This window comes from Cognatiyoonia sp. IB215182 (assembly GCF_033963905.1).
Lineage (GTDB): Bacteria > Pseudomonadota > Alphaproteobacteria > Rhodobacterales > Rhodobacteraceae > Yoonia.
The window spans coordinates 1-57,094 of record NZ_JAXBMB010000017.1; the positions used below are offsets into that span (position 1 = coordinate 1).

The window sequence follows — 57,094 nt, forward strand, 5'->3', positions numbered from 1 at the left end:
TGCCAACGGCAACATGCTGACCGGCCTGCATGGCAAGGTCATGACCTATGACAATGAGAACCGTCCGCTCTCTGTTACCCACAACGGGGTTGAGACGCGGTATGTCTACGGGGCGGACGGGTCGCGCCTGAAGCTGATCAGTGAGGCGGACACGGCGAATGAGAGCGAGACGCTCTATGTCGGGCCGATTGAGGTGCGCAATTATGGTCAGGCCAACGCGTCGCTTGTCGCCTATCCGCATCCGAATGTGCGGCTGGTGGATGGGGTGGAGAGCTATTTGCACCGGGATCAGTTGAACTCGGTCGTGGTGATCTCGGATGCAAGCGGGGCGAAGGCGTATGAGGAGAACTTCCTACCCTTCGGCCTCTCCGCTGTCAGCCAAACCTACAATCCCGCCGTGGCCGAGGACGCCAAAGGCTTCATCGGCGAACGCTTCGACAGCGACGCCGGCCTGCAATACCTCAACGCCCGGTACTATGATCCGGAACTGGGGCTGTTCCTGCAACCGGATTGGTTTGAGGTGACAGAGCCAGGGGTGGGGACGAATAGGTACAGTTATAGTTTCAATGATCCCGTGAATAGCTTTGATCCTGGCGGTAACGCATGCTTGCCTTGTGGTTGGGGTGTCATAGAGTTGGCCAAGTGGGCAGGCGCAGCGGCAATTGGCGCATTTGGACTTGAACATGCGATAAGTGAAATTCGCCGCAATGACATTCCCGCAAGCGACAGAAACGTGTCGCGCCAGGACAATGGTGGCCCTCGATTGGATCCCTTGCCACCGCCTGGTCCAGTAGATGTGGTCACCATGCTTGCTGCAACAGGATACTTGGCCTCACAGGATAAGGTTAGTGAACTTGGAGCCGATCCAAATAAGGGCTTTGACCCAATGGAAGCCGCTCATGGGGTAAGGTATGAAGAAGCCTTTGGAGTGCAGTTGACTCGAAGCTCAGATGTTGGCGCTGACTTCGTGATAACTGATACAGGTCAAACAGTAGATGCAATGGGGCCTTTTCCGAGTGAGCATTTCTCGATCAACTCGGTCACGCGATCACTGGACCATCACTTGCGGAAATCAGTAGACAGGGTATCAATTGATGGGACTGGACTCACCAGAGCACAGAAGGATGCACTCAGAGAGAATATTAACGCTAGAACTCGCGATGAGCGAGACCGGATTGATGTGATAGGATTAGACTAATATGGGATTACTGGTACTATCAGGAGAAAGGGATGTTGCCTTTCCTAGGCGCTTATTTGCAGCCTTGGTAAACCATGAAATCTATGAAGGTAGAAATACTGAGCACTGGCATAGCATTAAATGTCGCTTTGAGGGTGGCGGCGCATTTTTAGACGTATCAGAACTGACTGACGAGGAATTGATTGCCTTCAGGGATGGAGTAGAAAACCTTATTTTAGAGATCAATGGCCAATCCAGTTTTGCGGGTTTTGACGTCAAAAGCATTGAGGAAAGTCTAATGATAGTAAGGAATCACTTCCAGAATTAGATCTCGTAATTACGAAACAACTCGTCGGCCGAAGTCTACACTGATTAGCCGTTCCCCGTTCAAAGGCGGCTCAACGCAGTATAAAAACTCTAAACCAATCGGCTCTATCAGAAGATCTTAGATTGAATCTAAATTTTCGTACGTCGATCATAAGATGATTCTGAGAGTTCATTTGATCATTCAACAACGCCTCCCCAATCAACGGCAACGCCACCGCTCTCACCGATTGCAACGCAATCCGCTCTTCTTCCCGTTCCATCACGCGATCCAATAAAGTAGCCTGCGACAGCGCTCGGTTCTGCGCGGCGAGCGCAAACCCCGCCAGCAAGGTCAGAAGGAGCAGCGTCGTGATCAGAATGATCCCTCGATCCCCTCGACGCCGCATCTTGCTGGGGTGTTTGTCCGCTTTGCCCATCGCCCTCGCCATTCCAGTGCTCCCGACGATGCCACCACCGGTGATGTTGCTGAGCATGGTTTTGATCGGCCTTTGCATATGGGCATCCTACATTGATCTGACCCAATTCAGAATACCCGACAGCGCCAACATCGCGGTCTTTGCCGTGGGCGTCATCGCCATCGCCTGGATTGATCTATCCCTGCTCCCATCCCATTTGATCGCGAGCATTCTGACGCTTACCGTTTTCTGGCTGGCCGGGGAAATCCTGTTCCGCATCGCTAGGACAGACATGCTCGGCGCGGGCGATGCAAAACTGCTGGGCGCCGCTGTTATGTGGGGCGGGATTTGGGGCCTTCCGTCTCTGCTATTGGTTGCGGCAACAACCGGGATCGCATACGCTTTGCTTGCGCGACGACAGGCAAAACGCGTGCCATTTGCGCCATTTATTTGCTTGGGGTTGCTAACAATCTGGTTCTATGGCCCGATTAGGGTTTGAAGGATGCAACAGGTGCAAAAACGCCAAAAAGATGCCGGTGTCACACTGCTGGAGGTGCTGGTGGTCGTGGCCATCATAGCAATGATTGCGACCCTCGCCACGCCACGTCTGATGGAGAGTTTTGGCCGCGCAAAGTCTCAATCCGCCATCGTTGAAATCCAGAATGTTAAAACGGCGATCCAGCTTTATCGCCTGGATACAGGTGGCCTGCCTACCCAGGCAGATGGTCTGGGCGCGCTGCTCGCAGCGCCGGTTTCTGTTGAGAATTGGCAGGGGCCGTATCTGGACGAAGAGGACCTGAAGGACCCCTGGGGCCGCGAGTGGATTTACCGACAACCCGGTGAGGATGACCTATTCGATCTGCTCAGCTACGGCAATGACGGTCAGTCCGGCGGGACTAACGAAGATAGCGATATCTCCATCTGACGCGTGAGTTTGGCGGGTTGGATTGTAAGCGGCGGATTTACCTGGCCGCCTATTTGCCAACTTTCGATCTTGATCAGGACAGGAAGGATCGTGGCATCGTCCCAGTTGGTATGCCAATCCGGTTCGCTGCGGACAGTTTTGCGTCCATAGTAGGAGAAGGTCACACGCGACAAATCTGGTCTGAGGATTTGAGACGTAGGCGCACTATCGACCTGCCAGAGGAGTGCATTTTCGGAAAGGCGCACTCTTTGCCAAATGGATATGCCATCTTTTTCAATCGCAAAGGCGATGCCATCATCAGTTTCAATTAGCTCGGACAAAGGCAAATCGGGACCAACCACCTGCATGCTCTCCAGCGTGCTGCGCAGCTCAGTGCGGTTGATCGCGTGGTCCGCAACCTCAGAGTTTGCATCGATACGCTGCCAGACCTGGCTCCCGGTTTCAAAGAGCGATCCAATACCAACACCCAGCATCGCCATCACGGCCAGCGCCAGCAACACTTCAAGCAGAGTGATCCCTGCGTCTTGCCGCCTCATGGCGCAGCCTTCCGCGCAATGATTTGAGAAACCGCCACCGGTGGGCCCGCGTCATTGACAATGTCGACGGTGATCGTGAGCTCAAAATGCGCGATCAGGTCGTCATACCTTGTCCGCGTCTCGGTCTGATAGGGGTCAACACGGACCTCATAAGAGAACCGGTCTTCGTAGACGCCTGTTGCTGCGCTGAAATCCCGCTGAGCAACCCGTTCTTCAAGCACGGATATAGCAAATTCGTGCTTTTCAAATTGATCGACGCGCGGGCCGTCTTGCCCGGCAGCCGTTCGGAATGCCGACATGACGGGGATTGCCAGCAGAGCCAGAACGGCTGTTGCAAGGAGCGCCTCCAGCAAGGTGAACCCGGCATTCGCACCCCTAGACCCCAACTTGCGACACCTCAAGCACTGCGGAGATCAGCACCTGGACGAGAAGCGCAATCAAACCACCAACAATCAGAGTTAGGATCGGTGTCAAAAGACCCGTCATGCGTTTGAGTGACTTCTCGTACTGTGCCTCCAACCCATCAGCAGCGAGTTCAAGTAGAGCGGTGAGATTATTGGTGCGCTCCCCAAGATCAAAGAGGCGTCCAAACAAGACGGGCACTGTCCTTTCTTGCAGGAACACCGGACCTGCCTTTTCGCCCCGGCGGATAGCTGAGACCGCATCTTTGAGCGTATCGGATGATGCTGAGAACTGGTTCGTTTCAGCCGTCTCGATCAACGCCTGATCAAGCTGCTCGCCGGAGCGCATAAGCATATTCATAACACGTGCTATACCTGCATAGACTTTCACGTCACGATTTCGCCGCAGAGGCGGAAATATCCAGTACATGACGCTTGCGACCCATCGCCTGAAAGCGAGAACAACAAATGCAACGACCAAACCAGAAATCAAAACGAACCGCCAGTTCTGCCGCAGCCATAGGCTGAGATTGTTCAAGGTCTCGATTGACCCGTCGGGGTTTTCGCCTGCTGAAACAATCGTATCATGTAGGGCAGGGATCATCGTCAGAAGAATGACGAGAAATACCAGGATTGCAGCAGCGATAAGAAAGACTGGATAAGCGGATACCGCCAGCAGCTTGTCTTTCAGTGCCCGGCGCTGTGCAAAGTAGGAGGCCGCGGAGGCGAATGCGTCCGAGAGTGCGTTCGCCTTGGCCCCCGCACGGACGATGGCCAAGAACTCCGCTGGAAAGCTCTTGTGCAAATTGGCAAAGGCTCTATCGACGGACATGCCCGACATCAATGATGTCCGCACCCGCTCCAAAGCAGTTCTGACCGCTGGCCGCGTCGACGTCTCTGCGGTGATCTTAAGGGCGTCATCGACGGGCAAATGCTGCGCCAACATCGCGGACAGGCTTTGGCTCAACTCGACGATATCCGCGTCCCGGATTTGTACGGTCTCAAATAGCTGTCTTCGATACCACGGCTCCGATTGATCAGACTGGCCTTCGTTGATCTCGTAGACAGCAAATCGCTCTTGCGACAATTGCTGCACCGCTTGCGCTTGCGATGGTGCGTCGAGCGTTCCTTGCGTGTCAGTTCCGTCTGGTCCGAGTGCCTTATAGCTGAAGGTCGGCAATATCAGGATCTCACTCTACCGCAAAATCTCTTCGATTGAGTGCGTAGGCGCACCCAACCCAGTATCCGTAATCGCGTTGGCATTGGACAGATGGCTTCGCCACTCTGTTGTGTAGGCGCGTGCGTCGGCTGGATCGTGAATAATGCGTGGGCGGATGAGAATGAGCAGCTCGGTGCGGTCCTTTTCACTGCTGCGTGTCCGGAAGGCTGATCCCACGAAAGGCACGTCACCAAGCCCGGGAACCTTGGTGTCCGTACGGTTATCTGATTCTTGAACCAGACCACCAAGGACCAAGGTTGCCCCATCATTTAGAAGAACACTGGTTGTAATGCGCCGCTGTCGGATCGTCGGTGAGTCAATGCCAGATGAGTTGGTCAGGGCAACGCTGCTGACCTCTTGGCTGACGTCTAACGTTAGATTACCGGACGCTCCAATCTGCGGATTCACCGTGAGGATCACCCCGGTATCGCGATAGTCGATGGTGGTGGTAATCACGGTATCAGCGTCATCCGTGGGAGTGGCCGTTTGCACTGCAACAGGTACTTCATCGCCAATCTGCAAGACTGCCTCACGGTTATCCAAGACAACGAGAGTCGGTGACGAGATCACGCGCACATCCGTCACACCAGCAAGCGCATTGAGCACGGCTTCAGAATTGCTTGCTGAAAAGACTGACGAAAAGCCGGGGAAGTTAGACGAGATGCTACCATTTGTAGCGTCCGAGAATGTCGCGGAATTCGCATTGTTTTCAATGAACCACCGGACACCGAGTGAGACCTCATCATTGAGTGTCACTTCTGCGATGGTGGCCTCAAGTGCCACTTGGCGGGCGCGGCTGTCGAGCTCAATCAACAGTCTTGCCACTTCGTCATGGTCGGCCTGAACTGCGCGCACGATCAGCGCGTTACGATCCGGGTCGGCGGCGATCCGCGATCCACTGCTTGCACTGATTTCGCCCTCAGCGGTACTCGTCGCGCCATCCGACAATAACCCGTCGAGAATCGGTGCAATCTCGGACGCGCGCCGATTGTTCAGTCGGTAGACCTTTGTGAAACGTTGTGAACGCCCCGCCGTTCGATCCAATTCCCTGATCCAACGCTGGGCGTCGTCAATGTATCGGGAGCGCGCACTAATCACCAACACGGAACTCAGTCTGCTATTTGGCACGAAATCGATCACGCCTTCGAGTAACCCTCCTTCACGGGATTCGAAGATTGCCCGCAACTCTTCCACGACGTCATTGGGATCTGCCGCCTGCAGACTGACGAGTGCGATGGATTTGCCGCGCATCACATCGACATCAAAAAGATTGAGCGCGTCGATGGCAGCGTTCATCGCGCCGGCGCGCCCTGACAACAGCAGCAAACTACGATCTTGATCTACAACGACCTGTAGGCCCTCCTGCGTCAATGGCTCCAGCAGTTTTGCCATCTGCGTTGCCGAGATGAATTTGAGCGGTGCGACGACAATGGTCGACCCATCAATCCCCGTATCCGATGGTGTGCGAAAGGTGCGATTACCAATGGCGCCCGGCCGGATAACGGCAATGCCATTCTCTATTTCAATCCTTGCTCCGTTTGCGCTCAAACTGGCCTCAAAAAGTGCAAGTAGCGAGGACTTCGGGATCGGTCCGGTTGTTTGAATGGTAATGCGGCCGTCAACACCATCAGCAATTGTGAATGGCTGACCCAGAACCTCGTCCAGTACTGCATTCGCAGCCGCCTCAATTGAGGCATTCACCAAGGTCACTTCAACACTGCTGTCATCGACGATTTCAATATCGGCCCGTCCGGGACCTGCAGCGGCCAGCGCGTCGGTATTGATGAACTGATCATCGCCGCGTGAGATGGCGCTGCGATCTTGTCCAAACAGACGCGATGCAAAACCCGACCGTTGTTGATTGGAGTCATTGCTTGCACCTGGGCGATCAGGACCAAACGCACCGGAACTGGTTTGCGATGTCTCACCACAACTTGCCAAGACGATCACTGCACTGAGCACCCAGAACCAGTTCTTCATTGACGATTCACCTGTATGTTGGGTCTCGATGCCCGTTTCGAGCGAGTAAACCACTATCTGTTGTATGACACTACTGTTTCTTCGCCTCCGGCGCGAAGAACAATCGCGTTGTTGCGAATTTCCACAACTTCCCAATCGCCAACCAAGTCACCTACCGCGATCCAACGCTCGGATTGACTGCGCTGATCTAAGATCAGAATCTTGGTATTCTCTGCCGTGTTTACGATGCCCAGCAAAGATATCTCGGGCGGTAGTAGAGGTTGCTGCACGGGCTCTGGAAGCGCCGGCTCCAGTATGGGTTCAGGTGCCGCAACAACAGTTTGCTCTGGCACCACCTCTTGCCATGGTTCTCTTCCCTGCAAGAACAGCGATTGTCGTGCAATTACAGCCAACGTTTCGGGATCATGTTCAATATGCGCGAGTCCAATTGGCTCCGCCGTGCCATCGTGATCGGCTGAGAACGGCAACTGAATGCTTCCCGGCGCTTGATTTTCGTCCTGGTGAATAGAAGTCCAAACAACGACGAACATGATAAGCGACCCCGCTATGATAGCGGGTGGCGGCAAGAGCAGGTTGCGAAGTGTGTTACCCATTGCCCGCCCCTGAGAGGCCCCAGATGACCGCTTGTGTATTCACCATCGTTAACTCGTCACGCTGCAGTCTTGGCGGAAGAGGCCGGACTTGTAGACTCGAGACCGCCAAAGCGGGTCGATGCGCTTCCAATTCGGCCAAGAACGCGACGAGGCCTTCAAGCGGTCCGCTGAACTCCAGGCGTAAGCCAAGGGTTGGCGCATCAATGTAGTCGAGTTGTGGTACCTGTTGATATTGTCGAATACTTTGATCGTGACGCTGAAGTGCTCCCAGCGCCCAAACTTGCAATTGTTGTTCGGCTGATGATGCATCATCGGCGACCCATACAAGGCCTGCCTGAAGAACCGGCGGTTTGATGTTTGGGTCGCTTGCTATGCGTGATGACAACCTTACCACTTGGCTTTCAACGTTGCGGATCAATTCACTTGTTTGGTTATTGGCATTTCGATAGCTGATGAGCTGAAATCCCAGCTGAAGACCGAGTCCAGCGAAGGCCAAACTGCAAAACCAAACTGTGCTAAACAGATGGCGCGTCATGGTGCGCCTACCTGCAAATCAATCGACACGTCAAAACTACTGAGTTGCGTTTGGCGGTCGGTGCGCACCGGCCGCGCTAGTGTCACGGCGCGCGTCCAGTCTTGATCTTCGAGGGTCGCGATCACAGAGATTGGATCGAGCTGCGACTGGCCCGAGATACGAAGCTGATTGTTCAGCAGGACGAATTCGGCGACCCATGTCTCCGCGGAGACAGCTTGCGTCAGGTTTGCAAGCAAATCCGTTGTCTGCTGAGATCGCAATGCCGCCAAAAGCCCGTCGAGTCGTTCGACTTCCGCCGCATGTACGCTGTTGATGTTTGCGACATCGTCTAGTTCCTGCTGCACGGTGGAAAGTTGGCTACGCAGCAACGCAAGCTGTTGTTTCTTATCGTTGAGCAAGCGCATTTCATGCCACAACAGGCCACTCAGTGTGATCACAGTGAAAGTACCGAAAGCCGCCCACCAATACCTGATGGGTCGATCCGTTTGGCCGGTGTGATCCTGAATCTTGACGCGCTTGCTGCCGACCTCTGTCGATACGATGCGCAGTCGCCTTTCTGCCGCATGACAGAGCTGCTCAAGCTTATGCAGGTCGGCCTCCCGCACCAATATCTGAGTATAAGTATCGTCGTTGCGACCCTTCTCGGTCAGAATGGATGTAGAGTGCAGTTCATTTTGAGATGAGCCACGTAGTGCATCAGCTCTCAGCTCTAGGATCTTGGATGCTTGCTTGCGCGCTTTCTTTGGGAGTTTGTGTGTCTTATTGAGTACCACGGAGCCGGACAAAATAATATCCACGGGTCTATGCGAGGCTCGATTGCCAAGTGCATCCCGAAGTTGCTCGACACTATCTGGTATCGCGCCCAGATGCACGATGTCGGACCATTCACGGCGCCAGCCAGGCAGCGCAGCCCACTTAAGGAGCCTTGCAAATCGGCTCATGCCAAGCATCTGCGTAGCGAAATACATTGAATCATCAAAGTGCTCTGGTGGAACTCAAGCTGAAGTGTTCTTCTGAATATGCACTCGTCTTGAAAGCAAAAGGAAGCCAACTTGACGCAAATGATGGATATTTCTGCGGATCTTTTGGACGCGTTGTTGGCCGAAAAAATCATCCCTGGCACGGCGCGCGATGCGTTGCTGTCTCAGGCAGAGGAAACAGGCTTGGGTATCGATCAAGTCATCATGGCGCGTGGACTAATGGAAGAGGCCGAACTAATTAGCTTTGTGGGTAACACCATGGGGTTGCCTGTCATACAACAACTCGCTCCAACCGAAATTGATCAAGGTCTTTTTGCGCAATTTGATCAGGACTTCTGGGAACAACGCGGGGTCGCTCCGCTTCGTATTGACGATGGCGCGGCATGCCTTGCAACTGGCCTTCCCTATGCAGATGACGCCATCCGGGAAGTGAGCTTTCTGATACGTCAGGAATGTGAGGTCGCTCTTTGCCCCTCCCAGACACTGCGGCAGGCGATACAGCGGATGGCCTCAGATAACCGCAGTGATGACACTGCTACATCCAACGCTCCATTGAATGGCGCTACAACGGTCGAGGTCGAAGAAAGCAGTGTTGGCCGTGGTGTCGAATTGCTGGTCGCAGACGCCGTTTCAGCGGGCGCCTCAGACATTCATCTCGATGCGCTTGAGTCGCGTCTTCAAGTGCGGTTCCGTGTCAACGGAGTCTTAAGACGCCACGCCGAGTCCAGCCAACTCGATGCGCAAGCCGTCTTCGCACGGCTGAAGCTGATGGGCGGGATGAGTGTCACAGAGCGACGCCTGCCTCAGGACGGTAGCTGCTCCGTCAACATTGGGGGGCGATCCATCGAACTGCGGCTATCGTCACTGCCAACGCAATCAGGCGAAAGCATAGTTTGTCGCCTGCTGGATCCAAAGACAACCCGACGGGCTTGGAGTGAGTTGGGTTTTGACCCGGTCGTGTCCGACAAGCTCTTGTCCTTGATCGCGCAGCCCTATGGCATGTTGATCATCTCCGGGCCAACCGGCTCCGGGAAGACGACGACGCTTTACACCGCTCTGCAACATCTGAACGATGGTAGCCGCAAAATCATTACAGTCGAAGACCCCGTAGAGCAAAACCTAAGCGGTATCGAACAGGTTCAGGTCAATGCCGCCCTTGGCCTCACGTTTGGCCGTGTACTGCGCACCACTTTGCGCCACGATCCCGACGTACTGATGATCGGTGAGATCAGAGATGAAGAGACAGCCGAGATTGCATGCCGGGCTGCACTTATCGGTCGTTTGGTCTTGGCGACAGTCCATGCGAGCACGGCACGCCTGGTCCGGGAAAGGTTTATCAATCTGGGTGTTGCCGAATACCTGATTGATGAAGTGCTCTTGGGAGTGTTGTCACAGCGCCTCGAGGCGATCTCGTGTTCTGCATGCGGTGGCCAGGGTTGTGCCAGTTGCGATCACACGGGTCGCGTGGGTCGCACGCCCGACGTTGAGTTATGGCAACCAGGCGCTGTCCAGAAATGGGATACTAGTGCCTGAGTGCGCTTTCCGCGCCACGCTGGTAGTGGTATGAGCGCTCCGTCAGGACAACGGCCGCCGCAACCGCCCTATCCTGAGGCCCTTGCAACCGCGCCTCTGACGGCTCAAGGGTCGTTGCGACGGTTTCGACTATCTCATTTTCATCATCTCTTGTCTGAACGCCTCGGTTGGCATAGCGTGGCTTCCGCTTTTTGCGTCGGCTGGGAAGATAGCGCGCCGGTTCTTCCGACTGTCCTTCCTTGCTTTAGACATGGGTATAGATTGTTTCATGGCTGACGCGCACAGGCTGGTCATCGTATCCCGGACGACCCGCGATCTTGCTCACCGGTACCTTTGCATTCGGCATGTCTTCGACTGCGCGTCTCTCACGCAAATCCAGCTCTGTGTGAGCCATCTCCGTTCTCCTTGCTTTTCAGCAAGATAGAGGATTTGTCGCAACCCAGTTTAGAATGTGCCCCGGCGGCACGATTGAGGCGCGTAATACTAATCATGTTTTATAAGTCAGTATCACTGACCCAAAAAGCGTGGGCGAAGCAGGCCACAAAGCCACCTCAAAACAGAAAACGGCCATGCCCGGGAAGAAGTGGGCATGACCATCTTTATTCTCTGCACGTTGGGTCCAATTGGGCCAGGTTGTTACACATAGCAGTCGAAACCCTCAAACGCATTCAACGGCACGGCTAGGCTACATGATCGGCAAGGCCCTTGAGCACTTTTGTGGTCACTACGGTCTTGGCTTCGATAGCGATCGCTTCGCCAGTCCTCGGGTTGCGGCCAGAACGGGCGGCGCGCAGCTTGGTGCCCAGCTTGACGATGTCTGGGATGGTCACCTCATCGCCCTCGCCGAGGACCTTTGATGTGGTGTTCGCCAGTGAGTTGAGCACCGCATCAACGGTTGCAATTGTCTCGCCAGTGTCGGCGGCGATTGCTTTGATCAGGTCAACTTTGTTCATGGTATTCTCTCTTCTCAAGTTAGGCCGTAAGGGCCGGTGAGTTGGCTCGGCCAGAGGCGTCATCGGCTTAGCTTAAGCATTCGCCAGCATCTTTCTTGCAAGCCGGTTCGGCGAGACGTTCGTGTTTCATTTTTCGTCTAGATAAGTGGAACAAAAGGTACCCCACAGGCAGTAAAGGTTGTCAGCGGGATAAGCACAGCAATGACACGGATCATTTTGTTACTCTCTGTATGTTTGGCGCGTTAAACATCATTAGACGCGCGACCAGGCCCTTCGCCAGCTTTGGGGCCTGGTCGCGCCACCTGCCTGGTGGCAAGCACGGAAGCAAAAACCAAAAAATGCCCCAATTGTCTACAGATCGGAAACAATAAATTCACAGTTGGTTGGTGACGCTCACCAGACCTTCCGTCGCATATCTGGCCCCCGGATAAGCGCACATCTGACCCACGGGCGGATACAGATGGAAAAGCTGGTAAGGACCGGCCTAGACCAGATGTGCGGCGGTTGCACTGACCCCCTTTCGAGGTTTCGGTTTGTTGCCTATTTGTGTTGTAGAGTTTGTCCCGGAAAGGCTTCTGATACGGGTGAGTGGAAAATGCAGCTGATCTACCTTCATGGGCCTCCGGCGGTCGGAAAACTGACAGTTGCATCGCAACTAGTCGAGACTACTGGTGCACGTCTGTTCGACAATCACGTTGCGATAGACCTCGCACGATCTGTTTTGAGCTTTGAACAGGATGGGTTTTGGGAGCTCGTAAAACGCGCTCGGCTCTTGGTTCTTGAAACAGTGACGCAACAGAATGTGCCTCTGGTCATAATGACCTCCTGCTACTCGGATCCAGAAGATCGAGAGACGCTTGAAGCATACGAGGAGGTTCTGAGCCGCTTCAACGCGAAGATCCTGCCGGTATATCTCCAGTGCTCCGAAGAAGAGATGCGGCGTAGGGTTACAAACCCGGATAGGAAAGAACGTCGAAAAATCTCAAGTGAATTGGATCTGAAGCAATTTATCAATGACACGATTTGTACACCGATTCCAAGACAGAATTGCCTAAGGCTCAGCACCGAAGGTGTTTCGCCGCGTGACACAGCGGACAGAATTTGTAGACATTTCGATCTTCGATCTCGCTGAGGCTTAAACTGGAGCAACACTGCGTTTGCAGACCTTCGCGCGGAGTGCAACGTTCTCCCATTTGGGCTCACAGTAAGATTTCGCCGCGGGCGCCGCCAATGGCTGCCAAAGATACGATCCTGCCCCTACCGGAATCGACTCCTCAAAATGCTCTTGATTAATCTTGTCTGTTTTGTCTAATATATCTATATCAGACAAAAGGAGGCTTGAATGCGCACCTTCCCTTCGACCGACTTAAAGCAAACCCTTGGAGATGTTCTTGACGCAGCCAGTCATGAGCCAATTGCTATTACCAAGCATAAGAAGCCTCGTTTCGTCCTGATGAGCATCCGAGACTATGAGCAGCGCTTCAAAAAAGATCACCGCCAAGCATATGCTGTTGAAGACATGCCGGAAGAGCATTTGGCCATGCTTGAATCTGTTCTTTCTGTTGATGCCGAAGAAGATCCTAAGTGATGCAACCTAAACAAGGGGACGTTTGGTCCTACGAATATCTTTGGCGGTGGCAACATGAAGAGGGTTCCGAGCATAGACGCAAACCCCGCCCGACAGCATTGGTAGCAACTGTCGTCGGAAAGGATAACCGGACCAATCTCTTCATCTTGCCGATCACTAGCAAAGAACCCATCGCGAGCAGGTTGGCTATGGAAGTTCCTCAGATTGAACGCAAGCGTGCGGGGTTGAGTTCAGATATGCGGTTATGGGTCATCATGGATGAATACAACCACGATATTCTGGAAACGTCGTTTTCGTTAGACCCAAATGGCAAGATTGGGACGTTCAGTTCCTACAAAACCGAGCATTTTTAGCTGGTTAGGTTTTTTTGGTCCCAAGGACATAACAGAAACAAAGCGAAAACGTGGGACCAGAGTGTTTTCGCGCATGGCCGATCCGGCCCAGCAGCTTTTTCGCTGGAGTAAGGTTAAAAAACGGGGCCAGTTGGCCCCGCTTTGTATCTCATGCCGGTCATGTCCAATCAGGTCATGACGAACGCATCTCCTTGATCTCCTTGATTGCCGCCTGCGCAAGGAACGCAGACCTGTTCAACCCCAGCTTCTTCCCGGCAGCATCGATCGCTTCCAAAAGTCCGCGATCGAGACTGATGTTTGCCCTTACTGTGACGCTGGGGCGGGCAATGTATGGGACTGACAGGATGTAAGCCCCTTCTTTAAGATCGTCGCTGACTTCCGCCACGATCTCTTCCAAGGAGCGGCCCTCTGGGGCCGTTTCGGAGTCCATAAGAAAATCCTCGACCGCCGCAATCGCGTTGGCCATCAGATCCTCTTCGTCATCCGCTGCAGCAAAGCATCCGGGCAAGTCTGGGAAAGACGCACCATAGGCGCTGCCCGGATCGTGGTGGATGATTGCATAGTATCGTTTCATGTGTTGCTTGGTTCCTTTTTGATCGGTGATGAACAGCAGAGTGTTGGTTCGGTGAGTGCTTGCAGGCCGGATCAAATCCAGCCTGCCTGCTTTGCTATGTTTCTTGCCGTCCCTCTTGGCAGGTCTTTTTTTTGGATGAGGAACAATCACCGTTCTGTCGTCCTTCCTTAGCTTTACGTGCGATCCCTTTTGAGAAACCACGGTGAAACCTTCGGATTTCAGTCGAGCGATGATCTGTCTGCTGTTTGTTTCCATGTGTATATATATACACAAAGCAATCTTTACCGCAAGTAAAATGCGCAAATATTTGTGCATCCTTTTCGAGGTATCGGGCCGGACAGTTGGTCGCACACTACCAGTGAAATCGTCTTTGCTTTTTGAGGATGTTCATGCAATGTTCTCGCTTTGGGTTGATGTTGAAAGTGCAATGGTTAGGCGGTCGTCCCCACAGAGCAGAACAGACGAGCTCGCGTTTCCGATAAGGATCAGGTTCGCTGTACCGGAGCGCGGTTTTGGCCTCCGGTTGGATGATCTGCACAAATGGCTAAGTACCGAAGTCGGCGCCGGCTACTATGCCGTCTACACTTCCCGGGGCTTGGCGACTGACGCATTGGGTGTCTATCTGCGTGACATCGAGGGCGCGCGCGCACTGATCGCCGCCTTTCCGGACCTAATACTTGCTGACGGAACCGAGAACGCAGCCTATACTTCGCCAGTCCACGCCGGTGTGTGGCAGAGTGAAGAGTTGTTTGGTGTGTGTAATCTGTATGCGATGACCAAGGCCCAGGACGCGGTTCGCGAGTTGTTTGATGGCCTTGAGGACAAGGCAGGCAACCTCCCGTCCTTACCAGGCATTTACCCGGACTATGAGGCTCCCGTCGTCAGCAACGGTGATGACGGACCCCGGCTGTCGATGATGCGCTGGGGCATGCCGTCGCCCGCATTTGCGCTCAAGGGCAAAAAGACCGACCGCGGCGTGACTAATGTCCGCAACACGAAGTCTCCCCACTGGCGACGCTGGATGGGGGTGAAGAACAGATGCGTTGTGCCTTTCACATCCTTCTCGGAGCCGCACAATCAATCCGGTCAGCCATCGGAGCCAGTATGGTTCGCGCTGTCTGAGGACCGACCGTCGGCGTTCTTCGCTGGCATCTGGACCGAGTGGACCTCGGTGCGTAAGCTTAAGGATGGTGAGACGACAGACAACCTCTTCGGGTTTCTGACCACGGAAGCGAACGCGGACGTCGGCGCGATCCACCCCAAGGCCATGCCGGTGATCCTCACAGCAATGGACGAGGTCGAATTGTGGTTGCACGCCGATACTGAGCAGGCTTTATCGCTTCAGCGACCACTTCCCGATGGCATGTTGCAGATCGTCGGACGCGGCTGCCGGCAAGATGATGCCGGCGCTTCTGTATAGCGGAGCCGAAAAGAGTGCTGTATTCCACAAAAGGGTGAACGCCGTGCACTTCGCAATGAGAGGCTATACTGCACAAATGAACCAAAAGAAGACCATTTGGCAATCACCAACTATTCGACTTTTGTTGTAGCACTAGAGATGCTTGATACACGGTCAAGCAGCTTCGAGTACTGCAGCCTGATTGGTTCCCGCCTGCCAGACCGAACCCCGCTTTCTACCAAGCCTCGGAACTCAGCGTGGTTCTTTTGCTGTATCCAGTACTCGAAGGTGTTTCGGGGCTCGTTGCGATGAAAACCATCAACTGACTGCCTGTCAATTTGGTCCCACATGTCCAAATAGTTGACTTCGAACTCTGTAGTTCCACCTGCCTTTTTGCGCCCTTGAAACTGGAATCTTATCGCACCTAGTTCGCCGATCGATGCATCAGCATCTAAAAAGTCAAAGTGGCGCTGATAGACCAATGGCAATAGGCTCACTAAATCGATCTTTGCATGCGGGAATTGCCAGGCCGCCACGAAAGTGCCAATAATCTCGATAACTTTCTCGATGTCCCTAGCTTCAGTACCAGTTTCATTCAACACTTTCGAGAGAAACTGCACTGGAGTAAAATCAGGCAAAACCTCGAACAAACCATTGGTCAACCCGTTCCGATCAAAAGAAAACTCAATGAGTTTCTGTTTCGATGTGTCTTGGAAGCGGTAAGTTCGATCAATGAATCGTCTCAGGTATCGTTCCCCGTCAAAATCAGCACCGTAAACGCCTTTGATAGCATTAGCCAACTGCTTGGTGTCCGTACCGAGAACGTAGACAAAGTCTTCCAGCGAAAAGATGTGCTTCACACGTTCCAACAGCTCAATCGCGTAGCTTGGCCTGCAACGATCCAACTCATCGATTAAGATGAAAATTGGTGGCTCAACATTTTTTCCTTCCAAGACGGCTTTGCCTAGGTCTGTGAGTTGCTCTCGGAAGCTTCTCTGAACTTGCTTCTGTTTTCGAAACTGCTCAAGCAACTCGTTCCCAGCCGCATCAACGGCGGTATCTATAGACTTTCGAAGTGTGTCTTCCCATTGGGACTGGAGCTCTAAGTCACTCTCGGAACTATCATTTGCACCAAGGATTTCGCCAAGGCCTTCTATTGCCTCCTTGCCAATGTAACGTGCAAGCAAATGCTTGCCGCCGGTCAAGGCTGTACTTCCGATTATTTTTGCGGTCGATTTTTTGAATGACTTAGTCTTATCGATTAAGGCTTCTATCATTTCGCTGCGCTGCAGACGATCCATCAGTTCAGCTTCGATCTCGTCCACGACAGTCATAAACGGATCTTCTGAATGATCATTCTCCCATGCATTCACATAGACAGCAACATGACCCTCCGCTTCAAGATGCTCCTTAAACCTCGATAGGAAAAACGATTTCCCGGCACCCCAACTCGCATCCAAGTTGACAACGTACGTCCTAAGTTCACCTGTATTCACAAGTAGTCGCAGATGACCGATTGTGAAATCACGCAAGATATCGGCGTCGACAGATCGATTAAGTGCATCGCCTGCCCAGATCTCCGCTCGCTCATCATCTGTCATACTTCTTCCTCAACTTACCACTCCCTTTCGTAGCTCTGCCTCCAAAACTGCACAAGCAAGATAGCATCAGCATTTTCGCCCACATTGTGGCCTGACCTTGATAAGGCGGAGACATTGAAGCGCGGAAACATGGACTCATTGTGAAAGCAGCACAGTGAAAGGATCACGGGACGCCTCAAGGAAAACTTAAAACACGCTCTAGAAACTTTGTGATCACTGGAAAGGTCCTCAAGGAACTGCCGAAAGCTAATTCAACTAATTGCGAGACAGCAGCGTCTTAATGTCATTCCGGATCTCGGAAAGGTACCTGTTCGTCTCATTTTCATGCCGCGAAAGCCGAGCATGAAGGCCCTCGATCGCCTTTTCGTTGGCGCGTTCGGCATTCTCGATATCCTTCTCGATCGCGCGCAGCCGTTGCCTGTTGAGCGCTTGTCCGACCTCCATCCGCACCCCAAATGCTGTCAGTACGGCTGCGACCGGCCACAGTGCCTTGAACCACTCAATGACCGTCATATGCATCCTCTCGATTGTCTTGCGTGATCTGTCTCAGCGACCATAATCCTACGCAAAAGACTGCCGCAAAGGCATAGAAACGGTGTTCAGCATCATGGGGCCGGAAAGGGCCACCATGAGCTGGAACCGCCGTTTTAGCGAACTGCAGGTCAAGTCCTTCGCAAACGGTAACAGGAACAGCAATATCTGCGGTCACGTTACGACCGATCTCCTTGTTTCTCAAAGATGTGTTTAGGCAGGCGCGGTCGCGATGTTCCCTCAGCTAAAGCTTCGGCAAGCAGAAATACGGTTTCCACTGCAAGCAGCGGACCCACCGCATTTCAGCCTGCATCGCGCCCTGACGCACCTGCCTCTTTTAGCCCCATCGAAACAAGGAGATCGATCATGACTAACCGCTTCAATATCACTGTACCCGTTACCTACACATCCAACGGGGCCGAAATGACATCCTACCGCCGGGTCGGTGTCGCCTTCCTCAATGATCGCGCAGACGGCTCAGGGCAAGTCCTCAACATCAAACTCGACTTCCCCGTCGCCGTTGATGAACTCGTAGGCTTTGAGCCAAAGGCCGGTGATCAGGACGGCAACGTCACAGAATAAATCCCTCGCGGGCCTTGGGGCGGCGAAAGCCGCCCCTTCCAGCGTTCTCAACGGCCCTCAAAAGGGGCCGCCTCGCACGCGAACATGCGCTGGTTTCGTGAGAAAATCGCCGCTTGGGTCTACCCTGCAGAAGTATTTTAGGGCGGTGAGCGTGATCTTTTCGGAGGCCATAGCTGGGCAAAATTCCAGCTGTTATGATCACGTAAGAGCGACCGGAGACCAATTATGACCACAAGTTATCTTGTCGAAGAAACCGGGGACGAGTGCCATCGTGGTCTTGCCGTTACAATCTCAAATGGCAGCGTCATTACATCAATGACCTTCGATAATGCCGTAAACCTGCCGATCAGTCTGGATGAGCTCAAATTCATCGCCCGTGCCGCAGGCACCCTGCTCTGCTAGTTGTTGGAGGCCGAAGACGTTCCCGGTCCGTCGCGATCCCCGGGAGACGTCAAGCACTACAAGACCACCGCAACAAGGACTGACGTAGACGCCCCAATGGAACCAGATGAACCAAAACCTGAACGCCATGGCCATTGATGGAGCGCTGAGGGATAACAGCAACTACTGCACGCGTTTCAGAGCGACAAGTGTGACGTTCGTCCCATCTCGCGTGACTTCGGGCGTTCACCATCTTCTATTGTCGCGCGATTGCTTCATCTGGATGTGGTCGAGGTCATAGCCAAGCGATGATCACTCTTTACTCCAATGCCCGGGGAAGGCGCACATTGGCGCTAAGCTGGGGCGATCAGCTGAAGCTGGCCGGGCTCTGGTTCGGCAAAGCTTTACCCGAGCTACCAAAGGTGTCTCGGCCCAAAAGGGGCAATGATTCCTTCGCTGGGCGCTACATGGACGGGTTATGATCCAAAACAGGCGCTGCAAAGCTTTACGGCCAGCCTTTCTCGACTTCGCGTGTCGAAAGTCTGAAGCGCCATGTGCGCTCACACAGTCGTATGGGTGTGGAACTGAGAGCGTGCCTCGATGATCACCGGGTGCCATCCAGGCACCCGAATACCGCCTCAAGGTCTGAAATCGGCGATTTCGGAAGTCTCAGATCCTCATTTGCATCGAAAAGTTGCTTTTGTTCCCTCTTTGTTCTATTATCTGTAGATACCGCTGCAGTCCCCGGAGGTGTCCGCGATGCAAACGAACGATTACCATCAGCTTCCTGCAACGGAAAAACAGATCCGGTTTGCGCGGTCACTCGCAGCGAGGGCCGGAACCGTATTGCCGGACGATGTGCAGCAAGATCGACGGCAGATTTCGGCCTGGATTGATGCCCAACAGGCAAAAACCGCCTCACCCAACCGGTTTGATAGCTATCCGTCGTCAAAACAGGTGCAATTTGCCGAACGCATTGCCCGGTACAAACGCAGTCAGGTGCCTGATGAGTGCTTTCGCGACAAGGTGCTCATGTCAAAGTGGATCGACTGCAACAAGTAGTGATGACATCTTCAGCCGTCTTACCAGTTACAAAATGTTAGCCTTTTGCCTATATGGGCTGATGAACCGGTGGTGTGTGTTGAGAGTACGGGAGGGCGCGCGCGATGGCCCCTGCCTTATTTTCATAGTCGCTTCGCTTCCTTGAAAATATAGTAAGGCCCCCTACGCCGAGCGCGCGCCCCATTCGCGCAAGCGCGAACTGATTGCATCAGACTGCTTGTCGGTGGCGCCGAGGATCTCCCACCCGCAAGCCGCCTTGTTGGGGGCTTGCGGGTGGGGTGTTGCGCGCCGAAAGACGCCACCGCGGCCGGATCCTTGATGAACCGATGCATCTGGTCATATCCGTGCAGGGCGCGTCCGGCTGTTACCCTGATCTGTGCCAGCGCAGTTCAGATCCAGACAACCCGGCCGGTCCCTTCACCATCAGGAAAGGGCGATGTGTGCCGTCCTTTCCTTTGCTCCGGCTCCCGGCCGGTCGCAGACAGCCCCTACGATTACGTCGCGACGTTTTGAGAGCGTATTTGGTCTGGCGCGGTCAACTGGGCAATCGCCCTTTTCAATCGGAACCCACAACCGTTGCAAGTCAGACCAGGCGCATCCTTTGCACGTTGCGCCTGGCGGATCTCGTGCAGATCGTGCCCGGCTGTTAACCTGGCCCGCGCCGGGCGCGGCCCAGGGCCGGGCGGCCCACCCCCACACGGTCTTGTCATTATCCCACACCGGTCAAGGACTTCACGCCGCGCAAGCGCGGCGCTCGCACGCCGCCTTCAGCGGTCCTTGACTCGGCGTGTCCAAATGCCCGCGACCGTGCAGGGCGGGCGAGTTCGCTTTGCCTTCAGACGGTTTTCAACCTATATTCAAAGGAGATAATCATGAGCATGAATGACATGACCGAAGCCGAAGTCAAACTGACAGACGAGAAACTACGCGCTGAAGTGGCGAAGCTGATTGCTGAAACAAAACAGATCGGCGTCAATACCTTCTTGGCACCGTTTCTGGCTGCAGCTGCGCTGATCGGTGCCACGGCGGCAATCACGGCAGCAGTCTTGAACTTCATCGGAACCTGACAGTTTGCGGCCCCGAAGGGCCGCGTTTCCGCATGATGTTGGCAAACCGGACTAAACCAACATTTGAGGGACCGGCTCGGGTTGGACCAGTAAACGGCCATTTGGCGGTATGACCGATACTTTCAGCGCAACATACAACGCACCACTGAGTTGATATCATGGAGGGGGGGGACGCGCCTTGGCCCCTGCCTTATTTTCATAGTGGCTTCGCTTCCTTGAAGATATAGTCAGCCCCCCCCTGCGCCGGGCGTGTCTCCCCTTTCGCGCAAGCGTGAACTGGTTGCATCAGACTGCTTGTCCGCAGCGACGGTGAACTGACACCCACTGGCCATTTTGTCGGCGACTTTGCGTGGCCGGGATCTTGCTCCTATGTGCCCAATGCGCCGTGCAGCTCATCAGCCGTCAATCAGTCGCGCACCTCATTTAGCCGAAGCTGTCACGTCCCCCAAGGGGCTTTCGCGGCATAAGCTGCGCGCGCGCAAGCGCGTGCTCGTTATTCCACGGTCCACTTGTGTGCCGCGCCATCTCCGTCACATGAGGATTGACGCGCGACCGATCCGACGGCTGACGAGCAAGCCAGACGAGGCGCACCCTGGCCGCTGTCCTGATAAAGAGGCCGCAAGCGGCCACGATTTTTGTTTGGCCCCCCAAAGGGGGGCCGGTGCGCTCCCTCACCTCGGGCATCAAAGCAAGCAGACGACGTTCGGTGTGAGCAAGGCAGATCGTCGATGGTCGCGCTCTACACGAGTAACACAATCAAGGTAAGGCGGGTGTTGTGTGGAAAATGGCAAAGAAAGAACGGAATTTCGCAAATAAACTTCCAACAAAGGTGCGAAATAGTTCCTTTTCGGCACTCTTTTTATGCTCAGATGATGATAAATAGCTTGATTAATCATACTCGCACGTGTACAAATAGACATGACCAAGAGACGCGATATCATCAAGGCGCTTGAGGCAGCAGGCTTCATTAGCAAGGGTGGAGCGAACCACGAAAAGTGGGTTCACAATGATGGTCGTTTCACTTTGGTTGGACGTCATCGCGAAATACCGCTTCCAACTGCCCGCGCGATAGTGAAGCAAGCAAAAATCAAGCTGCCTAAGTGAGGTTAGACATGCCTAAAACTGTTTATAGTGAAACCCGACTTTACCCTGTTGTGATCCATCATGAAAACGGTGTGTGGGGCTATCATAGTCCAGAGTTCGGCGGTGGTGGTGCCGCAAGCCATGAAGACGCGCTTCAAGGTGCGCAGGAACTTCTAAATTCGGCTGTGGCGGATTTTCAGGAGCGAGAAGAGGACGCCCCTCTGCCTTCAAACCCGGACCAAGTAGACGCTGACGGCGGCCAAGTCGCCTGGCTTCCTGTTATTGTCTCCAACGCGGCAGAGCGCGTGTCGATTACACTGCCAACGTCGCTCATCGCCAGAATTGATGCGGCCACAAAAAACCGGTCAGCTTTCTTCACTGAGCTGGCACGTGCAAAGCTATCGCAGTGATTTCCCGAAACAGACACCAGAGATTGGGACAGATCCCCATTCTAAAGACATCGACACGGCAGGCTGGTCAGATAGACCGGGTTTGCCTGTCATAATGACACGCCTGCGCGTAGCGGCCCCTCGGGGCCGCTTTTCTGCGTTCCCGCAGGATGTCGGCAAACCCCGAGCCTTCAGCTCGGGGCAGCGCTTCCCCAGGGAAGCGCCGATATTCAGTACGGCCGGAATGGCCCTCAGAAAGAATGTCGTCGATCCATGATGAGCAGGGGGCAGACCAGATCCAATATCGTGCTGTGAACCTGTCAGGGATTATGGGCAAATCCCGAGCCTTCAGTTCGTGACCGGTCGCTACTCGGACGCCAGCCGCACCGGCGCCCGACCCGAACCAACCACATGCGATCGAACTTCGGCCGAAGAGCGCCGGAATCTGTCTCTCCGAGCCAGCTTGCCGGTGCGGCCAAAATGGTCGCCTGCACATGGTTGTTTCGTCCCTGCGGGTAACGCGATTCCCTCGTTTCACTCGGCCTTTTGCAAGGACCACGCTCGATAGACATCTAGCAAAGCGCAGACCGACAAGCGGTCTGCGGCGCTTGTTTTCCTCGGCGTCAGGGGGCCGAAAATCTCTCGTATCTGATCCCGTCGTGGTGGAAGGCGCAAAAAGAGATCCGCGCCCTGGCGCGGATCACATCTTTCTTTTTGTGCGCCTCAAGCAGAAAAACGGCTTTTACCCGCAAGCGGGCAAACTTTCCGTTTTTCAGCCTGACCACCCCGCCCGGATCAGCTCCGGATCTTTTCCATCGGCCCCCCTCCTTGCAGGGGAAAAACGCGGAAGGGGGACAGATAGCAAGTGGCAGCGCAGAACAGGCCGTTTCCGTGGCCTGTTTGAAAGGGCCTTCCAAGTGGGATGGCATCTGGCGTTGCACAACGTGGAACCGAAAGAGGCAAAACCATGGAATTGATTAGGAAGATATCCAATGCGCGGGACAGCATACGCGGCGATGTTTACGAAGAAGACGAGATTGGCCATGTCCCCTGCCCGTCCTGCTGGAGCTCCGGGCAACAAGTGAAGTTGCTGCACAGGCTTTGGCATCGCGTCTATCTGGATCACAAAATCGACTGTTGCGAATGAGATGTCGTCTATCGTCCGCGGACGAAACTCGGACTGATCGAGGGCTTCAAGCGGTGGCGGGCCGCCACGCGGGAGGCGCGCGCACAGCGCATGTAATGCTGAGCAATCGGGCTGCAGTTTTGAGACACTACGCTGATGTCATTTCGAAGGGTGATAGTTGGTTGAAAGCACGGGAAAACAACGATCAATAGCATTCAAAAACTTGCAATTCTCTCAAATGTTTTGTAATTTTTGAGTATTGGAGGTCATGACATGAAACAGTACCCATCAGCAGACATTACCCGAAAGTCCGGCGAAATTCTTGAAACCGCTTTGCGCGCTCCGGTTGCTATCACCAAGTACAGACGGACCAAATACGTGTTGATGAGCGCAGAGCACTATGAGGCACTGAGAAAGGGACAAGGTGCGCGGGAGGTTTTCGAGCTTGCGACCGTGCCAGAGGATGTTCGAAGCGAAATGCTCGAAGGCATTGACAAGGAATTGAACCGTGACTGACCGGCCTCAGACAGGTGATGTCTTCCACTATCCCTATCTCTGGGCATGGCAGTCTGCCCTTGGCGAGACCGAGGGGCGCAAAGACCGGCCATGCTGCGTTGCCTTGGTTGTTCCCCTCAGATCCGGCCATCACCGTGTTTACATCCTTCCCATCACCACTAAAGAACCTGCCGGTGATGTTGTGACCCTGCCTGTGCCGAGAACTGAGGTTCACCGGGCAGGTCTCGATAGCGAGTATTCCCAATGGATCATTCTGTCAGAGTGGAACAGGGAGATCTACGAACAGTCGTACTATATCAGCGACAGGACCGGGAGCGGCAGCTTTAGCCGAGCGTTCACGGACCAACTGCTTGAAAAACTGAAAGAACAGCTAACCGTAGGTGCCATCGCTACCGTTGGACGTGAGTAGTCGAAATGACCGCACAATCCTCCATTTCAAAAACAACCCGCCGACTATGGAAGTCTGCGCAGCTCTACATTGGTTTCCACACCGATCCGCTGGGCAACGTGCGCAATCAGCCGAAGGTCTGGCCGCCCAAGAACGCCAACGCGAAGATCCACAGTGACCAAATGGTTCAGGAGGCGTTCCTGGAGGTGCGTGCCGAGGACAGATCAACCACGCGCGATGTTCAGATAAAGTTGCAGCCAGACAAAATCGTCCTGCGACGCGATAGCGACGATATCGGTTGGGAAGGTATTGTCGTTGAAGACGACTCCGTCGCGATCCGTGTGAATGGCACGTGGGTGCGGATCAAGGTCGATGGCGCGATCACACGCGAAACCGATGACGATACCACGTACATCGAGGCGGACGGCTCGATCCTGAAAATGACGGAATATGTCGAAGCCATGATGTCAGGCGATGGCGTGGAGTTGTCACGTCGCACGCCTGACAATATCGCAGCGATCACCGAAGACGGAGTTGTTGCGCGATCGAAGGATAGGTAGCCAATCTGGTTTCAATAGGTCGATTGAACTTGTAAATAGCAGGAATATCCGTATATTACATATATGTTGAATTATACGGATTAAGGAGGATGGGCTGATGAAAGAGTTCCCAGCCGCAGAGATGAACCGCTCTCCTGCTGATGTTTTTGAAGCAGCCACGGTTGCACCTGTTGCAATCACAAAGCACAGGAAACCGCGCTTTGTTGTGATGTCGATGGAACGCTACGAAACACTCACCAAGGGCCGCACAACGCAAGTTGCAGTCTCCGTGGCTGATATGCCGCCAGAGTTGGGCGCGTTGCTGGATCAAGGCTTAGAGGAACATTTCCGTGGCAAATGATTTTCCACAAGCGGGGCAAGTTTTCGACTACCACTATCTTTGGAAGTGGCAGGATGAAAAGGGCGAAACAGAAGGTCGCAAAAAACGGCCTTGCTGCATGGCCTTGGTGGTGATGAACGCAGAGGGTCAGCATGTTCTGTTCATTGCGCCGATCACAAGCAAGCGACCTGACGCAGGACGTCTCGCAATTGCTATCCCAGAGACAGAGTTACACCGTGCAAAACTCGACAGCCACGTTTCACTTTGGGTTATAGTGGATGAGTTGAACGCTGACGTTCTGGAAGCTTCCTACACGCTGGAAGATCGTAACCCCAGAGGGCAGTTCGGTCCAGCATTCACGGACACGGTTTTGCGTGCCATTCAATCGGTCCGAAAAAATGGCAAACTAAGTATTGCTGAGAGAACTTGAAGCTTGCAGGCGCAACAAACGTTTCTTCAAAGAAGAACATGCCAACCTCGTCTGCTCGGTACGCACCAGCTTCGAGTTGGGGTAAAATCATCGTAGCGAGCTTGTAGGTTGCCGCCATATCGGTTGCAAAGACAATAGACTTTATCGTCTTGGATTGCGGGGCGATCAGTTGAAGCTGATCGGGCTCTAGTTCGGCAAAGCTTCACCCGAGCCACCAAAGGTGTCTCGGCCCACAAGGGGTAACGACCCCTGCGCCGGGCGCGTCCCCCCATTCGCGCAAGCGCGAACTGATTGCATCAGACTGCTTGTCCGCGGCGACGGTGAACTCCCACCCGCGCCAGGACCGCTGAGCTTGGATACTCGTTCAACTCACTTTGATGCTGTTTCCATCAACCAGCCGGGTCTTAAGGGTCAAGCTGAGACGTTGAATCGGCTTGGTTAGGGCAAGTCCCGAGCCTGCAGCTCGGGACCGCGCTCTACTCGACCGCCAGCTGCGCAGGCGGTCTCCCTGCGGCCCAAGTGCGCTGAAACCTGTCTCCGCGGAGCCAGCTTTCAACGCGGCCGCATGGTCGCCCGAACATGCTTGTTTCGGCCCAGAGGGTAACGATCTCTTTCGCAAGTATTCGCCGGCCCAATCAGCTAGTAACTGATTGGGCTTGATGCTGGAAAACCGGGATGAACCCGATTTTCTGGACGGCATGAATGCGGTCGATGGGCTTGGGGTAAACCCCAAGCCGGGTCCTGTGCACCGATATCTGTCCTAAGTTCGTCAGACAGAGCCGAAACCTGTGCGCTGTATTTTAGTCGTGGCCGCAAGCGGCCCCATCATTTTATTGGCCCGCAAGCGGGCCGTTGCGCTCCCTCACCTCGGGCATCAACGCAAGCAGGCGACGTTCGGTGTGAGCAAGGGAGATCGTCGATGGTTGCGCTCAACACCAGGAACACAATCAAGGTAAGGCGGGTGTTGTGCGGGAAATTGCAAAGAAAGAAAGGAATTTCGCAAATAAACTTCCAACAAAGGTGCGAAGTGATTATGTTCCCAATTTGGGAAAAGGGGCTTGACCTAGCACAGCGTCCGCGGCATATTCCCAATATGGGAACAGCGGGGCGACATGCGGATCATTGCGAAGCGGACGATTACAGAGTTTGGCGCGAAGAACCCCAACGCTCGGGCTTCGCTTGACCATTGGCTGAACATCGCTCAAGCGGCTGACTGGGCTTCGACAAATGACGTTCAGCTTACCTTTCCAAAGGCAAAGGTGCTGAATGCAGAACGAGTTAGATTTGAGGTCGCAGGCGGCGATTTCCGTATGATCTGTGCCTTCGAGTTTCGCAGAAGAATTACTTTTGTGAAGTTCATCGGCACCCACAAAGAGTATGACCGTGTAGATGTGATGACGGTCTCGCAATACTAGGAGGAAACGATATGACCAAGATTAGACCGATCCGTAACAACGATGATCTCACTGCTGCGCTGGCCCGAATTGATGAACTTTGGGGTAGTGATCCTGACACCCCAGAGGGCGACGAATTGGATGTTCTCTATGATCTTGTAGAGCACTATGAAAACCGAACGTATCCAGTCGAACCCGTGGAGCCAGTTGAACTGCTACATCGGCACATGGAGGCCACCGGCAGAGTTCAAGCTGATCTCGCAGAGCTGTTCGGTTCGCGTTCACGCGCGTCCGAGGTGCTGAATCGCAAAAGGGCTATGACTGTAGAGATGATTCACAAGCTGAGTTCGGTATGGCATATCCCTGCAGATTGCCTCGTGAAACCTTACCAAGTTGCAGCAGAATGACTTCCAACAAAGGGCGGTCTAGTGGGACCGTCCTGCCTTCTCAATTGAACCGATGGTGTGTGTGTTGAGAGTATGGGAAGGGCGCGCGCCATTCGCGCAAGCGCGAACTGATTGCATCAGACCGCTTGTCGGCGGTGCCGGTGATCTCCCACCCACTGGCCGTCTTGTCGGGCGATTTTGCGCGGCCGGGATCTTGGTCCGATGTGCCCAATGCGCCGTGCAGCTCGTCAGCCGTCGGATCAGCCGCGATCCTCACTTTTGGCAGGTCGCGCGTCGTCAACAAGCAGAAAATTCCCCTGCGCCGCTAAAGCGGCGCATTACTCGCGAAACAATTTTCAGCTTGCAGCCGCCACTGATGCGACCAGCCAACGCTGCGGTGCGCGACCGATCCGACGGCTGACGAGCAAGCCAGACGAGGCGCACCCTGGCCGCTGTCCTGATAAAGAGGCCGCAAGCGGCCACGATTTTTGTTTGGCCCCCCAAAGGGGGCCGGTGCGCTCCCTCACCTCGGGCATCAAAGCAAGCAGGCGACGTTCGGTGTGAGCAAGTCGGATCGTCGATGGTTGCGCTCAACACCAAGAACACAATCAAGGTAAGGCGGATGTTGTGCGGGAAATTGCTGAGAGAGAAAGGGTAACGCTCTTGGGTGTTTTTTCTACTATTACGCTGTAATTAAACGATTATTTTCATTTTAACCTTTGCATAATCGCACTTAAAAGTGCATTATGTAAGAGCGCAAAGGGGCAGGATGGGCCTGCCCCGCGCTAGAAGGAGAATAAGAGATGAAAGTCGAAAAACTCGCTCTTATTTTCCAGATTATCGTGGCAATCATGTTGTTCATCAACATCATACACCACTGGTAATCTGGACCGCTGGCCTCTGTTACCGCAGGGGTCAGCGGCACCTTCTTTACCATCGGAAGCGCTTGTTTGCAATGGCGCAGAAAGGTTCCAAATGTCTAAACGTATCGCATATGTTAGTATCACCGTGTCTTCGATCACGCTGATTTTGCTCGTCATCAACACCCTGATGACAGGGTGATATGATGAAGGCCGACGATTTTCTGAATTGGATGGAAAAAGCAAAATGCAGCAGCGCAATCGACGTAGTGCGTGTTTTAGGTGTTGGCCGAAACCAAGCCCAGCGATGGGTTGCCAGTGCAAAGGCCGGTGATGACGTCGAAGTCAAACTGACCGTTGCGCTGGCAATGAGCGCGCGCGCGCGACAGCTCAACGGCTGGCCTGATTGATGCCAACCTGAACAGCAGGCTCGCCATTCCACAAGGACAAACGGACATGCTAGACAAAGACATCCAACTACTTCACATGAGCAATATCCTCGAACTCGAAGAAACCGCAATTGGTACAAATTGCGACTGCCCCAAATGCCTGCAAAGAGCAAAGCGCGTCAGCTGGGAGAAGGCTGAGGGTGGAGCCGTTAACCGATATTGGCGGATGTTCTGCATCCACTGCGGTCACGTGGATACGAACGTCATCACTTGAACCCATGGTCGGGGCCACATGCCCCGACCAATTCATGATGCGGCTGCGTGGCGCACGTTGACCGGTCACCCGTCATTCTCGCCATCAGGATTCGCCCGCGCGATCCCTTGGCTCCGAAGCGGCTGACCTGCGGCAGGCAACTGGTCTTTGTGTCCACCCGCCAGCGCCTCAAGGATACTCGGTATTTTCGGTGAGAGCGGTCCAGTGGGATCGGCCCCCCATTCGCGAAAGCGCGAACTGATTGCATCAGACTGCTTGTCGGCAGCGCCAGCGGGTGGGCATTGCGCGCCGAAGGGCGCCGTTGGGTGTGTGTTGGTGCGCGAGAATTTGGTCCGATGTGCCCAATGCGCCGTGCAGCTCATCAGCCGTCAATCAGTCGCGCACCTCATTTAGCCGAAGCTGTCACGTCCCCCAAGGGGCTTTCGCGGCATAAGCTGCGCGCGCGCAAGCGCGTGCTCGTTATTCCACGGTCCACTTGTGTGCCGCGCCATCTCCGTCACATGAGGATTGACGCGCGACCGATCCGACGGCTGACGAGCAAGCCAGACGAGGCGCACCCTGGCCGCTGTCCTGATAAAGAGGCCGCAAGCGGCCACGATTTTTTTTGGCCCCCCAAAGGGGGGCCGGTGCGCTCCCTCACCTCGGGCATCAAAGCAAGACCGAAAAATTCAGAATTAGTGTAGTCTATCTGTTGACATATGTAAGCTGTTAGGCTACATTAAATGATGATCAAGAGCTTCAACAATAAGCAGCTAAAAGCACTCTGGGAAACCGGAAAATCAAAGATTGATGCGCGTTTGCACAAGCGGATTTTACGACGCCTTGATGCATTGGAAGCATCAGTGCGGCCAGAAGATATGAACCTGCCGGGTTTTAGTTTTCATGCCCTCAAAGGCTTTGATCCAACGCGCTACACCGTTCACGTAGACGGACCATGGTGCATTACGTTTGTGTTCGAAGATGGCGATGCCCATGTCGTTGATTTTGAGCAGTATCACTGAGAAGGAGATGATGATGACCCGTGACCTGAAACGATGCCCGACGCATCCCGGTGAGCTTTTGCGCGAGGATGTCATACCTGCAACCAAGCGGTCAAAATCAGAGATCGCAAAGCTACTTGGTGTGTCGCGCCAACATTTGCATGACGTTCTGGCCGAGCGGAAGCCGGTAAGCCCGGAATTTGCTGTGCGTCTGGGTAAGTTATTTGGGAACGACGCCGGTTTGTGGATCAGGATGCAGGGTGCATATGATGAATGGAATGCTTCCAGAACTGTTGATGTGTCAAATATTCCAACTGTCGTTGCTGCAGAGTGAAGCAACAGTAGCAGTCAGCGAAACAATTGAGGCTATGGGCTGATGAACCGGTGGTGTGTGTTGAAAGTGCGGGAGGGGGGCCGCACCTTGGCCCCTTCCTTATTTTCATAGTCGCTGCGCTTCCTTGAAAATATAATCAGGCCCCCCCTGCGCCGGGCGCGGCCCCCCATTCGCACAAGCGCGAACTGATTGCATCAGACTGCTTCCCGGCAGCGCCAGGGATGGGTGTTGCGCGCCGAAGGACGCCACCGCGACCGCATGGTCGCCCGAACATGCTTGTTTCGGTCCAGAGGGTAACGATCTCTTTTGCAAGTATTTGCCGGTCCAATCAGCTAGTAGCTGATTGGGCTTGATGCTGGAAAACCGGGATGAACCCGATTTTCTGGACGGCATGAATGCCGTCGATGGGCTTGGGGTAAACCCCAAGCCGGGTCCTATGCACCGATATCTGTTCTAAGTTCGCCAGCCGTCGGATCAGCCGCGATCCTCACTTTTGGCAGGTCGCGCGTCGTCAACAAGCAGAAAATTCCCCTGCGCCGCCAAAGCGGCGCATTCCTCGCGAAGCAATTTTCAGCTTGCAGCCGCCACTGATGCGACCAGCCAACGCTGCGGTGCGCGACCGACCCGACGGCTGACGAACAAGCCAGACAGAGCCGAAACCTGTGCGCCGTATTTAAGTCGTGGCCGCAAGCGGCCGCATCATTTTATTGGCCCGCAAGCGGGCCGTTGCGCTCCCTCACCTCGGGCATCAAAACAAGCGGGGTTCAGTGTGGTTGGCAAGGACAAAATTCACATTACCACAAATAAATCAATAGGTTGCAGAGGTTTTCAGTGCTAATATGGTGCATATCAAGAGGCCCTAAAACCTGAGGCTAAATGAGAGGGTGGTGAAATGACCTTTCCGAGACTGATCGATGTAAACGACAATAGGTTTACCAACGAGTTTTGTGCGCATTGCGACGGATGCGGTGTGTTGCACGACGGTGTCTCCCTATGCTTGCATTGCGATGGAACAGGATACAAGATGCGATCCGCCGGGACGAACGTGTCGAGCGTAAAGAAGTTGACCAGTAAACTGGTCAAGCTGCGTGATGCGCAGCGTTAGCCAACAGGTTGGCTAATCCCCGCTTGAGCGGGGGCCCCTGATGGTTGCGCATCAAACAACCGATGGCAGGCCCTGCCTGCCCGCTAGTGGCTGACGCTCCTGCCTTCCGCGAATTTCTGTGGCGCGTGTGAATTGCTGAGAAGAGCTAAAGCTCTTGGGGTGGTTGATGGTGTTTTGTCAAAGCGGCACCAAGAGGTCGCGGAACGTCCGCATAATCCAGCAGGCCACTTGGTGCACAAAAATACGCCTCTCTGAATAAAAGTCATTACTTTAATTATTGACAGTTCGATTAAAAGGCGTTACTTTAATTATAAGAACACAGGGGTCAACAAGTCGATGAATTATCAATGGGACAGCGCCAAGAATACCAGCAACCAAGAAAAGCATGGCCTGTCCTTTGATGCGATGGATCGCTTTGACTGGGCCTTTGCCCTGTGTGTCGAAACCCAAGTTGTTGACCATGAACAGCGCGAACTGTGGATCGGCCCGATTGACTTGACGTTGGCGGCTGTCGTTACGGTTGAGCGTAGCGAGAACACAATTCGCATCGTGTCCTTGCGTCCTGCGACCAACGCCGAAATCAAAATCTGGAGAAAGGAGTTTCACAATGGCTAAAGCCCCGAATATCCCCGACAACACCCCCGAGCAGGACGCGGAAATCCGCGCCCGCATCACCAAAGACCCTGACACATGGGAGGCAGCCCCTGACGCCACACCCCGGCGGCGTGGTCGCCCTACAGGATCAAACAAGGCTCAAGTCACCGTCAAACTGGACAATGATGTTCTGGATGCCCTGCGCTCACCAGACCCTAAGGGTTGGCAAACCCGACTAAACCAGCATTTGCGGGACCGGCTCGGGTTGGACCAGTAAACGGCCACTTCGCGGTATGAACGATGCTTTCAACAGAACGTGCAACGCACCACTGGTTGATATCATGGAGGGGGCCGCGCAAGCGCGAACTGATTGCATCAGACTGCTTGGCCGCGGCGGCGGTGATCTCCCACCCGCTGGCCGTCTTGTCGGGCGACTTTGCGCAGCCGGGATCTTGGTCCGATGTGCCCAATGCGCCGTGCAGCTCGTCAGCCGTCGGATCAGCCGCGATCCTCACTTTTGGCAGGTCGCGCGTCGTCAACAAGCAGAAAATTCCCCTGCGCCGCTAAAGCGGCGCATTACTCGCGAAACAATTTTCAGCTTGCAGCCGCCACTGATGCGACCAGCCAACGCTGCGGTGCGCGACCGATCCGACGGCTGACGAGCAAGCCAGACGAGGCGCACCCTGGCCGCTGTCCTGATAAAGAGGCCGCAAGCGGCCACGATTTTTGTTTGGCCCCCCAAAGGGGGGCCGGTGCGCTCCCTCACCTCGGGCATCAAAGCAAGCACACGATAGGCGGCACTACTGTCATGCGGTCTCTGGTGGTGGTTGAGGTGATGTCGTCGATACCCCATCTTCCCGACCGGCTTCCAAACGCTGTCGGTCTATTTCCATCAGCGTGAGAAGAGGATGCTCCTCATGAACGGGTTCTTCATCCGATGTCCTGATCGACTGGTCGCGCAGTTGCGCAATGTGATGCGTTAGTTCGGCCCTTGCGTCTTGAGATTCATCTAACGCTGCCTTGATCTCGGCCATCTTTTCCAAGGCGGCGTCCCGATCTTCCTGAACCCGTGAAAGCTGTGCCGCCACCTCACGATGCTTGTGCTGATAGCGCTCCAGATCATTTGAAAGTCGAACGTGCTCTTGCTTGTATGCCGCGATGGAATCTCTCTGATCTGCGACTGTGGTGCGCAGTCTTGCGATCGCCTCGGTCGCGTCACCATGTTCGCGCTGTAGCTTCTTATGCTCGACATCGAGGTTGCGATGTTGAAGCCGAAGCTGGTCATAGTCTTCTCGTAGCAGCGCCGCCGGACTTGGTTCCTTTGCAGACCGCACCCAACGTGTCGGCATGGGCATGGCTTGAGACCGCCCGATGAGAATGTACAGGGCGGTCAACACCAGAGCCGTGTTCACCAAAACACTCAGGATCAGGAAAGCAGAGATAAAGCGGCGCGCGCCGTTGCTGGCAACGAGCTGCGCAGTTTCCCAGGCAGGTGTCGTGAGCGACCATGGAAGATCTGGATCGATCAACGCCACAAGAGTGTGCAAATTGGGCGCGTGGATCAGGCAGAAGACGGCCAACAAGGCGCCGACTATTGCACTGTAGATAATGCGCTCCGGCTGAACCGCGGCGTTTTCGTCGGCAAAAAGGCTGCTGGTCGCATTGTAGATGCTTGCTGCGAGCATCCAGTACACGATGCCAAGAATGCAAAGATTGATATAGTGAAGCACAGGATTGAAGGCGGCCGCCCAAAGGCCAACCTGAAGACCTAACGTTATCAGGATTGCATAGAATGCTGCTGCAACGGCCGCCCGATAGATGTCTGGAACAGTTTGCAAGGCACGACCCCTTTTCGGATTAGCCAGTAGCGGAGGCGTGCGCGAATTCGACAGCGGCTTTGCCTATGGCCTTCACCACTGCGTGAGCATTGTCCTTGGCATTCTGAAGGACCTGGCTGTTGGTGGTGGTATCCAGATCATGTAAAAGCCGCCCTTCCGTAAACATGGCCACATACGGCGACTTGGTCAGAACGGGGGGATCTATCCATGTTGCTCCGGTGTCGGCCAACGCCTTCTTGACGGCACGTTGAGCCTTGCTTTCGATCACGGCGTCAACCTGACTCGGAACGATCACAGATGGAATTGGGCGGCCTCTTGCCTGAGAGGCGACGGCGACGAAATCCTGAATCTTGAGTGCCTCAGCCACATCCAACTCGCTCCACTTCATCGGTATGACCACAACAGAGGATTGCTGCACGGCCAGCCCCGTGAGCATGTTCCGGGTTCCCTCTGTGTCGATCAAAACAAAACTTCTGCTGTCCTTGAGGCGCTGAAGCGCGTCGGTCAGCTCGCGTCCCGACTTATCTGTGGCGTCGAGGACGGTCACCGCATCAGGCAGCCTGTTTTTGGCCGCCCATCTCATGAGTGGCGTGTTTTTGTCGGTATCGATGAGGACGACCGTCCCGCCGTTCCTGACGATCTCACCGGCAATGATTGCGGTGAGAGTTGTTTTACCGCAGCCACCTTTGGTGCTGGCAAGGGTCCAGACTGTCGCCATTTAAAGCTCTCCCTTTTTGTCGGCCATCGCGAGAAGCTTGAGGGCCTCAGTCAGGGTCCGGTTCATGGTCCAATCATGGCGTATCGCGATGTCATAGAACCCCGCGGCAGTCTCCTTGAGGATGGAGTGATTGAAGGGCACATTCGAAACGCCTCGCTTTCGCCGCGATCCAAAGCCGACTGGTGGCTCGGTGGTCGCACGAGGAGCCGCCGTCCCTTTTCCGGCAAGATCGTCCGCGGCCTGCAGGGATTGCAGGAACTCGTTTTCATCTGACATTGACATGGTGTCGCCTCGTAGAGCCAAGTGAAAAGATGTGTGGGCCATGTCACTTGCATGGTCCTTCAAAACAGAACGTCTCTAACATGGCACTCGCTTGTACCCAGATTGCTACCAGTGACGAAAAGCTTCATGCAAGTAACTGTGTAGTTCCATGGTCCTTGCATGTAACATGTCTTTTCCATGTGACGACCAAGGAAGAAAGCATCTACCTTTGTGCTTACTTGTTACATGCAAGTACCTTGTGGTGTACTTGTTACAAGCATGTACCAAGGCGCGTATCGGCCTACCGGGCTGTCTTGCGTGGGTTGTCGCACGCAACCACGCCTCTGGCGCGCCCTGTGAGCCACGAAGGGCTGCGCTAGCCCCCCCACCCGGCCATGCGACTATCGTGCTGTATGGCTCTCCTGTCGCCTCTGGTGCGCTATTTGAGGCCGCACATCCCAATCGCCGAAACCTGCGACATCAGCGCATCTCCCCTTTCTCTGCAGTTCTCTGCCGTAGCCCGAGTATTCGGGCGGGTCACAGAGGGCTATTTTTGCTGGGTTTTTCCCCTTTGTGGTTTACGTTGTGCGTCGCCGGAGGCGGATTCCGCTGCTTTGGTATCAAAGCACTTTGCCCTATCGTCCTGGAGGGTGGATCGATCCTCACCAGTCGAGCGAAGATCGGCTGGTGACAGGCGCAGCGGGTGAAACCTGCCATCGCAAGCCAACTTCTCAGAAGTTGTGAAAGGTTGTGAAAGGCGTTGTGAAAGGGCACGCTTATGTATAAAATCTTGTGATGTTTATACGGGCTTGGTATTGGCTGGATATGTTCCGGCTGAATGTCCGCATAATGTCCCGCAGAGCGGGGAGCGATGTTGTCGCCTCCAGCGGCTATCGACATGGCGCAAGAATGACAAACGACCTGAACGGAACGACGCGCTCCTATGAAGGAAAGCGTGACGAAGTGGTCTTTGAAGAAATTGTTTTACCTGAAGACGCACCGCAGTGGGCAGTGGATCGCTACCAGGGTGAAGACGTTATCGACGCGGCCGGGCGACTTTGGAACGATATTGAGGCGAAAGAGAATTCACATCGCAAGCGCGATATCTCCCAACTAGCCAAAAGCTTTACGATCTCACTGCCTCACGAACTGTCTCATGAGCAGCAAGTGGCATTGATCCAGGGGTATGTGCGCGACAATCTGGTTTCAGACGGCCAGGTCGCGGACGTGGTTATCCACGATAAGGGCGACGGTAATCCTCATGCGCATGTCATGACGACAATGCGAACGCTCGGCCCCGATGGGCATGACAAGCGCGTCGGGAACTACATGGCTGCGCGCTTGGAGCTTATGAACCAGCGTTGCGCATGGGCGGTTGCGGCGAATACAGCGCTGGAATTGGCCGGATTTGACCGTCGGATCGATCACCGGAGTAACCTTGATCGTGGCATCGCTCTGGAGCCGTGCAACTACAGCAAGGACATCGCTGAGAACATTGAGGCTGATGGTGGTGTGTACCGGGCCAAGACGCGGGCACTGGAGGCACGTGCCGCCAATGAGGCCTTGCTGATGAAGGATCCCGGTCAGGTCTTGCTGGTGCTTGGGCAAGAGAAGGCAATGTTCGTTGCAGAGGATATTGCGTTTGAGCTGCGCCGCAAATTACCGGCCAATGTCGGTAAAGAGCAGATTGAGGATATTGTGCGCGCGGCGATGGCCAGTCCCGAACTGGTGGGTACTGGCGAAGTTGATTATCGGGGGGAGCCCATCTTCACAACACGGGCGGTGCTGGAAATGGGCCGCCAACTGACCCGCGATACTTTGCAGATGCGCGACTCTGCGCTTGCGTTTTACGCAGCTGGTGGGGGCGATATTGCACTCGATCCGCAGCTTTCGGATGAACAGCGGGCAGCTGTTGATACGATGATTTCCCCGCAGCGAATCTCAGTTGTGTCAGGTTATGCAGGTGCGGGTAAAACGACTGCAGTGAAAGAAGCGTCACGGGTTTGGGAGGCCCGCGGGTTCACGGTCATTGGTGCGGCGGTCTCGGGTAAAGCAGTGCAAGCACTTACGGGCCTTCATGGGCAGTTGGGAACGATTGCCCAGATCGAAGCGCAATGGGACCGTGGGGCCGTGCCCCCTGCAGGCAAGTTTGTCGTGTTCATGGACGAGGCCAGCATGGTCGGAACGGCGACCTGGTCCCGGTTTGAAGCACGTATCAACGCCATGGGTGGCAAGTTGAACGTGTTGGGTGCGCCAGAGCAGCTTGGGCCGGTAAATGACTCGTCCGCCCTGCAGCATGTCTCGTCTCTTGTTGGGGCCACATACATGACACAGGTGAGGCGCCAAAGAGATCTGGACGATCAGGCGGCCATTCAGGCGATTTCGCGGAGCATGGACGGCGTCGGGCCAGCGTTGATGCACTTTGAACAGAAAGGTGCAATCACTCTGGAGGCGGATTTGGAGAGCGCCATCAAAGCGCTGCCCCAGCGTTTCTTTGAGGGTGTCACTCCGGACAATTTCTGGAGCGAGGGGTTTGAGCGCATTGCGTTGTTTCACACCAACGCCAGTGTTGATGCAGCAAATGCAGCGCTGCGCACCCACGCGATTGAGGCAGGGTTTGTGAAGCAAGATGGCGGGTTGGTTCTCCCCTCCGAACTGGAGATCAATGCTGGCGACCGCGTGCGCTTCACCAGGCCCTTTGCCGATGCGTCTGTCTCGCGCAACGCCTTTGCTTCCGTCGTGGCGGTCTCCGGTCACAATCTGACACTTGCCGTTGACGGGCGCCCAGGCGCATTCACGCTGGATGCTCAGGCGTTCCCTCATTTTGATTATGGGTATGCGGCGACCATCCACAAATCCCAAGGTATGAGCGTGAAGGGTAAGGTCTTCGCTGTCGTGACACGGATGTTTGATTGGCATCTGCTGGACGTGGCCATCAGCCGCCACGTCGAAGATCTCGATATCACAATCCCCGTCAGTGATTTTGGGGAAGATCTGACTGTCGAAACGCCTGATGATGTTCTTGCGAGCGTTGTGAAATCCGCGTCTCGTTCCAGCCTGCAGCAAGTCATGATGGCGGACGTGGCCCCAACCCTGCGCCGCGCGCACCCCACACTTGAAGATATCACGGCAATCCCACGCGCCGACAGGACTGCAGGCATCACGGCACCGGCTGAAGATATGGCGGCCGAGCGCGTTGCCCTTTCGGGGGATGTTCATTTGTTTCAACAGTCGCAACGTCTCTCAGGATTGTTGCGCAGCGAGTTCAAGGCAGACAGCCCGATGTTTGGCGATGATCCACGGGGCTACAGCGTTGATCCACTGAAGGTTGTTGATGATCTCCTCGCGGAACGCGGCATGCTGCGTGCCAGTGATGTGGCAGGACGTCTGGCTGAGGTGGTGTTTGAGCCTGCCACATTCACGCGACTTTACTATGAGGCCATGGGTCATCCGGATCTGGTCATCCTGTCAGAAACCGGCACCGGACGTGAGGGTCGTGTCTATTCTTCTGTGGATCGTATCGATCAGGCGGTCTCCCTGATGGACCAGGGTATGCGTATGGCTGTTTCTGGAGTGCCATTTTCTGTGGATCTACAAGACCCGCAGCTCTCGGTGCGTGATAATCCTGAGCAGGATATCAAGGTTCCCCAACAACAGTTATTGTCCGCGCGGATCTCTCAGGTCGCGGATGAATGTGATCTGCCATCTGACGCGCGCCGTGCGCTGGAGTCTGTGTTCTGGCCGGCGCGGATAGGTATCATCGAGGAAATCAGTACAGCCAACACGGCCGGTGTGATTGCGGCCGCGCGGGATGTTATTCCAACTGGTCAGGTTGTGGCTCTCCACACATCCAAAAAGACCGCGCAAAAGTTTGCAGTGGCTGCCGGTATTCGTGGGCTTGATCTTTATGCGCTGAGCAGTGGCCTCGACGACAAAACAATCACGTTCGGTCCGCAGGACATTCTCGTGGTGCCGGAAGCCTCGGGATTACACATTGACCAGCTGGAATTGTTAATCAGTCAGGTCGAGCGTATCGGGGCGAAAATCCTGTTGCACAACGACCCCTCCCTGGAGGCAGGGGGTGATGCAGTGCGCCACCTTGCCGCGCGGCTTCCATTCGTCAAACTTGGCGGCCTTGATGCAATCGCACCAAATCGACGTGGGCTCTTGTCTCAGGGTGCGCGCTTCGCGGCGGCGGTTGATGATCTGTACAGTCTTGGCCACATCAATGGCGCTGCCAATGAAACGCAGCATGTTCGCGCGTTTGTTGAAGACTATATGGCTGACCCTGCTGAAGGTAAGCTGGGCGTAGCGGGCTCGCGTCGTATGCGTGACATGCTGAACCGGGAGATCGCCGCCATGTATAGTGCGCAGGTGGGCGTTGAGGGTGGTGATGAACACTCTCTCAGCCGTGGGCGCTATGCGACACCATTATCACTGAGCGTTGGCACGCGTCTGGTCGCAACCCGGGACATGCCCGATCATGCAATCCTGTCCGGTCAGATTGCGGAAGTGTCACGGTTCTCACCAAGTGGCGCAGTTGTCGTCCGCACCGATGGGCGCGAGGTGGAGATCGCCAGTGGTGCCGATGCATCAGCGCTTGAATATGGCTATGTTGTCACCGCGCGCCAGGCGCTGAGTGATGGGATGCAAACGCCTTCGGCTCACATCTTTGCCAACAAGAGCTTGTCGCGCAACGCTTTGATTAGCGCGTTGCAGTTGGGTGATGACATCACGCTGTCACTGCCCGTTGATGTGAGTAACCCCGTATCCGTGGAGGCCTTCTTCACAAGGGTCAACACACGCGCGCCTCAAGGCAGTGTTCTTGACCACGGCTTTGATCCCACGCGCGCCCTTGTCGCGGCGAGCGACAGTTATACAAGTCCGTCGCTTGATGTGCGCCCGGACATCGCCCCCCATGACCAGGAGCTTCTTGATCAAACGCGTGCGGCCTATCGTGCGTCCCCTGCCCTTATTGTTGCGGAGTTGGTGCGCCAGTCCGCGCGGTTTAACGTTGATGATCTGGCAAGCGACCTGGGGCCTTACTACCCGGAGAAGGATAAATCTGAACTGTTTGCGCAAAGCCGTGATCTCATCGCCCGTCTTCAAGACGACGGCACAATCGTGAAGGCGGGGCGTTTCGATTATGACGGAACGCAGTGTTACACCACACGGGTGCAGGCCGAAGTCGAACAAGACGGTCTGCGACGTGGCCTCGCGCTTGCAGCCAAGTCCTTGCATGATGTTTCCGGATCCGAAGGCGACACCCAACTGGTTCAACATGTCACTGGTCCCGAACGTCTCAGTCTTGCAGTCCTGCCCGCTGATCACGCGCAAGCCACCCGGTACCGCAATGAAATAGGTGCGGCGTGGCGCGCGCGGGGATACCAGATCATCTCGACGGGCCTGAGCCAGAGCTGGGCCGCGCGCGCGGCCGCTGCATTGGGGCCCGACACGCAGGCCTTCTCTCTGGCCGCCCTCGAAGCAAGTTGGGCCAGAGGCGCCGTGCCCGCTGACGGCAAGTTTGTGGTCGTTCTGGATCAGGCTGAAATGGCAAACAGCACCCAGTGGGCGCGCATCCAGGCGCGGATTGACGATCTGGGCGGCAAGCTCATAGCGCTCAGCACACCACAGGCCCTGCCCCGCAACCGATCCGTGAGCTTGTTCCAGGCGCTGTCCAGCGAAGTGGGTGTTCACCAGGACCTGCCAATCCCGGTGCAATCCAAAGAAGCCGAACGCCGCGCAACGGTGGCCCTTTCTGGCAATACGCAACACGCTGCCCACGCCATCGCAATCCATTACGGGTTGGGCAACATCCACTTTGCGGGACAGACGGATAGTGCCATCGGTGCCATCGCGCGGCGCTTCTGGGCGGACGCAGATGAGTTGGGTCACCGCCGCGTGGCTCTGGCACATTCCGCTAAGGCAACAGACGCGCTCAATGAGGCGATACGTTCCGAGGGACGCCGCCTGGGACATCTCGGGGCGGCCGTGCGTCTTGATGGTGAGGACGCAAACATTGGCCAGCGCGTCTACGTGTCGGCAAACAGAAACGGGTTGGAAGAAGGTCAGCACGTGACGTTGCTTGGCCTGGATGAAGACGGCGGCGTTCAGGTGCAGTCAGAAGATGGGTCAGATGTCATTCGCCTGGCTCAGAGTGACACCAACATCCTGAAGCCGTCCTTTGCCGCCACGCTCTGGCAAGCATCCCAGCGTCGGCCAGCTGACAAAACCTTCCTGCTGGCCTCCCGCAGCATGGATCAATCGCTCTATCGTGTCGGGATGTCGTGCCACAGGCATGGCTTCGAGATGCATGTTCCGGAACCGGCCATCAAGGACGTCGAAACACTCAAGCGCGCCGCAGGTCGGCGCAACAGTCTGGACATCCTGACACAGCCAGTGCCGCCGGCGCCCATGGAAGAGATCACTGTGCCGGGGATCAGCAATCGTGCAGATCGCGTTACACCAATTCTGAAAGCTGGGATGTTTGCGCAAGACGCTCACCTGCAAAACATCGCACAGCGGCGCGCAGACCTTCTGTCCATCAGTTACAAGGTTGGAGATCCTGTTGTTGGGGAGGATCCAAACGGCTATGCCCTTCACCCGCGCCGCGCTGTCGATGATCTGATCGGCGCGGCGTCGGTCATCCGCGCAGAGGATGTGGCCGCAAAACTCGCACATACGGTCCGTGATCCCCAGACCTTCGTTCACATGTTTGCAGAAGCCATGGTGCATCCCGATCTTGTCGTGTTGTCCGAGACAGGCATACGGGGTGAAGGGCGCGTTTACTCGACGCTCGATCATATCAAACGCGAGACCGAGCTGAGCGATCGCATCAGCGCCATGGCACTCGTCCCCACCGGCTTCCGCCCGGCGGATCGCGTGCTGCGCGCCGCGACACAAACCGCCCACGGGCCCATGTCACCAGATCAGGAACGCGGCCTGCGCCACGCGACATCAGGGCAGCGGGTCGCGATGCTCACGGGCTATGCCGGGTCCGGGAAAACCACAGTCCTCAACGGGGTCCGTTCCGTTTATGAAGCAGCGGGCTGGTCTGTAACAGGGACGACATTGTCGGGTGACGCGGCCCGCAACCTGCAAAATGCGTCCGGTATTGCCTCGCGCAGTGTTGCCTCTCTTCTCATGGCCGCACAAAAAGATCGCATTGCATTGGGGCCCCGTAGTCTGTTGGTGGTCGATGAAGCCGCGATGCTCAATGCCGCGCAATATGATGCAGTGATTGGCTTGTGCGAACGCAGTGGCGCAAGCCTGTTACTTGTTGGCGATGGCAATCAGATCCAGGCCCATGGGCCCGGCGCGATGTTCCGCAGTTTTGCTGGCCGGATCGGAACCGTCACCTTGTCCAAAGTCTGGCGTCAAAGGGACCCGTTGGATGCGCGTGCAAGTGAAGGTCTTGCGGTTGGTGGTGCACAAGCCGAACGCGCGATCGATCATTACAACGCGCAGGGCTATGTTGTCGGAACCGGCAGCGACGCTGATCCCGAACAGCATTTGGCGGCGGTTGTGGCCGGCTACATGGCTGATCCGTCGCGGGATAAAACCATGCTGACGTTCCGCAACGCCGACGTCGCAACGCTCAACGTTCTTGCACGCACTGCTGAACAGCAAAGCCGTGACGTGTCACATGAGGAAGCGCTGGCCGTTGATCGCGATGGCGTCGGCCTGGCATTGCAAGCGGGTGATCCTATTCGCATCACAAAGCCGGATTGGGAGTACGGGTTGATGAAAGGAGATCGCGGTGAGGTCACATTGGTGAACCCGCAAGCGCAAAACTACACCTTGCAGATCGGCACTGGTGACGACGCCCGTCACGTCACGCTGCCCCTAACAGATGGCCCCGCGCTTACCTATAATTATGCCCAGACCATTGACAGCGCCCAGGGCATGTCCATTCAATCGGTTCACGTCGCTGCGACCGCCAATCTCACCCAGAACCGCACCTATGTGGCCGCAACGCGCTTTATCGAGCGCCAGCGCCTTTACGCGCCAACCTCACAGGATGAAGCCACAAACTTCCTCAAGCGCATCGCCACCCGGGAAGGCCACAAAGTGACCACGCTTGAGCGTGAATACGGGTTTGATCCGCATCGTGCTGGAGAAGCGGTGCAGCACGCGAGGGCCGATGAGACGGATCTGGCGGCGTATCTTGAGAGCCATGGTGTAACCTCCGTCGCGCCTGCGGCGTCCAGATACTCACTTGCGCAGTTGTTCAAATCAGATCCAGCACATGAAGATCTCGCCGCCGCCGCGGCGACACGGGCGCTGTCTCATGTTCTGGACGCGCGTGTGATAGACGGCGAAGCCGTGATGGATGGTGCCCTGCAGAGTGATGTCTCTCGCCTCCTGAATCGTGTCAGTTCGCGCGGTCAGTGGAAAGAGATGACCACACGCTTGCCGCGCGCCGCGCGCACCACGCCAGACGATCTGGCCCGTCGCTGGTCTGACGCAAAGCCCGGAGAGGCCATTCTCCCGGAGGCCCGTGCCCTTGCCAGAGCGATCACTGTTGCTGATGCAGAAAACCGTCAGGACGTGGGGCGTGCTCTCAAAGCAGGTCTGGAAGTTCTGTCAAACCGGGTCACCGACGCCCGCGAAGTTGGTGGGTACGCCGACATGCTGAAGGAAGCCTTCGCGCCTCTCGCGTACAGCCGCGATCTCATGCCAGAAGGTGCCGCTATCGGTGAGCAGGTCAACACCCGCGCGCGCCACACCCCCTACCCGCGCATGGAGTATCAGACACGGCGCATGTCCCTCATCGCAAGCATCAAGGATATCTACACAACCGAGTATGACAAAGCACGAGCGCGGGTGGAGCAAAGCTCCGACCTGGCACAGCCATCATCAAATACTGAAAGGTCCCGAAACATGGATGAAGATATGATCGATGCGCTCATTTCTGCAATGAACAGATATGCGCCACATAAGAAGGATGTACATGATTTGGATCGCCCACGCGAGATTGTCAGAAGTCTCTATGCTGAAGCAAAAAAGGTTGAACTGAGCGCTGATCAGCAGATCAAAGCAGACATAATCGCACAGCATATGGCACAGGAACGCGCTCTAACAGATCTTCGGATTGAAGTGGCCCATGAAGTTAAGCCGGATGCCGAGAATTATGAATGGAAGCAATGTATCTATAAGAAGGACGCTCCATTTACGATCCGTGATCCAAATGCAGCTCGTACATTCCGCAGCATTTTCTCAGAGCGAAAAAAGACGGTTATCGCGAAGGTAAGCGACATCGACAAGGTCGTTTCCCGAATGTGCATTTTGGCAAAGAATGGGCCCGATGATGTTCAAATGGTCGGTGATGCTTTACGCTATGGCGGCGAGTTCGAAGAGCTCACTCCCGAAGGTGGCATGCAAGCGCGCGTGGCACGCCAAAGCGTAGTGCAGCGGATACTCTCGGCAGAAGATGGGCAAGCGCGGGATGCCAAGGAAGCTCAAGCCCTTCTCGAAGATTTGTACAAAGGGTACTCGTTGAAAGAGATCACGGCCTTGGCCCGCCCTGAAGAGGTGCTACCAGGTGATGCCCCAAAACTCTCGTCTGCAGATCGAGAACGGCTTGCCAAGCGGATCTTAGACCTCTCAAAAGCATCAGCGCCCAGGAATGCGCCACAACACAGTCCGCTATTCGCGCGTGAAATAGAGCGGGGGCCAAGGTTGGGACTTGACCGTGACAAGAGTCGGGATGGTCCATATCTGGACGGCCCAAGTCGGGGGTAACATCGCGCTGGTGGAGAGGGAGCGACCGATTAACGCGCAGTCACAAACTCAAAATAGCTTCCGCTGAGACGATAGGGAAGCTTTACAGGGCAAGACTCGGTTGCTCATTGACAAGCTTTGAAATCTTTCCGTGTAGGCCGATCTTTTGTTCAGCTAGTCTTTTCGCGCCAACTGACATCGCCGAGACCAGTTCATGAATATCGGTTGGTGCTTTAACCTCGATGAACCGTTTATCGCGGTTCACAAAGACAACGCTCTTTTTTCCCTGCTGCAACAGTTCAATGACGTTGCTGAGCGTCCCAGTGCTGGCACCATCCCAAAGCATAAGCCCGAAGTCTGCCGCCTCGGCCATCTTCAAGTCCTTTTCGGTGAAGTAAGCGCGTGTCCCGGGTTCAGCAGAGGATGACACTTGTCGAACGCGCCAATGCCCCACGTTGTTGCGGGGTTTCTCACCAGTGCAATAAACAGTTACATAGTCGGCAGACTGTGCCACCAGCTCACGCTGGATAGACGTGTCTGCACCGTTGGCATCCCCAACCACAACAGCCATGTTCTTTCGAACGATGTTCTTGATCCGATCGACAAACGCAGGGTCGATGTTCTTGATCTTGATAGAGCCGGCAATGAAGACAGTTTTCATCCGTCACTTCCAGGTAAGAGCTGCCACATAGATGTTCGCCACCTTACGGTATGACGACAGTATAGTGCAAATCGCTTCTAAAGTCGCTCCAGAATCGTATAAGTCATCAACCACCAGAACGTTCCATCTGCCCTGATTCTGTATCTCATCGTTCAGAGCAAACCTACCTTTTAGCGTTTCCACTTTATCAGCTTTGGAGGTCATGTTTTTCAGCAACGGCGTGTTAGCTACGGCTGCGACTTTGGTCACAGTGTTGTTGAACACAGGAACATTCATTTGCGCCGCTACCTCCGTCGCGACTTCGAGAACGGGTTGACGTTTGCGAACTAGTGAAGCCGGTGCAGGAACGACAAACCCTATCCGGCCGAGTTGGGGGACGATATTCTTCACGACTGCTTTCGCCAGAGGCTTCACTTGGCCAAAATCGCCTCGATATTTGAGCTGAAAGACTGCCTCACCAACTGCAGTACGAAGTGTATCAAATTGCATGTGGCCATAATCATTGTAGCCGATAGGTGTACTCTTGATCTTGTGTTTATCCAGGGCAAAGCCGTCAGTCCAGTTACCTGATATTCTCTTGATGTTGGTCTTCAAAATAACCTCTTTGAGCCAGTCCTATCATGTATCATGCAAGGAACTATGCGTATCACAGCCTCGGCTTCCAGCGGTTTTCTGATCGCGCAATCCATAGTTAGCTTTCACAACTGATCGGAGCGAGTTGCAAGCAAGGTCTGTGTTACATATTTGTGCATGAAGGTATGGTCGTTATAAAAGAGAACTCTGATCCATGGACACATCTGTTCGCATCGCTGCTGTGTTGGGGCCCACCTTGGTCTTAGTAACAACATCGGAATCTCTAAATTTGAGAGTTTGGCACGATGTCCATCCCACGGTCGTCTATCTGAACGGTCTGCTCTTTCTAATCGGTGGTTTGATCATTGTAACTAGTCACAGCTTTTGGCGTCCAGATTTCACTGCCTTAGTCACCTTGTCTGGCTGGCTCCTTATTGTCGCCGGGACTTTCCGCATGTTCTTCCCAACCGCGCAGCAACTGGCGGCCGGCTTAGGGACGTACTTGGTGATAGTATCACTCTTCTTGCTCGGCCTTGCACTCACAGGCCACGCCTTCCTCAAATCATGGAACTGAGTTGCAACAGACAGGATAGCGTTCGTTCATGTCTTGTGCAGCATCGGTCAATTTGGGCTGACTACTGACATCTGATAGATTTGTTCGCTTGACCGAAGGCAGCCCTTTGCGGACATTGGATCTACGGTCCGCTGACCGGTCAGCGGACTAACCAACACGATGCTGCGGTTGCATACTGAACGCACCATCTGCGAGACTGATCAGACAATAATGACAGCGCGCCAATTTGGTTGATGCTCGCTTATCGCACAAGATGAGCTCTCTAGTGCAGGTAGAATATCAGGCTACCTTTCGGGTACCACGGCACTTAGGGAACTTCGTACATCCCCAAAAAGTGTCGCCCGTCTTGCGGTTTGCGCGTTGTACCATTTCGCCTCCACATTTCGGACACAGGGTTTGGCTTTCTGCGTTTGAGTTCCCTGACGAATGTGCGACCGTTTTGGCCGCAGTTTTCTTTTCAAGGTTTTGCAAGTGCTGTGCGCGACTGGCTCTGTTGCTCTCCAATGCCCGACCTAGCAGCTTTTTGGCAAAAGCGTTCAATTGGAAGTCCGAGAAGACGAGCTGTCTTCGAGCTGCGATAAGCTTTCCGAGCGCGCGCAGTCCCCAAGCGACGTTTTCTGGCATTTTGGTCTTCGGTTCGGCGGTGCCAGTAAAGACAACAAAATTGTGCAGCGACGTTAGGTCGATGTCCAAAATGCTTTGCACGGCTTTAACATGAGCATAGTTCTGCCGTAGTGGGTTTTGGAAGCTGCGGCGTTTGCCACCTTTCTGCACTTGCGTCCATTTCTGCTGGTCAGCACCACCAAAAATCCAACCAGACATATTCTTGGTCTCGATCACGAAAATCCCGAAGCGCGATAGTATAAGGTGATCCAGTTGGGTCGTTCCACTTGCGATTGGCAGGATCAAGTCAGACAAGACCCGATACTCATCTTCATCTAGAACAGAAGAGAGCGCATTGTGCACCTGGCGCTCGCCTCTGCCACCTTTTCGCTCCGGAGTGTTGTAGCTTCGCTCAGCGGCCCGAATTGCCGACCTAACAGCAGATTTCAACAAATAGTTAAACATGCCGGGCTCCAAGGTGTGCTTCACAGGTTGTGCTGAGTGACACAATACCAAGGTATAAATTACGACTTGGATCAAGATGTGGCAATCGTGTCTGCCTTGGGTTCTGCGCCGACACCTGACAAGTCGGTCGGATGAACGTGGGCAGCCCAAAGCGGTCGTTGCTGATCGCGATCCAAACCAATGTAACTGCTGCGTCGGGCATTGCATTCAGCCATTAGTCCGCTACGATATGAGGTTCCTCCACCCTCGTGTGGACAGGTGGCCGAGTGGTCGAAGGCGCTCCACTGATAATGGAGTAGGCGCGTAAGCGTCTCGCGGGTTCGAATCCCGTCCTGATTAAAAGGTTGCTCTCAGAAATGATGAGCAACCTTTTCAGCCCGAAGCAGACATGATCCTACCAAATATTGAGACGCATGCTTCCCGCAGGTCGGGCGGAAAGAAGTCATTAGCTGCAGCGCAGTATCTGTTGGTTGCCGTGCGAAAAGCCGACATTTGCTACCAACAAGGAATTGCGGGTTGGGCTCTACCTCCACAAAGCTTTGATCCAATCAACGGCCGTCATTTTTTGGGCCTCCAGCCAGCGCACATTCTTCTTCTGCGGTTTCAAACCCCCTGGATCATTTAGATCAACATGCATTCCATCAATTGACCGACCAAATCCTCGCCAAGCCCCAGGTGATCCTCAACAAGAACGGATTGAGAGTTTGACAATCGAATGGAGACGTCACCATTTTCTCGCTGAAGGACATTTTCTGCGAGCCATTCCGCAAGATCCGATGCGGTTGCTAAGATATCGAATGCTGTCAAATCGAGAATGTCATGCGCAGCACCCGTGGTTTGAAAATCCGTTATTGTGCCTAAAAAGAAACTCGCTTCGGCCTTAAAAACAAAGGTGTCTAAACCCGCTCCACCGGTCAGCTCATTTCGACCAGATCCACCGCATAGGATGTCAGCGCCGCTACCGCCCAGCAGAGTGTCATTTCCGGCGCCCCCGTCCAATATGTCGTTGCCCCAGGAACCATCCAAAAGGTCAGCCCCCGCATCTCCGAACAAGAAGTCGGCATCGGCGCCACCGTCGAGCGTGTCGCCGCCTGTGCCGCCATGCAGCGTGTCAGACCCATTCCCGCCGCGCAGATTGTCTATGCCAGCACCGCCATACAAGATGTCGTCGCCCTGCTGCCCGGTCAGCTCATCGTTGCCACTGCCCCCGCTCAGCGTATCTTGCCCTTGACCGCCACTGAGATAATCCGCGCCGCCATCTCCGGAAAGTGCGTCATTGCCCGCACCACCGAACAGAAGGTCGTTTCCAGTGCCGCCGAAGAGCGTGTCATTGTCCGATCGGCCATAGAGGGTGTCTGTGCCACTACCTCCGTAAAGCGTGTCATTGCCTGCGGCACCGCCAAGCACATCATCACCAGCACCGCCTTTTACGACATCGTCACCAGCGCCCGCCCAGACGCGATCGGCGCCGATGCCGCCTTCAATCGTGTCATTTCCTGCGCCACCATAAAGCTTGTCGTTGCCACCATCGCCAAAGAGCGTGTCATTCCCAGATGACCCGAAAAGCCGGTCGTTGCCTTCGGAACCCGACAACACGTCATTGTCATGGCCGCCGTGAAGCACGTCAGATCCGGTTCCGCCCGTCAGCTCATCGTTTCCCGCCGCGCCATACAAAACGTCCAGACCGGCGTTTCCGGCAAGGGCATCGTTGCCTTGGCCACCGAACAACGCATCGTTTGCGTCGCCGCCGGACATATCGTCGTCGTCGCTGGCGCCGAACAGCCTGTCTCGGCCCGCACCGCCAAGCATCGTGTCGCTCCCAGTGCCACCATAAAGTAAATCATTGCCGCTATCGCCAGACATCTGATCATTCCCAGCACCACCCCACAGCCGGTCGTTGATCCCGTCACCAGACCCGCCGCCATTTCCGGCGGCATCTCCGCCAGAAATGATGTCATCTCCATCACCGCCATAAAGCCGGTCTTGACCAGTCTCGCCCATAAGCAGGTCTGATCCCACCCCGCCCCGCAGACGATCAGCGCCAGCCGCGCCGTAAATCGCATCGTCGCCCCGTTGGCCGTAGACATTGTCAGCGCTGTTGCCCGCCATGATCTGATCATTCCCGGCCTTTCCGAGGATATGATCCCGCCCCGCGCCGCCTTCAATCTGGTCGGCTTCGGGGGTTCCAAAAATACGTCTTACCATTGTCTCACCATTCCTTCACGATAAGGGTAACTCTCTGAACTCAGGTGATTATTAGGACTTCCTTAAGCATGACATGTTGCGGATTAAGCATAGTCCGGCGCATATTCGGGTAGGTCATGTGTTCGAAAGGATAGGTGGGCAGCACAATGTCAGGCCACCCGAATGGGCTTGTCGGGAACAATGTCGTGCCGGATGACCCGTTCGAGGTCTTCACCCTTTACATCGACGAGAATGCTGAGCATGGATTCGAGTGTGAAGTAGGCTCGAAGCGCGCGAAAGATCAGGTATTCAGGCAGCGCGAGAATGCCTTTCGGCACACCGTTTAAGAGGGACGCAACCACCGCCATGATGGCAGGCGCACCGGTTGTGACAGCAACGATGGATTGCCAGACAATCGGACTGCCGGGGTTGAAGCCGAGGCCGAGCTCCAAGGCCCCGAAGATGATCAAGGGCACAAGCATCGCACGCCGCGCCGAATTCACCAGCATATAGGGCAAGATCACTTTGCCGCGCAGTGTTTTGTTCGAACCGTAAATCAGGTCCCTGCAGCGCGAAGAGATATGGTAGATCGACCGAAACCACCGCATGCGTTGTTCCCGCATGTGGCTATAGGATGACGGGACTTCAGAGATGTATCTGATCTTGGGATCAACGACGGAGTGAAAGCCCAGCTCGCCGATGCGCAGCGAAATGTCCGTGTCCTCACCGTTCATTCCTTCGACGAAACCACCCAGATGGCGCGGATGATGCGTGCGGTAGACCACGAACATCCCCGGAATGCCGACGACGCCGTTTACGGCGCCCATCGCTACCGAATAAAAGCCGTGTTTGACTAGAACCTCCAACAGGCGGGCCCTGTCGAACAAAGCACCGCCAGGCGGGACGGGCACGCCCCCCACAACACCGACCTGAGGATCGGTGAAATATGGCATAGCGCGGCTAAAGTTGTCTTCGCCGACCAGCGTATCCGCGTCAACGCGGACGAGGAATTCTGTTTCGCATGCGTCCAGCCCCGCGTTCAAAGCATTGGATTTTCCCGGCTTTGGTACGTTGATGACACGGCCCTTGGCGGCCTCGCATGCGGCCAATGTCTCGCGCGCGATGTTTTCGGTGTCATCGGTCGAGTTATTGTTCATGATCAGAATATGAACGTCACCACCGTAGTGTTTCGCGGCCCGGTCCATCGCGTTGATCGTATCTTTTATGATGTAGGATTCATTATGTGCAGGCACGATCACAGAGACGGGTGGGTTGAATTTCGGTTTCTTGGCCGTCAGCACATCATAGATGGCCAGAAGGTAGAGTTGCCCGAACAGAACCGGCAGAAACAGGAACACGCCGGGGCCGATGCCGCCCAACAAGGTCCATTGTCGCAGTAGCAGAACGATCTTCAGGTCCATCCCGCCGACCCAGACCGCGATGATTGCGGCCAATGCGATACTGACACCGAGCCTCAGAGAGGCACGTGTCTGGCTGACAGGCACATGTTCGACGCGGATGCGTGCGGGCATGAAGCCGCGTTCCAAGAGCTTGAAGGAGTAGACGGCGAAGCCGAACAACCCTGATGCGATCGCACTGAAATGCAGCGATAACGACCGACCGATCAGGCTGTCGGCGACAGCATTGGCCAGATCAAAGGCAGCGCAACCCACCAAAAATGTCAGCACCATGTCTAAGCCGAAGAGGACTCTTCCGCGTCCCTCGGCTGAACTGAATGCCGCGAATGCAACGAAGAAGGAGACCAGAAAGATGCGGACGGCAATCGCGTGATGACCCTCATGGGGCGAAAACACATAGTCGTGGTTTGGGAACATCTGCGCGACCCAATCGGTGTTGATGAGCCACAACTGTCCTGCCGCCAAACCGGTGAAGCATGCCAGCATCTTGGGGCCTTGCCAGTTCGAAACGGAACCCGCAAACCGTTTTGGCGCGCTGTCGACAGAGATGTAGTTGATCTGCTCGCGCTTATCCTCAACCGCGCTCATAACGCGATCTGCGTCATATCGATGGTGTCAGGGACGATAAGTATGGCCAGACCGCTGCGCGGTAATTGCGTACCTGGTTCCAACAGATCAATTTGCGGGCGCCGCGTGATCGCATCCTGCGTGACCAACCAGATCGGCCCGGTCTCGGGCAGGGCGAACCCGGCAGATTGCGGCGGTACGACCACGATCTTGGCCCTGGTCGTATCGGGCTTGAGCGTCGCTGATGTTGGCACCAGCTGGGCCAACAGACTGCTTGCGGCATTGGCATCTGCCGCACCCAGGACGCCCGAAACTCCAAGACCCAGCACGCCGATTTCTGACAAAGCCTGACGTACCTCTATGAGCGGATCGGAATAGCTCGCATCGCCTGCGAGAAGGCGCGTTGTCGGCAGCATTTCTGCCATCAATGCAGGTCCCCGGTCGCAGCGACCACTGCTGCCATGCGTGGTGCTTGCGACGATTTCGATGGTGTTGGACGCAGTTTGCATGTCCGCTGGCAAGGGGATTAAAGCTGCATAGGATGCTTGGCTGCCATCAAGTATCTCGTGATGGAGCAGGCGGTTGTTAAGCGTGACGGTCAGCGACCAATGCGTGCCCGGCAATTGGCGACCAAAGGCCATGTCCAGATCCAAACCGGAGGGCAACATCAGGCCGTCTTCACGATACAGATCATAACGGTACCGCCAACTGGTTTCGCGATGAAAGCGGCGTAAGCCCGCATTTGCCCCTTTCTGCGCGAGAGGTCGTGGCCAGGATACTGGCCTTTGATCCGCCTGTTCCGTGAACATCGGCAGGACAGCGCGCAGCTGCACGGTTGTCAGCGCATCTGTCGAAGGGCCGCCTAGCACGACCGTTTCAACGTCGTGCTGCTTGAACTCCGTGGCCAAAACCAAACGCCGGACCCGTTCCTGATTGTCGAGCCAATGGGGCCATGCGACCCTGACAATCCGGCCCCATGCGTTGACCCGGTCACGCGCCGTCTCAAGCGGGCGATCAAGCGTGACAAAGATAGCGCTGGTCGTCTCTATCTCGACGATGGCCTCAAGACCCTCATCCCTGCTGCACTGAGAGTCCGGACCCTCGCCTTGCAGTGAAATAGAAACGACCAGCTCATCCCTTGCGAAATCCGTCGGTGAAAGCGGAATTTGCAGGGAACGCGCGGCCTTGCCCGGAAGCAGCAACACCTCACCTCGTTTGACGTTATCGATGGACACGCGGAGCGCGCCTTCGACCCCGTCGAGAACCTGAGATGTTGCGTTGATTTGGAGGTATCCAGACGTGGGGCGCGCATCCAATGGCATCGTAAAGACGACGCTCTGATAGGCTGGCAAACCGGCAAGTATGATGGGGTGGATCGCGTTGGATCGCTGTATCGTCGCTGTGTAAGGATCATCCGCAGGCGTTGCCGTGCGGCTTTCAAATGTCAGCTGAGATTCAGCGGTCAATCCGCGAAGGTAATGTTGCCCCCTTTCCAGGATATTCATTGTTGAAAGCAGCAGGGCCACAGCCGCCAAAAGAAATCCCATTAGCCCAATGCCAATCATACGCATGTTGTTCACCGATAGTTTTTGGATGTGTCACGCAACTGCGCCGGACCTACCTCCAAGCGGGTCCGGCGCAGCTGACGAGGAGGGTCAGGCAGCTTTGGTTTTTTCCGGGTCAACCACACCGGGGCGCTGGTTATCCGTCCATGTCGAGGTACATGGGATCATCTTGCGGATGCAGCGATGCGCATATTTCACGGCAATCTGCTGCGTTTCATCCATCAGCCCCTCAGCAAGCGTAATCGGTTCAAGACCAAGGGAGATGAAGGTCTTGTTTGACACGCGCAGACCGTTCTCGGCGGCCTCGTTCCGCGGGTTGTCGACATAGGCAATCCTAGCGCCTGAATTGCTGGCGACAAGCTTGGCCAGTGAACGCACTGTGTGCGTCTCGGTCATCTGGTTGAGGATCGCGACTTTGTCACCAGAAGCAGGCGGGTTTTCAACAGCCATCGCCAGGCAATTCACCGTGTCCTGGATATGGATGAAGGCACGGGTTTGCCCGCCTGTACCATGCACCGTGAGTGGGTGGCCAACCACGGCCTGCATCAGGAAGCGATTGAGGACCGTGCCATAGTCGCCATCGTAATCGAAGCGGTTGATCAACCGCTCATCAAGCTTTGTCTCTTCTGTCTGGGTGCCCCAAACGATGCCCTGATGCAGGTCGGTGATCCGCATGCGGTCGTTCTTGGCATAGAACTGAAACAGCAGCTGATCCATGGATTTGGTCATGTGATAAACGCTGCCTGGATTGGTCGGGTAAAGGATATCACGCTGGTAGATCTTGTTCTCGCTTGGCACATAGACCGGCAAGTAGCCTTCGGGGATCTCGACCCCATCGTCGTCGTAGCCATAGACGCCCATCGTGCCGAGATGGACAAAATGCGGATCCAGACCCAGCTCAACCGAAGCGGCGAGCAGGTTATGCGTACCGGAGATATTGTTGTCGACCGTATAGCGCTTTTCGCCGATGCCCTTCATGGAATAAGGGGCCGCCCGCTGCTCACCGAAATGGATGATCGTGTCGGGTTTGATCGTCGACAGCAGCTCGGTCACCTGATCAAATTCGCGCGCAACGTCGATGTTCTCGAAGCCGATTGTCAGGCCCGTTATCTCTTTCCATGCGGCGCGGCGATCTTTCATCGATGCAATCGGTGTCAGGCTGTCGGCGCCGAGCTTCAGGTCAATCTCGCGGCGCGCCAAATTATCGACAATCGTCACGTTGTGACCAAGCTTCGACAGATGAAGTGCCGTCGGCCAACCACAAAAACCGTCTCCACCGACGATGATGATGTCTTTTACGTTTCTCATGATACTCATTCCTTTTTTCGGGCCCCTCCATGCGGCCCTGTTTCGGTACTGAGAAACGTTTACGCTTGTTTAACCATGCTGACGGCGAACCGTCGGGATAGCGTGAAGCGAAATGGGATGGGTGATCTATCCTGATGGATAGGGTGATAATCCCGATGGGGTTCAGGATCAGACGTTCTTCAAGGCGTCAGCGATTGTGGCCTTCGCAGATTCCGCGCCATGAAGAATTTGTGTAATGTACCGATCAACATCTATGCGGCCCTCTGCGCGGGCTTGCTTTTCTAGGCGCAAAAGCAAGTCTTCAAGGTCGGTCAGGCCGAACATGGCCGCAGCACCCTTGGCTTTGTGCGCCGCTTCAGCCGTCGCGGTGGGGTCGTCAACCAGAGTCCCATCCCGCAAATCGGAGGCTAAAACCTGCAGTTCTGACAAGAAGCGGTCGCAGATCCCGCGCAGCTTTTCCGGGCCGAGCGCATCCGCCAACTCTTTCAATACATCATTTTGTATCGCGGTCATCGGCAGATGCGCCCTATCAGCGACGTCAGCGATAATCCCCTGCAAAGCATCCAGGCGAATGGGCTTTGTGTGAAATCTGTCCATACCCGCCTGTTCGGCCTCTTCGCGGTATTCCTCGCGCCCATGCGCCGTCAGCCCGACAATATGCGTCCGCCGGTTCGGGCCATCCTTGCCGCGTAACTGGCGAGTAGCCTCAATCCCATCCATGACCGGCATGCTGATATCCATGAAAACGATATCGAAGGGTTTGACCGCGAGCTTGTCCAGACTCTCCGCACCATTCACCGCAACATCGACCTCGTGACCCAAACCGACGAGCATGTCTTCCAGAACCCGACGGTTGATGTCATTGTCTTCGACGATCAGCACTGAGCAGGGCGAAGCAGGGGTTGCTGCATGATGTTGCTTAGATTGTCTCTCCAGTTGTGTCGACCTTTCCAACGGCAGGTTCAACGTGAATGTCGATCCGTTGCCAATTTCACTTTCCAATACGATGTCACCGCCGAGTTGCCGCGCAATCTTGCGTGAAATCGAAAGACCCAGCCCATCACCCCGGCTGTGGCGACCACTGCCATGCGCCAAGGCGACGAAGTCTTCAAAGACCCGTTCGTGATCTTCAACCGGGATGCCCGCCCCGGTATCGGTCACCGCGAATTTCAGCGATGATGTCGATGCTCCGTGGATGCCGGTGACCTTTAGCGTGACAGTGCCGCTCTCAGTGAACTTGATCGCGTTGCCGATGAGATTGATCAAAATCTGGCGTATGCGATTGCTGTCGCCCCAAAACCCCATCTGAATGCTGTCCTCGAGATCAAGAGCAAGCGACAGTCGCTTTTCGGCGGCAAGCGGTTCCAGAACATCAACCACAGACCTGACCAACTCCGTCAAATCAAAGTGCTGCGGTGTTAGTTGCAATGTGCCGGTTTCGATCCGCGTGATGTCCAAAGCCTCATTCACATGCTCAAGCAAAATCTCACTCGATGCTGATGCGATCTTTGTATAGTGGTCCTGCTTTGGCGACAGTCTCGTCGTCCGCAACAGATCCAGAACGCCCATGATCCCATTTAAGGGGGTGCGCATTTCGTGGCTCATCACAGCCAGAAACTGCGACTTGGCCTTATCTGTGCGCTCCGCCCGATCACGTGCATCGATCAACTTTTGTTCGTTAATCTTGCGTTCGCTGATGTCGCGTACATACGCGATGAACTTAGTCCCCTTCCCGTCCTTGATCGACGTGATGTTCAGTTCAACCGGGAATTCCTCACCGGTTTTGCGTAGTGCAGCCAGTTCAACGCGACCTTTGCCCACAACCCGCGGTTTGCCGGTTTCAAGATAGCGTTTCATCCCATTGTGATGGGCGTCGCGCATACGTTCGGGAATAAAGGTCCGCTCCATGTTTTGGCCGACGATCTCGGCCCTTTCCCAGCCAAAGACATCTTCGGCGGCAGCATTGAATTCGACGATCTTGCCGGTCTCGTCCGCGGTCACAATCGCGTCCAGCGAGGCCGCGACCGTCGACGCCAGAAGCTGCGACGACGTCTGTAAGTCCGCATCTCGCCGCGCCGCACGTTGCAGCATGCGCTCCAACAGCAGCAAGAGCCCGCCCATCATCAGAAGAAGCCCGATCACCATACTCCCCGTGCGTCGAAGTTGCCGCGCAAACTCAGCGCGGCGGGCCTCGGCATTCGCGGCACCCAAGGTGACACCAAGAAGGGCGGTTTCCCTGATATTGGGACGGACGTCCTGAACCAGACGTCTGAGTTCTTCCAAATCTGTGCGGTTCAACGACCCCGGTTGATCGGAAATGGCGATTGCCCGGTCCACAAAATCGTTGATCGGCGCAATCAGACTGGCTGCGCGGTCATCCTGACTGAAAATCGCGGCAGCGCTGCCGGAATTGATTATGCGCGCCCGGCTGATCATGATGTCGATCCGCAGCTGAATGTCGTCAGGCGAAAACCGCGGATCTGACAGCCCATCGGCCAAAACAGCACTTAAATTGGCCAATTCGGTGTCGAGTTGCGAGATACTCCATTGCGTGTTGTCGCTGGCGGCGGTGGACAACTCGCGCAGCTGCGCCAGAAGGTTGGTCACCATAAATGATAGGAGCAGGCAAATCAGCCCAAGGCCTGCCAATACGGCGATCCGATATCGGTTCATTCCGGCCTTCATGCGTCTGCTCCTGTCGGAGGTCAGCATAGGGAGGAGGTCTAAATCAATCCACAACCTTCAAGCGATTGAGCTGCCAGATGCTGCGCGCATAGTTCGTCTCGGTGCTATATTTGGGATCACTGTCATAGGGGA

The 57,094-nt window shown here is 55.2% G+C and carries 56 protein-coding genes and 1 tRNA gene (1 of these 57 cut by a window edge); 30 read left to right on the forward strand and 27 right to left on the reverse strand.

All coding sequences use genetic code 11. The annotated features are described in order from the left end of the window. Together SLH47_RS23065 and SLH47_RS23070 are read left to right on the forward strand one after the other, a co-directional pair. Nucleotides 1–1,198 (forward strand): RHS repeat-associated core domain-containing protein (locus tag SLH47_RS23065; protein WP_320243062.1); only part of this gene is annotated, 1,198 nt, incomplete at its 5' end. A 1-nt stretch (nt 1,199) separates the two neighbouring features. After that, nucleotides 1,200–1,505 carry a hypothetical protein gene (locus SLH47_RS23070; protein WP_320243063.1) on the forward strand — a complete coding sequence of 102 codons (306 nt, stop codon included), beginning with the start codon at nt 1,200–1,202 and terminating at the stop codon, nt 1,503–1,505. Between the two features lie 70 nt (nt 1,506–1,575). Here SLH47_RS23070 and SLH47_RS23075 read toward each other — a convergent pair whose 3' ends face one another. Next, a complete protein-coding gene (locus SLH47_RS23075; protein WP_320243065.1) occupies nt 1,576–1,977 on the reverse strand; it encodes a hypothetical protein in 402 nt (133 codons plus the stop codon). On the opposite strand from SLH47_RS23075, the gene SLH47_RS23080 reads away from it, so the two are divergent. Then, on the forward strand, nt 1,949–2,398 hold the full coding sequence (locus SLH47_RS23080; protein WP_320243066.1) for an A24 family peptidase: 450 nt from the start codon (nt 1,949–1,951) through the stop codon (nt 2,396–2,398). The genes SLH47_RS23075 and SLH47_RS23080 overlap by 29 nt on opposite strands. Nucleotides 2,399–2,410: 12 nt before the next feature. Then, nucleotides 2,411–2,824: a type II secretion system major pseudopilin GspG gene (gspG, locus tag SLH47_RS23085; RefSeq protein ID WP_320243067.1), complete on the forward strand. Its 414-nt coding sequence runs from the start codon at nt 2,411–2,413 to the stop codon at nt 2,822–2,824. Here the strand turns inward: gspG and SLH47_RS23090 are convergent. From SLH47_RS23090 to SLH47_RS23120, 7 genes are read right to left on the reverse strand one after another with little or no spacing between them, the layout of a single operon-like run. Then, nucleotides 2,782–3,360, reverse strand: a complete 579-nt coding sequence (locus SLH47_RS23090; protein ID WP_320243070.1) for a prepilin-type N-terminal cleavage/methylation domain-containing protein — start codon at nt 3,358–3,360, stop codon at nt 2,782–2,784. The genes gspG and SLH47_RS23090 overlap by 43 nt on opposite strands. Further along, the gene (locus SLH47_RS23095; RefSeq protein ID WP_320243072.1) at nt 3,357–3,746 is read right to left on the reverse strand and encodes a prepilin-type N-terminal cleavage/methylation domain-containing protein; all 390 of its coding nucleotides are present in this window, start codon (nt 3,744–3,746) and stop codon (nt 3,357–3,359) included. Before SLH47_RS23095 ends, SLH47_RS23090 begins: the two co-directional genes overlap by 4 nt. After that, nucleotides 3,736–4,941 (reverse strand): type II secretion system F family protein, encoded by a 1,206-nt coding sequence (locus SLH47_RS23100; RefSeq protein ID WP_320243074.1) that lies wholly within the window; start codon nt 4,939–4,941, stop codon nt 3,736–3,738. Before SLH47_RS23100 ends, SLH47_RS23095 begins: the two co-directional genes overlap by 11 nt. Nucleotides 4,942–4,956: 15 nt before the next feature. After that, nucleotides 4,957–6,960, reverse strand: coding sequence for a type II secretion system secretin GspD (gene gspD, locus SLH47_RS23105; protein WP_320243076.1), 2,004 nt, complete (start codon nt 6,958–6,960; stop codon nt 4,957–4,959). A 53-nt stretch (nt 6,961–7,013) separates the two neighbouring features. Beyond that, nucleotides 7,014–7,553, reverse strand: coding sequence for a hypothetical protein (locus SLH47_RS23110; protein ID WP_320243077.1), 540 nt, complete (start codon nt 7,551–7,553; stop codon nt 7,014–7,016). After that, entirely contained in the window at nt 7,546–8,088 is a 543-nt protein-coding gene (locus SLH47_RS23115) for a GspMb/PilO family protein (protein WP_320243079.1), read from the reverse strand. The genes SLH47_RS23110 and SLH47_RS23115 overlap by 8 nt, the downstream gene beginning before the upstream one ends. Beyond that, the gene (locus SLH47_RS23120; protein ID WP_320243080.1) at nt 8,085–9,029 is read right to left on the reverse strand and encodes a PilN domain-containing protein; all 945 of its coding nucleotides are present in this window, start codon (nt 9,027–9,029) and stop codon (nt 8,085–8,087) included. The genes SLH47_RS23115 and SLH47_RS23120 overlap by 4 nt, the downstream gene beginning before the upstream one ends. A 123-nt stretch (nt 9,030–9,152) precedes the next feature. On the opposite strand from SLH47_RS23120, the gene SLH47_RS23125 reads away from it, so the two are divergent. After that, nucleotides 9,153–10,601 carry a GspE/PulE family protein gene (locus SLH47_RS23125; RefSeq protein ID WP_320243082.1) on the forward strand — a complete coding sequence of 483 codons (1,449 nt, stop codon included), beginning with the start codon at nt 9,153–9,155 and terminating at the stop codon, nt 10,599–10,601. 244 nt (nt 10,602–10,845) lie between these two features. On the opposite strand, the gene SLH47_RS23130 is transcribed toward SLH47_RS23125, so the two are convergent. Together SLH47_RS23130 and SLH47_RS23135 are read right to left on the reverse strand one after the other, a co-directional pair. Beyond that, nucleotides 10,846–10,995, reverse strand: a complete 150-nt coding sequence (locus tag SLH47_RS23130; RefSeq protein WP_320243084.1) for a hypothetical protein — start codon at nt 10,993–10,995, stop codon at nt 10,846–10,848. Nucleotides 10,996–11,281: 286 nt separating this feature from the next. Continuing rightward, entirely contained in the window at nt 11,282–11,617 is a 336-nt protein-coding gene (locus SLH47_RS23135) for an HU family DNA-binding protein (protein ID WP_413785669.1), read from the reverse strand. Between the two features lie 532 nt (nt 11,618–12,149). Here SLH47_RS23135 and SLH47_RS23140 point away from each other — a divergent pair. The 3 genes from SLH47_RS23140 to SLH47_RS23150 all read left to right on the forward strand — a co-directional run bounded on the left by SLH47_RS23140 (nt 12,150) and on the right by SLH47_RS23150 (nt 13,495). Further along, nucleotides 12,150–12,686, forward strand: coding sequence for an AAA family ATPase (locus tag SLH47_RS23140; RefSeq protein WP_320243087.1), 537 nt, complete (start codon nt 12,150–12,152; stop codon nt 12,684–12,686). Between the two features lie 210 nt (nt 12,687–12,896). Further along, complete coding sequence (locus SLH47_RS23145; RefSeq protein WP_320243089.1) at nt 12,897–13,142, forward strand: type II toxin-antitoxin system Phd/YefM family antitoxin; 246 nt, start codon at nt 12,897–12,899, stop codon at nt 13,140–13,142. After that, entirely contained in the window at nt 13,142–13,495 is a 354-nt protein-coding gene (locus SLH47_RS23150; RefSeq protein ID WP_320243091.1) for a hypothetical protein, read from the forward strand. Before SLH47_RS23145 ends, SLH47_RS23150 begins: the two co-directional genes overlap by 1 nt. 172 nt (nt 13,496–13,667) lie before the next feature. Here the strand turns inward: SLH47_RS23150 and SLH47_RS23155 are convergent, their stop codons facing one another. After that, the gene (locus SLH47_RS23155) at nt 13,668–14,324 is read right to left on the reverse strand and encodes a type II toxin-antitoxin system HicB family antitoxin (RefSeq protein WP_320243093.1); all 657 of its coding nucleotides are present in this window, start codon (nt 14,322–14,324) and stop codon (nt 13,668–13,670) included. 268 nt (nt 14,325–14,592) lie between these two features. Between SLH47_RS23155 and SLH47_RS23160 the strand changes: the two genes are divergently transcribed. Beyond that, nucleotides 14,593–15,489 carry an SOS response-associated peptidase gene (locus SLH47_RS23160; protein WP_320243095.1) on the forward strand — a complete coding sequence of 299 codons (897 nt, stop codon included), beginning with the start codon at nt 14,593–14,595 and terminating at the stop codon, nt 15,487–15,489. 110 nt (nt 15,490–15,599) lie between these two features. On the opposite strand, the gene SLH47_RS23165 is transcribed toward SLH47_RS23160, so the two are convergent. Continuing rightward, nucleotides 15,600–17,069, reverse strand: a complete 1,470-nt coding sequence (locus SLH47_RS23165; protein WP_320243097.1) for a P-loop NTPase fold protein — start codon at nt 17,067–17,069, stop codon at nt 15,600–15,602. A gap of 255 nt (nt 17,070–17,324) precedes the next feature. Then, nucleotides 17,325–17,582: a hypothetical protein gene (locus SLH47_RS23170; protein WP_320243099.1), complete on the reverse strand. Its 258-nt coding sequence runs from the start codon at nt 17,580–17,582 to the stop codon at nt 17,325–17,327. A gap of 384 nt (nt 17,583–17,966) precedes the next feature. Between SLH47_RS23170 and SLH47_RS23175 the strand changes: the two genes are divergently transcribed. From SLH47_RS23175 to SLH47_RS23235, 13 genes are all read left to right on the forward strand, one after another. Then, on the forward strand, nt 17,967–18,182 hold the full coding sequence (locus tag SLH47_RS23175) for a hypothetical protein (protein WP_320243101.1): 216 nt from the start codon (nt 17,967–17,969) through the stop codon (nt 18,180–18,182). A gap of 225 nt (nt 18,183–18,407) precedes the next feature. Continuing rightward, on the forward strand, nt 18,408–18,584 hold the full coding sequence (locus tag SLH47_RS23180) for a hypothetical protein (protein ID WP_320243103.1): 177 nt from the start codon (nt 18,408–18,410) through the stop codon (nt 18,582–18,584). 738 nt (nt 18,585–19,322) lie between these two features. Continuing rightward, on the forward strand, nt 19,323–19,625 hold the full coding sequence (locus tag SLH47_RS23185; protein ID WP_320243105.1) for a hypothetical protein: 303 nt from the start codon (nt 19,323–19,325) through the stop codon (nt 19,623–19,625). Between the two features lie 872 nt (nt 19,626–20,497). Beyond that, nucleotides 20,498–20,692, forward strand: coding sequence for a hypothetical protein (locus tag SLH47_RS23190; RefSeq protein WP_320243106.1), 195 nt, complete (start codon nt 20,498–20,500; stop codon nt 20,690–20,692). 918 nt (nt 20,693–21,610) lie between these two features. Continuing rightward, nucleotides 21,611–21,796 (forward strand): type II toxin-antitoxin system HicA family toxin, encoded by a 186-nt coding sequence (locus SLH47_RS23195; RefSeq protein WP_320243108.1) that lies wholly within the window; start codon nt 21,611–21,613, stop codon nt 21,794–21,796. Between the two features lie 8 nt (nt 21,797–21,804). Then, nucleotides 21,805–22,185, forward strand: a complete 381-nt coding sequence (locus SLH47_RS23200) for a type II toxin-antitoxin system HicB family antitoxin (RefSeq protein WP_320243110.1) — start codon at nt 21,805–21,807, stop codon at nt 22,183–22,185. A gap of 1,378 nt (nt 22,186–23,563) precedes the next feature. Beyond that, the gene (locus tag SLH47_RS23205) at nt 23,564–23,806 is read left to right on the forward strand and encodes a type II toxin-antitoxin system prevent-host-death family antitoxin (protein WP_320243112.1); all 243 of its coding nucleotides are present in this window, start codon (nt 23,564–23,566) and stop codon (nt 23,804–23,806) included. After that, on the forward strand, nt 23,799–24,215 hold the full coding sequence (locus SLH47_RS23210; RefSeq protein ID WP_320243114.1) for a hypothetical protein: 417 nt from the start codon (nt 23,799–23,801) through the stop codon (nt 24,213–24,215). Before SLH47_RS23205 ends, SLH47_RS23210 begins: the two co-directional genes overlap by 8 nt. 5 nt (nt 24,216–24,220) lie before the next feature. Beyond that, the gene (locus SLH47_RS23215; protein WP_320243115.1) at nt 24,221–24,754 is read left to right on the forward strand and encodes a hypothetical protein; all 534 of its coding nucleotides are present in this window, start codon (nt 24,221–24,223) and stop codon (nt 24,752–24,754) included. Between the two features lie 97 nt (nt 24,755–24,851). Next, the gene (locus SLH47_RS23220; RefSeq protein ID WP_320243116.1) at nt 24,852–25,094 is read left to right on the forward strand and encodes a type II toxin-antitoxin system prevent-host-death family antitoxin; all 243 of its coding nucleotides are present in this window, start codon (nt 24,852–24,854) and stop codon (nt 25,092–25,094) included. Then, nucleotides 25,084–25,503, forward strand: coding sequence for a hypothetical protein (locus SLH47_RS23225; protein WP_320243118.1), 420 nt, complete (start codon nt 25,084–25,086; stop codon nt 25,501–25,503). The genes SLH47_RS23220 and SLH47_RS23225 overlap by 11 nt, the downstream gene beginning before the upstream one ends. Before the next feature lie 1,112 nt (nt 25,504–26,615). After that, on the forward strand, nt 26,616–26,918 hold the full coding sequence (locus tag SLH47_RS23230) for a type II toxin-antitoxin system HigB family toxin (RefSeq protein ID WP_320243120.1): 303 nt from the start codon (nt 26,616–26,618) through the stop codon (nt 26,916–26,918). Nucleotides 26,919–26,929: 11 nt separating this feature from the next. Then, a complete protein-coding gene (locus tag SLH47_RS23235; protein WP_320243122.1) occupies nt 26,930–27,304 on the forward strand; it encodes a transcriptional regulator in 375 nt (124 codons plus the stop codon). Nucleotides 27,305–27,344: 40 nt separating this feature from the next. On the opposite strand, the gene SLH47_RS23240 is transcribed toward SLH47_RS23235, so the two are convergent. Next, complete coding sequence (locus SLH47_RS23240) at nt 27,345–27,587, reverse strand: hypothetical protein (RefSeq protein WP_320243124.1); 243 nt, start codon at nt 27,585–27,587, stop codon at nt 27,345–27,347. 759 nt (nt 27,588–28,346) lie between these two features. Between SLH47_RS23240 and SLH47_RS23245 the strand changes: the two genes are divergently transcribed. Further along, nucleotides 28,347–28,553, forward strand: coding sequence for a hypothetical protein (locus SLH47_RS23245; protein WP_320243126.1), 207 nt, complete (start codon nt 28,347–28,349; stop codon nt 28,551–28,553). 318 nt (nt 28,554–28,871) lie between these two features. Here the strand turns inward: SLH47_RS23245 and SLH47_RS23250 are convergent, their stop codons facing one another. Beyond that, the gene (locus SLH47_RS23250; protein WP_320243127.1) at nt 28,872–29,168 is read right to left on the reverse strand and encodes a hypothetical protein; all 297 of its coding nucleotides are present in this window, start codon (nt 29,166–29,168) and stop codon (nt 28,872–28,874) included. Between the two features lie 363 nt (nt 29,169–29,531). On the opposite strand from SLH47_RS23250, the gene SLH47_RS23255 reads away from it, so the two are divergent. The 4 genes from SLH47_RS23255 to SLH47_RS23270 all read left to right on the forward strand — a co-directional run bounded on the left by SLH47_RS23255 (nt 29,532) and on the right by SLH47_RS23270 (nt 32,096). Further along, the gene (locus SLH47_RS23255) at nt 29,532–29,807 is read left to right on the forward strand and encodes a type II toxin-antitoxin system RelE/ParE family toxin (protein WP_320243128.1); all 276 of its coding nucleotides are present in this window, start codon (nt 29,532–29,534) and stop codon (nt 29,805–29,807) included. After that, entirely contained in the window at nt 29,779–30,120 is a 342-nt protein-coding gene (locus tag SLH47_RS23260; RefSeq protein WP_320243130.1) for a HigA family addiction module antitoxin, read from the forward strand. The genes SLH47_RS23255 and SLH47_RS23260 overlap by 29 nt, the downstream gene beginning before the upstream one ends. A gap of 1,441 nt (nt 30,121–31,561) precedes the next feature. Next, nucleotides 31,562–31,840, forward strand: a complete 279-nt coding sequence (locus SLH47_RS23265) for a BrnT family toxin (RefSeq protein WP_320243132.1) — start codon at nt 31,562–31,564, stop codon at nt 31,838–31,840. Then, entirely contained in the window at nt 31,833–32,096 is a 264-nt protein-coding gene (locus SLH47_RS23270) for a BrnA antitoxin family protein (RefSeq protein WP_320243134.1), read from the forward strand. Before SLH47_RS23265 ends, SLH47_RS23270 begins: the two co-directional genes overlap by 8 nt. 529 nt (nt 32,097–32,625) lie before the next feature. On the opposite strand, the gene SLH47_RS23275 is transcribed toward SLH47_RS23270, so the two are convergent. Genes SLH47_RS23275 through SLH47_RS23285 form a run of 3 tightly spaced genes read right to left on the reverse strand, consistent with a single transcriptional unit; the run spans nt 32,626 to nt 34,657 of the window. Further along, nucleotides 32,626–33,657, reverse strand: a complete 1,032-nt coding sequence (locus SLH47_RS23275) for a hypothetical protein (RefSeq protein WP_320243135.1) — start codon at nt 33,655–33,657, stop codon at nt 32,626–32,628. Between the two features lie 19 nt (nt 33,658–33,676). Further along, a complete protein-coding gene (locus SLH47_RS23280; protein ID WP_320243136.1) occupies nt 33,677–34,375 on the reverse strand; it encodes a ParA family protein in 699 nt (232 codons plus the stop codon). Further along, entirely contained in the window at nt 34,376–34,657 is a 282-nt protein-coding gene (locus SLH47_RS23285; RefSeq protein WP_320243138.1) for a hypothetical protein, read from the reverse strand. It abuts the gene before it with no gap. Nucleotides 34,658–35,485: 828 nt separating this feature from the next. On the opposite strand from SLH47_RS23285, the gene SLH47_RS23290 reads away from it, so the two are divergent. Next, entirely contained in the window at nt 35,486–44,380 is an 8,895-nt protein-coding gene (locus SLH47_RS23290) for an AAA family ATPase (RefSeq protein WP_320243172.1), read from the forward strand. A gap of 82 nt (nt 44,381–44,462) precedes the next feature. Here SLH47_RS23290 and SLH47_RS23295 read toward each other — a convergent pair whose 3' ends face one another. Together SLH47_RS23295 and SLH47_RS23300 are read right to left on the reverse strand one after the other, a co-directional pair. Then, the gene (locus tag SLH47_RS23295; RefSeq protein ID WP_320243139.1) at nt 44,463–45,020 is read right to left on the reverse strand and encodes a hypothetical protein; all 558 of its coding nucleotides are present in this window, start codon (nt 45,018–45,020) and stop codon (nt 44,463–44,465) included. Nucleotides 45,021–45,023: 3 nt separating this feature from the next. Beyond that, nucleotides 45,024–45,614 carry a ComF family protein gene (locus tag SLH47_RS23300; RefSeq protein ID WP_320243140.1) on the reverse strand — a complete coding sequence of 197 codons (591 nt, stop codon included), beginning with the start codon at nt 45,612–45,614 and terminating at the stop codon, nt 45,024–45,026. Nucleotides 45,615–45,807: 193 nt separating this feature from the next. On the opposite strand from SLH47_RS23300, the gene SLH47_RS23305 reads away from it, so the two are divergent. Next, nucleotides 45,808–46,167, forward strand: a complete 360-nt coding sequence (locus tag SLH47_RS23305; protein ID WP_320243141.1) for a hypothetical protein — start codon at nt 45,808–45,810, stop codon at nt 46,165–46,167. Nucleotides 46,168–46,446: 279 nt separating this feature from the next. Here SLH47_RS23305 and SLH47_RS23310 read toward each other — a convergent pair whose 3' ends face one another. Continuing rightward, nucleotides 46,447–47,235, reverse strand: a complete 789-nt coding sequence (locus SLH47_RS23310; protein WP_320243143.1) for a nuclease-related domain-containing protein — start codon at nt 47,233–47,235, stop codon at nt 46,447–46,449. Between the two features lie 251 nt (nt 47,236–47,486). Between SLH47_RS23310 and SLH47_RS23315 the strand changes: the two genes are divergently transcribed. Beyond that, a tRNA-Ile gene (locus SLH47_RS23315) sits at nt 47,487–47,575 on the forward strand. 281 nt (nt 47,576–47,856) lie between these two features. Here SLH47_RS23315 and SLH47_RS23320 read toward each other — a convergent pair. From SLH47_RS23320 to SLH47_RS23345, 6 genes are all read right to left on the reverse strand, one after another. Further along, on the reverse strand, nt 47,857–49,440 hold the full coding sequence (locus SLH47_RS23320) for a calcium-binding protein (protein ID WP_320243146.1): 1,584 nt from the start codon (nt 49,438–49,440) through the stop codon (nt 47,857–47,859). Nucleotides 49,441–49,589: 149 nt separating this feature from the next. Further along, complete coding sequence (locus SLH47_RS23325) at nt 49,590–51,425, reverse strand: glycosyltransferase (protein WP_320243148.1); 1,836 nt, start codon at nt 51,423–51,425, stop codon at nt 49,590–49,592. Further along, on the reverse strand, nt 51,422–52,975 hold the full coding sequence (locus tag SLH47_RS23330) for a hypothetical protein (protein ID WP_320243149.1): 1,554 nt from the start codon (nt 52,973–52,975) through the stop codon (nt 51,422–51,424). Before SLH47_RS23330 ends, SLH47_RS23325 begins: the two co-directional genes overlap by 4 nt. An 84-nt stretch (nt 52,976–53,059) precedes the next feature. Continuing rightward, entirely contained in the window at nt 53,060–54,277 is a 1,218-nt protein-coding gene (locus SLH47_RS23335; RefSeq protein WP_320243151.1) for an NAD-dependent epimerase/dehydratase family protein, read from the reverse strand. Nucleotides 54,278–54,445: 168 nt separating this feature from the next. Beyond that, nucleotides 54,446–56,962, reverse strand: a complete 2,517-nt coding sequence (locus SLH47_RS23340; protein WP_320243153.1) for an ATP-binding protein — start codon at nt 56,960–56,962, stop codon at nt 54,446–54,448. Between the two features lie 43 nt (nt 56,963–57,005). Further along, nucleotides 57,006–57,094: the 3' portion of a molybdopterin-dependent oxidoreductase gene (locus SLH47_RS23345; protein ID WP_320243155.1), read on the reverse strand. The gene runs 406 nt beyond the window's last position; only the last 89 of its 495 coding nucleotides appear in the window; its start codon lies beyond the right edge, outside the window — the gene reads right to left on this strand; the stop codon is at nt 57,006–57,008.

Excerpts from the sequence above, each read along its gene's own strand:
- SLH47_RS23250 (WP_320243127.1), bottom strand. The coding sequence starts at position 29,168 with ATGAGCTGCACGGCGCATTGGGCACATCGGACCAAATTCTCGCGCACC.
- SLH47_RS23290 (WP_320243172.1), top strand. The coding sequence starts at position 35,486 with ATGTCCCGCAGAGCGGGGAGCGATGTTGTCGCCTCCAGCGGCTATCGA.
- SLH47_RS23200 (WP_320243110.1), top strand. The coding sequence starts at position 21,805 with ATGCCTAAAACTGTTTATAGTGAAACCCGACTTTACCCTGTTGTGATC.
- SLH47_RS23165 (WP_320243097.1), bottom strand. The coding sequence starts at position 17,069 with ATGACAGATGATGAGCGAGCGGAGATCTGGGCAGGCGATGCACTTAAT.
- SLH47_RS23295 (WP_320243139.1), bottom strand. The coding sequence starts at position 45,020 with ATGAAAACTGTCTTCATTGCCGGCTCTATCAAGATCAAGAACATCGAC.
- SLH47_RS23265 (WP_320243132.1), top strand. The coding sequence starts at position 31,562 with ATGAATTATCAATGGGACAGCGCCAAGAATACCAGCAACCAAGAAAAG.
- SLH47_RS23320 (WP_320243146.1), bottom strand. The coding sequence starts at position 49,440 with ATGGTAAGACGTATTTTTGGAACCCCCGAAGCCGACCAGATTGAAGGC.
- SLH47_RS23340 (WP_320243153.1), bottom strand. The coding sequence starts at position 56,962 with ATGAAGGCCGGAATGAACCGATATCGGATCGCCGTATTGGCAGGCCTT.
- SLH47_RS23175 (WP_320243101.1), top strand. The coding sequence starts at position 17,967 with ATGACTAACCGCTTCAATATCACTGTACCCGTTACCTACACATCCAAC.
- SLH47_RS23330 (WP_320243149.1), bottom strand. The coding sequence starts at position 52,975 with ATGCGTATGATTGGCATTGGGCTAATGGGATTTCTTTTGGCGGCTGTG.
- SLH47_RS23270 (WP_320243134.1), top strand. The coding sequence starts at position 31,833 with ATGGCTAAAGCCCCGAATATCCCCGACAACACCCCCGAGCAGGACGCG.
- SLH47_RS23245 (WP_320243126.1), top strand. The coding sequence starts at position 28,347 with ATGATGAAGGCCGACGATTTTCTGAATTGGATGGAAAAAGCAAAATGC.
- SLH47_RS23205 (WP_320243112.1), top strand. The coding sequence starts at position 23,564 with ATGAAACAGTACCCATCAGCAGACATTACCCGAAAGTCCGGCGAAATT.
- SLH47_RS23140 (WP_320243087.1), top strand. The coding sequence starts at position 12,150 with ATGCAGCTGATCTACCTTCATGGGCCTCCGGCGGTCGGAAAACTGACA.
- SLH47_RS23070 (WP_320243063.1), top strand. The coding sequence starts at position 1,200 with ATGGGATTACTGGTACTATCAGGAGAAAGGGATGTTGCCTTTCCTAGG.
- SLH47_RS23235 (WP_320243122.1), top strand. The coding sequence starts at position 26,930 with ATGACCAAGATTAGACCGATCCGTAACAACGATGATCTCACTGCTGCG.
- SLH47_RS23325 (WP_320243148.1), bottom strand. The coding sequence starts at position 51,425 with ATGAGCGCGGTTGAGGATAAGCGCGAGCAGATCAACTACATCTCTGTC.
- SLH47_RS23180 (WP_320243103.1), top strand. The coding sequence starts at position 18,408 with ATGACCACAAGTTATCTTGTCGAAGAAACCGGGGACGAGTGCCATCGT.
- SLH47_RS23080 (WP_320243066.1), top strand. The coding sequence starts at position 1,949 with ATGCCACCACCGGTGATGTTGCTGAGCATGGTTTTGATCGGCCTTTGC.
- SLH47_RS23125 (WP_320243082.1), top strand. The coding sequence starts at position 9,153 with ATGGATATTTCTGCGGATCTTTTGGACGCGTTGTTGGCCGAAAAAATC.
- SLH47_RS23285 (WP_320243138.1), bottom strand. The coding sequence starts at position 34,657 with ATGTCAATGTCAGATGAAAACGAGTTCCTGCAATCCCTGCAGGCCGCG.
- SLH47_RS23190 (WP_320243106.1), top strand. The coding sequence starts at position 20,498 with ATGAGCATGAATGACATGACCGAAGCCGAAGTCAAACTGACAGACGAG.
- SLH47_RS23260 (WP_320243130.1), top strand. The coding sequence starts at position 29,779 with ATGTCGTTGATTTTGAGCAGTATCACTGAGAAGGAGATGATGATGACC.
- SLH47_RS23150 (WP_320243091.1), top strand. The coding sequence starts at position 13,142 with ATGCAACCTAAACAAGGGGACGTTTGGTCCTACGAATATCTTTGGCGG.
- SLH47_RS23075 (WP_320243065.1), bottom strand. The coding sequence starts at position 1,977 with ATGCTCAGCAACATCACCGGTGGTGGCATCGTCGGGAGCACTGGAATG.
- SLH47_RS23110 (WP_320243077.1), bottom strand. The coding sequence starts at position 7,553 with ATGGGTAACACACTTCGCAACCTGCTCTTGCCGCCACCCGCTATCATA.
- SLH47_RS23115 (WP_320243079.1), bottom strand. The coding sequence starts at position 8,088 with ATGACGCGCCATCTGTTTAGCACAGTTTGGTTTTGCAGTTTGGCCTTC.
- SLH47_RS23120 (WP_320243080.1), bottom strand. The coding sequence starts at position 9,029 with ATGAGCCGATTTGCAAGGCTCCTTAAGTGGGCTGCGCTGCCTGGCTGG.
- SLH47_RS23130 (WP_320243084.1), bottom strand. The coding sequence starts at position 10,995 with ATGGCTCACACAGAGCTGGATTTGCGTGAGAGACGCGCAGTCGAAGAC.
- SLH47_RS23155 (WP_320243093.1), bottom strand. The coding sequence starts at position 14,324 with ATGGAAACAAACAGCAGACAGATCATCGCTCGACTGAAATCCGAAGGT.
- SLH47_RS23145 (WP_320243089.1), top strand. The coding sequence starts at position 12,897 with ATGCGCACCTTCCCTTCGACCGACTTAAAGCAAACCCTTGGAGATGTT.
- SLH47_RS23195 (WP_320243108.1), top strand. The coding sequence starts at position 21,611 with ATGACCAAGAGACGCGATATCATCAAGGCGCTTGAGGCAGCAGGCTTC.
- SLH47_RS23280 (WP_320243136.1), bottom strand. The coding sequence starts at position 34,375 with ATGGCGACAGTCTGGACCCTTGCCAGCACCAAAGGTGGCTGCGGTAAA.
- SLH47_RS23220 (WP_320243116.1), top strand. The coding sequence starts at position 24,852 with ATGAAAGAGTTCCCAGCCGCAGAGATGAACCGCTCTCCTGCTGATGTT.
- SLH47_RS23215 (WP_320243115.1), top strand. The coding sequence starts at position 24,221 with ATGACCGCACAATCCTCCATTTCAAAAACAACCCGCCGACTATGGAAG.
- SLH47_RS23305 (WP_320243141.1), top strand. The coding sequence starts at position 45,808 with ATGGACACATCTGTTCGCATCGCTGCTGTGTTGGGGCCCACCTTGGTC.
- SLH47_RS23135 (WP_413785669.1), bottom strand. The coding sequence starts at position 11,617 with ATGACGCCTCTGGCCGAGCCAACTCACCGGCCCTTACGGCCTAACTTG.
- SLH47_RS23185 (WP_320243105.1), top strand. The coding sequence starts at position 19,323 with ATGCAAACGAACGATTACCATCAGCTTCCTGCAACGGAAAAACAGATC.
- SLH47_RS23170 (WP_320243099.1), bottom strand. The coding sequence starts at position 17,582 with ATGACGGTCATTGAGTGGTTCAAGGCACTGTGGCCGGTCGCAGCCGTA.
- SLH47_RS23255 (WP_320243128.1), top strand. The coding sequence starts at position 29,532 with ATGATCAAGAGCTTCAACAATAAGCAGCTAAAAGCACTCTGGGAAACC.
- SLH47_RS23090 (WP_320243070.1), bottom strand. The coding sequence starts at position 3,360 with ATGAGGCGGCAAGACGCAGGGATCACTCTGCTTGAAGTGTTGCTGGCG.
- SLH47_RS23230 (WP_320243120.1), top strand. The coding sequence starts at position 26,616 with ATGCGGATCATTGCGAAGCGGACGATTACAGAGTTTGGCGCGAAGAAC.
- SLH47_RS23335 (WP_320243151.1), bottom strand. The coding sequence starts at position 54,277 with ATGAGAAACGTAAAAGACATCATCATCGTCGGTGGAGACGGTTTTTGT.
- SLH47_RS23310 (WP_320243143.1), bottom strand. The coding sequence starts at position 47,235 with ATGTTTAACTATTTGTTGAAATCTGCTGTTAGGTCGGCAATTCGGGCC.
- gspD (WP_320243076.1), bottom strand. The coding sequence starts at position 6,960 with ATGAAGAACTGGTTCTGGGTGCTCAGTGCAGTGATCGTCTTGGCAAGT.